At 37.1% G+C, this 57671-nt stretch carries 46 protein-coding genes and 1 tRNA gene (2 of these 47 running past the window's edge); 22 read left to right on the top strand and 25 right to left on the bottom strand.

Annotated features, from left to right (window positions below):
- Both H7A25_14915 and H7A25_14910 read right to left on the bottom strand, forming a co-directional pair.
- A protein-coding gene (locus tag H7A25_14915) for a hypothetical protein (protein ID MCP5501192.1) crosses the window boundary here: on the bottom strand, positions 1 to 189 show its 5' portion. It extends 315 nt beyond the left edge of the window; the window shows 189 of its 504 coding nt (coding positions 1-189); the start codon lies at positions 187 to 189; its stop codon lies beyond the left edge, outside the window.
- Entirely contained in the window at positions 186 to 1736 is a 1551-nt protein-coding gene (locus H7A25_14910) for a restriction endonuclease (protein MCP5501191.1), read from the bottom strand. Before H7A25_14910 ends, H7A25_14915 begins: the two co-directional genes overlap by 4 nt.
- Before the next feature lie 108 nt (positions 1737 to 1844).
- On the opposite strand from H7A25_14910, the gene H7A25_14905 reads away from it, so the two are divergent.
- The 7 genes from H7A25_14905 to thiH are packed head-to-tail and all read left to right on the top strand — an operon-like array spanning position 1845 to position 9008.
- On the top strand, positions 1845 to 2738 hold the full coding sequence (locus H7A25_14905) for an ROK family protein (protein ID MCP5501190.1): 894 nt from the start codon (positions 1845 to 1847) through the stop codon (positions 2736 to 2738).
- Positions 2739 to 2747: 9 nt separating this feature from the next.
- Positions 2748 to 3092, top strand: coding sequence for a histidine triad nucleotide-binding protein (locus H7A25_14900; protein MCP5501189.1), 345 nt, complete (start codon positions 2748 to 2750; stop codon positions 3090 to 3092).
- 7 nt (positions 3093 to 3099) lie between these two features.
- A complete protein-coding gene (locus tag H7A25_14895) occupies positions 3100 to 4098 on the top strand; it encodes a flippase-like domain-containing protein (protein ID MCP5501188.1) in 999 nt (332 codons plus the stop codon).
- A complete protein-coding gene (locus tag H7A25_14890; protein ID MCP5501187.1) occupies positions 4088 to 5110 on the top strand; it encodes a WYL domain-containing protein in 1023 nt (340 codons plus the stop codon). The genes H7A25_14895 and H7A25_14890 overlap by 11 nt, the downstream gene beginning before the upstream one ends.
- Position 5111: 1 nt before the next feature.
- Positions 5112 to 7079 (top strand): bifunctional tRNA (5-methylaminomethyl-2-thiouridine)(34)-methyltransferase MnmD/FAD-dependent 5-carboxymethylaminomethyl-2-thiouridine(34) oxidoreductase MnmC, encoded by a 1968-nt coding sequence (mnmC, locus tag H7A25_14885; GenBank protein MCP5501186.1) that lies wholly within the window; start codon positions 5112 to 5114, stop codon positions 7077 to 7079.
- Between the two features lie 22 nt (positions 7080 to 7101).
- On the top strand, positions 7102 to 7887 hold the full coding sequence (locus H7A25_14880; protein MCP5501185.1) for a thiazole synthase: 786 nt from the start codon (positions 7102 to 7104) through the stop codon (positions 7885 to 7887).
- Positions 7888 to 7889: 2 nt separating this feature from the next.
- On the top strand, positions 7890 to 9008 hold the full coding sequence (gene thiH, locus H7A25_14875) for a 2-iminoacetate synthase ThiH (GenBank protein ID MCP5501184.1): 1119 nt from the start codon (positions 7890 to 7892) through the stop codon (positions 9006 to 9008).
- 1 nt (position 9009) lies between these two features.
- Here the strand turns inward: thiH and H7A25_14870 are convergent, their stop codons facing one another.
- The 5 genes from H7A25_14870 to H7A25_14850 form a co-directional block, all read right to left on the bottom strand.
- The gene (locus H7A25_14870; protein ID MCP5501183.1) at positions 9010 to 9297 is read right to left on the bottom strand and encodes a Cys-rich protein; all 288 of its coding nucleotides are present in this window, start codon (positions 9295 to 9297) and stop codon (positions 9010 to 9012) included.
- Positions 9298 to 9328: 31 nt separating this feature from the next.
- Positions 9329 to 9402, bottom strand: a tRNA-Met gene (locus H7A25_14865).
- Positions 9403 to 9473: 71 nt separating this feature from the next.
- Positions 9474 to 9947 carry a hypothetical protein gene (locus H7A25_14860; protein ID MCP5501182.1) on the bottom strand — a complete coding sequence of 158 codons (474 nt, stop codon included), beginning with the start codon at positions 9945 to 9947 and terminating at the stop codon, positions 9474 to 9476.
- Positions 9941 to 10261, bottom strand: coding sequence for a hypothetical protein (locus H7A25_14855; GenBank protein ID MCP5501181.1), 321 nt, complete (start codon positions 10259 to 10261; stop codon positions 9941 to 9943). Before H7A25_14855 ends, H7A25_14860 begins: the two co-directional genes overlap by 7 nt.
- Positions 10258 to 11433: a serine hydrolase gene (locus H7A25_14850; protein MCP5501180.1), complete on the bottom strand. Its 1176-nt coding sequence runs from the start codon at positions 11431 to 11433 to the stop codon at positions 10258 to 10260. Before H7A25_14850 ends, H7A25_14855 begins: the two co-directional genes overlap by 4 nt.
- A gap of 137 nt (positions 11434 to 11570) precedes the next feature.
- On the opposite strand from H7A25_14850, the gene H7A25_14845 reads away from it, so the two are divergent.
- On the top strand, positions 11571 to 12479 hold the full coding sequence (locus H7A25_14845) for a glycerophosphodiester phosphodiesterase (protein MCP5501179.1): 909 nt from the start codon (positions 11571 to 11573) through the stop codon (positions 12477 to 12479).
- A 2-nt stretch (positions 12480 to 12481) separates the two neighbouring features.
- Here the strand turns inward: H7A25_14845 and H7A25_14840 are convergent, their stop codons facing one another.
- The 3 genes from H7A25_14840 to H7A25_14830 form a co-directional block, all read right to left on the bottom strand.
- Positions 12482 to 14821: a hypothetical protein gene (locus H7A25_14840; GenBank protein MCP5501178.1), complete on the bottom strand. Its 2340-nt coding sequence runs from the start codon at positions 14819 to 14821 to the stop codon at positions 12482 to 12484.
- Positions 14822 to 14836: 15 nt separating this feature from the next.
- Complete coding sequence (locus H7A25_14835) at positions 14837 to 16030, bottom strand: cyclic nucleotide-binding domain-containing protein (protein MCP5501177.1); 1194 nt, start codon at positions 16028 to 16030, stop codon at positions 14837 to 14839.
- A gap of 201 nt (positions 16031 to 16231) precedes the next feature.
- Positions 16232 to 16645, bottom strand: a complete 414-nt coding sequence (locus tag H7A25_14830) for a response regulator (GenBank protein MCP5501176.1) — start codon at positions 16643 to 16645, stop codon at positions 16232 to 16234.
- Positions 16646 to 16757: 112 nt separating this feature from the next.
- Here H7A25_14830 and H7A25_14825 point away from each other — a divergent pair, with 112 nt between their 5' ends.
- The 4 genes from H7A25_14825 to galE are packed head-to-tail and all read left to right on the top strand — an operon-like array spanning position 16758 to position 20771.
- Entirely contained in the window at positions 16758 to 17687 is a 930-nt protein-coding gene (locus tag H7A25_14825) for a fructose-bisphosphatase class II (protein ID MCP5501175.1), read from the top strand.
- A gap of 3 nt (positions 17688 to 17690) precedes the next feature.
- Complete coding sequence (locus H7A25_14820; GenBank protein ID MCP5501174.1) at positions 17691 to 18965, top strand: oligosaccharide flippase family protein; 1275 nt, start codon at positions 17691 to 17693, stop codon at positions 18963 to 18965.
- 44 nt (positions 18966 to 19009) lie between these two features.
- The gene (gene lpxA, locus H7A25_14815; GenBank protein MCP5501173.1) at positions 19010 to 19792 is read left to right on the top strand and encodes an acyl-ACP--UDP-N-acetylglucosamine O-acyltransferase; all 783 of its coding nucleotides are present in this window, start codon (positions 19010 to 19012) and stop codon (positions 19790 to 19792) included.
- Position 19793: 1 nt separating this feature from the next.
- The gene (gene galE / locus H7A25_14810) at positions 19794 to 20771 is read left to right on the top strand and encodes a UDP-glucose 4-epimerase GalE (GenBank protein ID MCP5501172.1); all 978 of its coding nucleotides are present in this window, start codon (positions 19794 to 19796) and stop codon (positions 20769 to 20771) included.
- A 193-nt stretch (positions 20772 to 20964) separates the two neighbouring features.
- On the opposite strand, the gene H7A25_14805 is transcribed toward galE, so the two are convergent.
- Positions 20965 to 26181, bottom strand: a complete 5217-nt coding sequence (locus tag H7A25_14805; GenBank protein ID MCP5501171.1) for an AAA family ATPase — start codon at positions 26179 to 26181, stop codon at positions 20965 to 20967.
- Between the two features lie 425 nt (positions 26182 to 26606).
- Here H7A25_14805 and H7A25_14800 point away from each other — a divergent pair, with 425 nt between their 5' ends.
- On the top strand, positions 26607 to 27161 hold the full coding sequence (locus H7A25_14800) for a DNA-3-methyladenine glycosylase I (protein MCP5501170.1): 555 nt from the start codon (positions 26607 to 26609) through the stop codon (positions 27159 to 27161).
- A gap of 176 nt (positions 27162 to 27337) precedes the next feature.
- Here the strand turns inward: H7A25_14800 and H7A25_14795 are convergent, their stop codons facing one another.
- The 6 genes from H7A25_14795 to H7A25_14770 all read right to left on the bottom strand — a co-directional run bounded on the left by H7A25_14795 (position 27338) and on the right by H7A25_14770 (position 33273).
- Positions 27338 to 28198 carry an SDR family oxidoreductase gene (locus H7A25_14795; protein MCP5501169.1) on the bottom strand — a complete coding sequence of 287 codons (861 nt, stop codon included), beginning with the start codon at positions 28196 to 28198 and terminating at the stop codon, positions 27338 to 27340.
- A 54-nt stretch (positions 28199 to 28252) separates the two neighbouring features.
- Positions 28253 to 29254 (bottom strand): L-histidine N(alpha)-methyltransferase, encoded by a 1002-nt coding sequence (locus tag H7A25_14790; protein MCP5501168.1) that lies wholly within the window; start codon positions 29252 to 29254, stop codon positions 28253 to 28255.
- Entirely contained in the window at positions 29251 to 30507 is a 1257-nt protein-coding gene (locus tag H7A25_14785) for an ergothioneine biosynthesis protein EgtB (GenBank protein MCP5501167.1), read from the bottom strand. The genes H7A25_14790 and H7A25_14785 overlap by 4 nt, the downstream gene beginning before the upstream one ends.
- A 245-nt stretch (positions 30508 to 30752) precedes the next feature.
- Complete coding sequence (locus H7A25_14780) at positions 30753 to 32048, bottom strand: HDOD domain-containing protein (protein MCP5501166.1); 1296 nt, start codon at positions 32046 to 32048, stop codon at positions 30753 to 30755.
- A gap of 23 nt (positions 32049 to 32071) precedes the next feature.
- Positions 32072 to 32377 (bottom strand): hypothetical protein, encoded by a 306-nt coding sequence (locus tag H7A25_14775; GenBank protein ID MCP5501165.1) that lies wholly within the window; start codon positions 32375 to 32377, stop codon positions 32072 to 32074.
- Positions 32378 to 32424: 47 nt separating this feature from the next.
- A complete protein-coding gene (locus H7A25_14770) occupies positions 32425 to 33273 on the bottom strand; it encodes a phytanoyl-CoA dioxygenase family protein (protein ID MCP5501164.1) in 849 nt (282 codons plus the stop codon).
- A 137-nt stretch (positions 33274 to 33410) separates the two neighbouring features.
- Here H7A25_14770 and H7A25_14765 point away from each other — a divergent pair, with 137 nt between their 5' ends.
- Entirely contained in the window at positions 33411 to 34166 is a 756-nt protein-coding gene (locus H7A25_14765) for an endonuclease/exonuclease/phosphatase family protein (GenBank protein MCP5501163.1), read from the top strand.
- A 1-nt stretch (position 34167) separates the two neighbouring features.
- Here H7A25_14765 and H7A25_14760 read toward each other — a convergent pair whose 3' ends face one another.
- From H7A25_14760 to H7A25_14750, 3 genes are all read right to left on the bottom strand, one after another.
- Positions 34168 to 34494, bottom strand: a complete 327-nt coding sequence (locus tag H7A25_14760) for a hypothetical protein (GenBank protein ID MCP5501162.1) — start codon at positions 34492 to 34494, stop codon at positions 34168 to 34170.
- Positions 34495 to 34546: 52 nt separating this feature from the next.
- Positions 34547 to 35893: a glucose-6-phosphate isomerase gene (locus H7A25_14755; protein MCP5501161.1), complete on the bottom strand. Its 1347-nt coding sequence runs from the start codon at positions 35891 to 35893 to the stop codon at positions 34547 to 34549.
- Positions 35894 to 36034: 141 nt separating this feature from the next.
- Positions 36035 to 36796: a hypothetical protein gene (locus H7A25_14750; GenBank protein ID MCP5501160.1), complete on the bottom strand. Its 762-nt coding sequence runs from the start codon at positions 36794 to 36796 to the stop codon at positions 36035 to 36037.
- 347 nt (positions 36797 to 37143) lie between these two features.
- On the opposite strand from H7A25_14750, the gene H7A25_14745 reads away from it, so the two are divergent.
- From H7A25_14745 to H7A25_14730, 4 genes are all read left to right on the top strand, one after another.
- On the top strand, positions 37144 to 38775 hold the full coding sequence (locus H7A25_14745) for an FAD-binding dehydrogenase (protein ID MCP5501159.1): 1632 nt from the start codon (positions 37144 to 37146) through the stop codon (positions 38773 to 38775).
- 10 nt (positions 38776 to 38785) lie between these two features.
- On the top strand, positions 38786 to 40516 hold the full coding sequence (locus H7A25_14740) for a thiamine pyrophosphate-binding protein (protein MCP5501158.1): 1731 nt from the start codon (positions 38786 to 38788) through the stop codon (positions 40514 to 40516).
- 1 nt (position 40517) lies between these two features.
- Positions 40518 to 41132 carry a TetR/AcrR family transcriptional regulator gene (locus tag H7A25_14735; GenBank protein MCP5501157.1) on the top strand — a complete coding sequence of 205 codons (615 nt, stop codon included), beginning with the start codon at positions 40518 to 40520 and terminating at the stop codon, positions 41130 to 41132.
- Between the two features lie 101 nt (positions 41133 to 41233).
- Positions 41234 to 42970: an AAA family ATPase gene (locus H7A25_14730; GenBank protein ID MCP5501156.1), complete on the top strand. Its 1737-nt coding sequence runs from the start codon at positions 41234 to 41236 to the stop codon at positions 42968 to 42970.
- A gap of 35 nt (positions 42971 to 43005) precedes the next feature.
- On the opposite strand, the gene H7A25_14725 is transcribed toward H7A25_14730, so the two are convergent.
- Positions 43006 to 48567: a PAS domain S-box protein gene (locus H7A25_14725; protein ID MCP5501155.1), complete on the bottom strand. Its 5562-nt coding sequence runs from the start codon at positions 48565 to 48567 to the stop codon at positions 43006 to 43008.
- 196 nt (positions 48568 to 48763) lie between these two features.
- Between H7A25_14725 and H7A25_14720 the strand changes: the two genes are divergently transcribed.
- The 3 genes from H7A25_14720 to H7A25_14710 all read left to right on the top strand — a co-directional run bounded on the left by H7A25_14720 (position 48764) and on the right by H7A25_14710 (position 51754).
- Entirely contained in the window at positions 48764 to 49102 is a 339-nt protein-coding gene (locus H7A25_14720) for an STAS domain-containing protein (GenBank protein MCP5501154.1), read from the top strand.
- Positions 49103 to 49216: 114 nt separating this feature from the next.
- Entirely contained in the window at positions 49217 to 51103 is a 1887-nt protein-coding gene (locus H7A25_14715; GenBank protein MCP5501153.1) for an OmpA family protein, read from the top strand.
- 54 nt (positions 51104 to 51157) lie between these two features.
- The gene (locus H7A25_14710; GenBank protein MCP5501152.1) at positions 51158 to 51754 is read left to right on the top strand and encodes a hypothetical protein; all 597 of its coding nucleotides are present in this window, start codon (positions 51158 to 51160) and stop codon (positions 51752 to 51754) included.
- Between the two features lie 280 nt (positions 51755 to 52034).
- Here the strand turns inward: H7A25_14710 and H7A25_14705 are convergent, their stop codons facing one another.
- The 4 genes from H7A25_14705 to H7A25_14690 form a co-directional block, all read right to left on the bottom strand.
- Positions 52035 to 52673: an N-acetyltransferase gene (locus tag H7A25_14705; GenBank protein ID MCP5501151.1), complete on the bottom strand. Its 639-nt coding sequence runs from the start codon at positions 52671 to 52673 to the stop codon at positions 52035 to 52037.
- A gap of 290 nt (positions 52674 to 52963) precedes the next feature.
- A complete protein-coding gene (locus H7A25_14700) occupies positions 52964 to 53626 on the bottom strand; it encodes a hypothetical protein (protein MCP5501150.1) in 663 nt (220 codons plus the stop codon).
- A 184-nt stretch (positions 53627 to 53810) separates the two neighbouring features.
- Entirely contained in the window at positions 53811 to 54869 is a 1059-nt protein-coding gene (locus tag H7A25_14695; GenBank protein ID MCP5501149.1) for an IS630 family transposase, read from the bottom strand.
- A gap of 642 nt (positions 54870 to 55511) precedes the next feature.
- Positions 55512 to 55793 (bottom strand): hypothetical protein, encoded by a 282-nt coding sequence (locus tag H7A25_14690; protein MCP5501148.1) that lies wholly within the window; start codon positions 55791 to 55793, stop codon positions 55512 to 55514.
- 375 nt (positions 55794 to 56168) lie between these two features.
- Between H7A25_14690 and H7A25_14685 the strand changes: the two genes are divergently transcribed.
- Positions 56169 to 57671, top strand: partial view of a caspase family protein gene (locus H7A25_14685; GenBank protein ID MCP5501147.1) — the 5' portion only. Its footprint extends 21 nt past the window's final position; the window shows 1503 of its 1524 coding nt (coding positions 1-1503); the start codon lies at positions 56169 to 56171; its stop codon lies beyond the right edge, outside the window.

Below are 57671 nucleotides of genomic sequence, written 5' to 3'. Positions count from 1 at the left end.
TTCTCCTTCAGGATAGTCTCTCCTGGGATTCGCAATATAAACTTCCGGCTTGAGTTTATATAGAAATTGTGCAGCTTCTTCCTGCCAGACAGTAGCTGATTGAATCGGTCCGGCTAAAAATATCACGGAACCTTCTATTTCTATAAAATTTGGTGGATATATAACGTTATTTTTATATTCTAAGTTCATTTCAAAGCTCGCTCCAAAAGTTGTTCCAATTCCACACCGTTAATAATTTGGATTTTGGAACTATTCAGGCGATATATCTTTTTTGCACCCTGTGTTAATTCTGCATTCCCTACGATGTAACACATTTTGGCACCACTTTCTTGCAGGTTTTCAAGGCTTTCATTTAAAAAGACATCAGAAATTTGTATGTCTTTCCACTTACGGATTTTAAAAAGTGCAGACTGCTCCTCTTCATCTTTAGACTTAGCCAGATAGTTCGCACCATCCGATTCTATGCAGGGCAGTTCTCTGACTCCTTTATAACTCAAGTCATTCATAATTCGGTTACAGGCATTTTTAAAGGATGTGCCTTTTAGGGAAATAAAAGTAAGTATTTTATTCGGCCCGACGTTACTTAAACGATTCGCAATCTTCTCGCCACTTTCGTTGACCATACCCCTGATATTCACATAATTATTGGAACGTAAACCCGATAGCTCAAAATATCTTTCTACCGGAAAAAGCTTATCGGGAAGTTGTTGTAAAGCCAAATCAGGGTTATAACCATTCGGAGTAGTTTGTCCCATATTGATTTTTCCTAACTCCAGTTGAAATTTATAATCTGCTAATTCGATAATCTCGGTATCTTCTGTATTCAAGCTTTCTGCTTCAATGAGAAACTCACTGGCTTCTTCAAGATTATTCTGGGCGATTGATATAAGAGCAAAATTGAGCTCAGATTCGGATGTTTCGAATTTCCAGCTATTCTGTCTTGCCATTTCTATACAGAGTTTGGCGTGGATTAAAGACGAGGAAAAGTCTCCGAGTAAAAAATGTTGTAGCATGATAAACTGGATAATCGTAAAACGAAAGTATTCATCTTCTGCTTTTTCCAGTGCTTCGTTTGCCAGTTTTAAAGCCTCTTTATGATTTTTTAAACGATAATTGGCCAGGGCGAATAGAAATACCGGTAAAGGATTTTTATCCAGCTCGTAAGCTTTTTCAAAAAACATAAACTCATCTGCTCGATTGAGTTGGGCAGCTACGACTCCCCTTGCTATAAAAAAACTGGATATTTCCACCTCATTATCAGGAACCTGTTTCATGAAGGATTCTGCAATTTTAAATTCTTTTTGACCCACTGCAATGAAGGAAAGGCGAAGGAAAGGTTCTATATTATGAGGATCCAGATGAATAGCATCGAGATAATGAAAAAAAGCTTCCTGCATTTTATTCTGATCGTAGTAGATATCGCCCAGACGGCTACTTACGAAGGATGCCGGGAAATCTTTCTCAAAGTTTCCGGTACTTTTTAGTTTTTCCAGGAAGTGTGCTTCTCCTTCGTAGTCTTTCTCTATGGAATGGATTTTAGACATCAGAAAAAGAATTTGACTATTATCCGGTTCTCTTTCGAGAATTCCTCTGACCATAGCTTTCGCATCGAGAAAATTACCCATGGCAGCCAGAGCAAGGGCTCGTTCCGAAATATTGGATCTTGAATTCTGAATATAAAATAATACGCTTAAAACTGCGGTTATAGCCAGTATTGCACTCAATAAAATTATCATGTTCCAGATTTCATCGTAAATTTATTATCGCAAAAAATCAACTTTTTATACACAGAGCTAAAAAATGATGGATGATTTATTTTTCGCAAAGGTTTTTATAGTCATGAAATGGAAAAATATATAGGTATCGATGTTGGAGGAGGAAGCCTTCGAGCTTCTTTGATCGACAAACAGGGTAATCTATACACTGAAACCAGCAGTAAAACCAATCCTTCCTGGAAAAATGAAGATTTTTTAAACGCAATTTCTGAACTTTTAAAAGATATTTTTAAAAATCACGAAGAAATTTTTAGTATAGGAATCGGAACACCGGGTCCTATCGATATAGAAAAAGGTCTTATCATCCATTCGGCCAATCTGAAAAACCTTCAAAATACTCCCCTTGTAGAATTTCTCCAATCGAAGTTCAAAACCCGGGTTTTTTTTAATAACGATGCAAATTGTGCTGCCCTGGGGGAATATTTTTTCGGAAAAGGAAAAGGTTCTGAAAATCTCATAACCCTGACATTGGGAACGGGTCTGGGTTGTGGCTGGGTATATCAGGGCAAAATTTTTAATGGTTTCCATGGAAGCGGAATGGAAGCCGGTCATACGACTCTTGTCATCGAAGGTGCGGAATGTGGTTGCGGAAAAAAAGGCTGTGCAGAAAGCTATTTCAGTGCCACAGGGCTAAAAAATAGATACAGAGAAAAAACCGGACTTGAAATCGAGTCAGCAGAGGCCTTTTTTGGAAAGGTAGAGAAGGGTGACCGGATCTGTCAGGAAATTCTCAGTTTCGCTACAAAGGTTCTGGCTCAACTGATACGAAATTTATGCCATACTCTAAACCAGGATAAGGTGGTTCTGGTCGGAGGTCTGACAAAGTCATTTCACCTATTTGAAAAACAGCTTAAGGCTGAGCTTTTCGAGAGCCTTTTTCCTATTTTGGGAGAAAGATTAAGCCTTGAAATAGGAGGTTCCGTAGCAGGTAGCTATGGTGCAGCAGCCCTGGCATTTGCCTGAGGAGAATTTATGGAAGAAACAATATTTTCAAAAATTATTAGAAAAGAGATTCCGGCAAAGATTGTTTATGAAGATGAAGATATTCTGGCTTTTGAGGATATTAACCCGGTAGCTCCTACCCATGTCCTCTTTATCCCTAAAAAAGTTATTTCTTCATTGGATGCACTTACAGAAGAGAATGTCGGTCTGATAGGGAAGCTTCTTCTTACCATTTCCCGTTTTGCCAGTGAAAAAGGTCTGGAAAAAGAAGGATATCGAGTCGTTACCAATACGGGTAAAAACGCAGGTCAGACGGTTTTTCATATTCACTTTCATCTATTGGCCGGAAGGCAGATGAATTGGCCTCCGGGATAAGATTGAGATGAGAAAGTTTATTTTTGGGCTTTTAATCAGCCTTTTTTTCATTGTATTCATTGCCTATAAGTTTGATGTAAAAGAACTCTTTCGGCTTTTAGAAAAAGCGGAACTTATCTACCTGATTCCCGCTATCTTCTGGCAATTTGTAGGAATTATGCTTTTTTCTTTGCGCTGGTATTTCCTTTTAGAGAAAGCCCTGCCTTTTAAGCATTCGGTATCTTCGAGTTTTATCGGTGGAGGAGCCAATATGGTCTTACCGGCAAGGGGAGGAGATTTATTTCGGGTGTATTACTGCCGTTCCGAAACTTCGATACAATATTTCAACCTTCTCTCCAAGCTATTCATTGAAAAGGTTATTGACTTTGTTTATGTAATTTTTTTGGGTGCCGTAGCTCTCCTCTTTTTAAATACCGGTCGCGGGGATGCGGGAAGTTTTGCTATTTTTAGCTTTTCCGGAATGGTAGTTGTCGGAGTATTCATTGTGCTTTTCCTGCTTCGCTTTCAAAACGAATGGATAGACAAAACCCTTCTGAAACTGTTTCATCTGATTAAAAAAGAAGAAGTCTATAAGTCGCATATGCAGGTGCATATATTTGAGCTTAAGAAATTTTTAAGCTTTAAAATGCTTCTAAACCCACTTCTCGTTACGATTGTCATGTGGGCCTGCTATTCTCTGACTTATTACTATACCGGTCTCGCCTTAGCTGTTCCTATGAATGCAGCTGAAATTACCTTTGTTATTTTTTTTGGAGCCATTAGCCTTGCGGTTCCTTCCGCTCCTTCCGGTGTAGGAGTCTTTCACGCTTCCGTCATCTCTGCGTTTATAGTTCTAAAAAAGACCTCTTCTCTCGGACTTTTCTTTGCAACAGGTATTCACCTTTTAGGTTTTGTGGTGTTTACTGTAGTAGGTTTTTTGTTTTATTTCTACTGGATTTACAAAAGAAGGAATGGAAAGCCTGTGAATTTCAAAGAATTTGAGGATACAGAAAAAATTGGAAACTGAAGACATAGAGCTGGGGATTGAACCAAGAAAAATCAATCCCACAGAGGAAAGACAGCTGGCCCTGGTTTGCAACCTCCTGAAGTCTCCTAAAGGTTTATCCTTTAGGCAGATTCGAAAAATCATGCAGGAATATTATTCCAATGAAAACCTCGATTCAGATAGAAAGAAGCTTCACAGGGACATGGAAGAGTTAAAAGAACTTGGTTTTTCCATTCGACAATATGAATCCTTTTTTTCTTACGGACAGGAGGATCCTTTTCTTTATAAAATTGAAGATGCAAACAGGCAAAGAGAAATGCACTTCAGTAAAGAAGAATTACACAATCTTTCACTTTGCATTTTTAAACATTACAAATCAGACTTTTCAAAAGAACTGTTTACAGCCTCTCAGAAGTTATTTTCCGGTAATCTTCAATTCTTTCCGGAAATGAAAAATACCGATTTGGAGTCGAGAAAGCAGGAGGATGAAGATAAGATTCTACATACAATCATTAAAGCCCTGAAGAATAAAAGTCCCTTAAAAATTGTATATTCGAAAACCCTTCCGGAAAAAAAAGAAACCAGAACTATTGAACCTCTGGAAATTGTGAAGCGGAATTCTCTTGATTTTTACCTTCTGGCGTATGATAGGGAAAAAAAAGATAAACGAAAATTTCTCATACCCAAAATCCAGAAGGTTCAGGAAATAGCCGGTTCCTTTTTCTTTAGTGGAAAAGTGGAGGAAACCGATTTGAACTATCATCCTCTTGCTTTCCAGATTCATGCAGAAGAAAGGATTCACCTCGATTGTGACCCGGAAAACCTCTGGAAACTCGAAAGATTTCTCTATCCTCATCCCTACAAAAAAGAAGGAAATTCGATTATTCTGAAAACCCGTAATCGCTCGGCTCTTTATGAATTTCTTTTAAAAGAAGGAAATGTAATTTTAAAAACAGATTCTGAAGCTCTGAGAGAAGGATTTTATGCCTATATCCATAACTTAATCAATCTCTATAACCCAGAAATTACCTGAAATGACAGAAACCCCCTTCTTCTCCTGGCAAGAAAACCATACTCTTTATTCAGATGCCTTTAATGACATTTACTATTCCCGCTCCGGAGGCTTAGAAGAAAAAGAATATGTTTTTCTTCGCGGAAATTCACTACCGGAACGCTGGGAAAATAAGGCAAGATTTACTATTTTTGAGTTGGGTTTTGGTGCCGGTTTAAACTTTTTTGCTACCTATCATCTATGGAAAAAAAAGTTCCATCAAAACGGACAATTGCATTTTATCAGCCTGGAAAAATACCCTCTCCCGGCTGAAGTTGTTTTGCACTGCCTGTCCATCTACCCGGAATATTCTCAGTATATGGATTCTTTTTCTACACGTTATACAAACCTTCTTCCGGGATTAAATCGAGTTATTTCCGAAAAGGGTTTCATTCTGGATTTGTATATTGGAGAGGCAAAAGATTTCTTTCCTGAATTTTATGGAAAAGTCGATGCCTGGTTTCTCGACGGATTTTCTCCTGCTAAAAATCCCGAACTCTGGTCGGATGAAGTTTTTCAATTTATACGAAATCATTCAGCAGATGAAGCCACAGCCTCTACTTATACGGTAGCCGGACAGGTTCGACGCGGCCTGGAAAGTGCAGGTTTTCAAACCATGAAAATCAAAGGCTTCGGGTTTAAGAAAGAAATGCTGGTAGCCCACAGAGTTTTACCGGAAATTCCTGATACGTATAAAGAGTCGTATTATGCGCCCGGATTAAGTTTTTCTCAAAAAGGGGAGCGAGTTACAATTATTGGTGCAGGATTTGCCGGAACTTCTCTTGCAAATGCCTTTGCAAAGAGAGGAATGCGGGTTCAGCTTGTGGAAGAAAAAGAAAGTCCGGGTTCGGGAGCTTCAGGAAACCCTCTCGGTTCCTTTTCTCTGCTGCTTTCTGCTGAAAAGAATCCGGTTTATGACCTTATTTTTCATGGTTTTTCTTACCTTTCTCGAAATCTAAAAGATTTTCAAGGGGAAGGAAAGCTTTCTTCCTATAAAAGAGCAGGAAGTCTCTATGTGATAGGCTCTTTGCAGGAGCGAGAAAGATACAAAAGAGGAATTCAGGCTTATTCCCTGAATAAAGAAATGGCTGAAATTCTTGACCCGGAAACCTGTTTGGAACGTTTTGGTTTCAAGCCTGCTATTGGAGTACTTTTTTTCCCGGAATCGGGGTATTGTAGTCCGAAAGAATTTTGTGAAGCCAATTTATCTGTTCTTAATCCGGAGAATTTCAGTGCCTGCTTTAATACAAGAATCGATGATTTTAGTTTTGATGGAAAAACCTGGAAGGTGTATAATAATAAAAGTTGTGTGTATGAATCTGAAATTCTTGTGTTTGCTAATTCTTTTTATGCACAGAAGATAGAAGGCTTATTTTCCTTTCCTGTTAAAAAAAATCGGGGACAGATTTTTTATCTTGAACCAAAAGATTTTCTACACCTTCCCGAACCGGTTTTACATGGAGAAGGCTATGCTATTTCAGGACAGAGCCTACAGGTTTTTGGTTCGACGTTTAACCCAAAAGATGAGAGGGAAGAAGTGGATCCCGAACACAATGTACTTATCTATCAAAAGATTCGAAAGACAGAGCCTGCACTTCCTGACATAGATATGAGGGACAAAAAGGCAAGGGTTTCTTTTCGAGCTGTTGTTCCCGATCACCTTCCCATAGTCGGCCCGATTCCCGACTGGGAATATTATAAAAAAGAATACCGGGTGCTTCGACATGGATCGGCTCGACAGCCCTTAAATCCGGCGAAGTATCAAAAAGGTCTTTATGTTTTAACAGGACTGGGTTCGAGAGGGATTGTCTATTCAGGAATTTTAGCCGAATTAGTAGCGGCTTACGCCTGCGGAGAATCTTTTCCCCTACCTCTGTCATTGGTTCGGGCTTTACATCCGGGACGTTTTTTTATCCGTGGATTAAAGAAGGGAATTCTACCTGGAGCATAAAATGGAACAGAATCAACAAGATATTCTGAAAATGGGAGGACGTGAATTTCACTCGCGCCTGTTTGTAGGAACCGGTAAATTTTCATCCGGACAAGTAATGGAGAAAGCCATAGTCGCCTCTGAAACCGAAATTGTCACGGTGGCTTTACGAAGAGTCGATTTAGAAAAACCGGAAGATGATATTTTAAGCCATATTAATCGAGAAAAAGTATTACTCCTCCCCAATACCAGCGGTGCGAGGGATGCAAAGGAAGCCGTAAAATTGGCCAGACTTGCCCGAAGCCTCGGAGCCGGAGACTGGCTCAAGCTTGAAGTAACTCCTGATCCGGTTTACTTACTTCCCGATCCTATTGAGAGTTTGAAAGCAGCCGAAGAACTGGTAAAAGAAGGCTTCAAAGTAATGCCCTATATCAATGCCGACCCGGTTTTATGCAAAAAACTGGAAGAAGCAGGTTGTGTCTGTGTAATGCCCCTTGGCTCACCCATTGGCTCCAACCAGGGCCTGAAAACAAAGGCCAATCTGGAAATCATTATTTCTCAGTCTAAAATCCCGGTTGTTGTAGATGCGGGACTCGGAGAGCCATCCCATGCAGCAGAAGCCATGGAGATGGGAGCCGATGCAGTGCTTGTCAATACCGCGATAGCCATTGCCCGGAACCCCGTGAAGATAGCTGAAGCGTTTAAAATGGCCACCATAGCTGGAAGAATGTCGTATCTTCACAGAGGCCGAAGTTCAAAACCCGGACTCAGACTGAAAGCTTCTGCCTCAAGCCCCCTTACAGGTTTTCTTTCAGAAGAAAAGAGATAAGCATGTTTTTAGAAGAGGTTTATTCCAAATATTCATTTCAGACTGCTATAGAAGCTGTGCAAAGTAGAAACCTCGGAGATGTGGAACAGGCCCTGAACAAAGCCTGTTATTCTGAAAAGCTTTCCTTTGGGGATTACCTGTCTCTTATTTCTCCACTTGCCGATTCATTTTTAGAAAATATGGCGGAATTGGCTCATGATTTAACCCTGAAGCGTTTCGGAAAAACTATCCAACTCTTTATGCCCCTGTATCTTTCCAATGAGTGCCGTTCTTCCTGTGTATATTGCGGTTTTAGTTATGAAAATAAAATTCCGAGAAAAACCCTCCACTACGATGAATTAGAAAAAGAAGCCGAAATCCTGAAGTCTCAGGGCCTTGAGCATGTACTGATTCTGACAGGAGAAGCCTATTCAAAAACCCCGGTTTCTTATATTGCCGAATGTACTCGAATTCTACGAAAACACTTTTCTTCTATTGCAATAGAAATCTATCCTATGGATATCGACCGGTACAAAACTCTGATCGAAGCGGGAGTAGATGGGCTTACCCTGTACCAGGAAACCTACGACCCCGATACCTACAAAGAATACCATCTTCGGGGAATGAAAAAAAACATGGAATACAGGTTGAACGCTCCCGACAGGGGAGGAATGGCCGGTTTTCGAAAAATTAGCCTCGGTACCCTTCTGGGTCTTTCCCATCCTCTTGGAGAACTCTTTTTTTTAGGCCTGCACCTACAATATATGTATAAAACTTATTGGAAAACCTTCCTTCAGGCCTCTCTTCCGAGAATGAGACCTGCGAAGGGTGGTTTTCAGAAAGTAGTCCCTGTATCGGACAGGGAATTTTTGCGTTTTATTCTCGCTTTACGCCTGATGTTTCCGGACCTTGGCCTGACACTGTCTACCCGTGAAACTCCTGACTTGAGAGATAACCTGGTAGGTCTTGGGATTACTTCCTTTTCCGCAGGTTCCAAAACTGAACCGGGTGGTTACCAGGGTAGCGGAGCCCTCGAACAATTCGAAATTGAAGACAAACGAAGACTTGAGGAAGTAATTGAAATGATTCGCTCAAAAGGTTATGACCCGGTTATAAAAGATTTCGACAGGGCCTTGCTTTGATTTATTTACTGTTGCCCTTATAGGCTTTGGTCAGACAGGAGTGAAAATTACTACATTTATTTTTATTTTTTATATAGCAAGTGCTGGCAGCCGTATTATGCTTTAAACAACCTTTTTTGCAACCTTCATCAAAAGCTTTTAGTTGCTGCTCGGATACACCTTTAAATTGAGCAGTAACACAGGATTTATAGAAATTACAGATGCTGTCGCAAGATTCCTGAGCACTGATACCGGAGAATAAACTAAAGCTGAGAAGAAAAGCAAAAGATAGGGTTAAAAGTTTTTTCATGTGAAGCTCCTTTAGCCTGATAAAATGTTACTAGCGATGCAGGGATTTGAACCCCGGACCTGCGGATTATGATTCCGTCGCTCTAACCAACTGAGCTACATCGCCTTATAACAGTATTAGACTGAGCTTTTTGTATAAGGTTTAAAAAAACCGAAAATTGTAAAGTAGAAAAACAGTTAAGGCTTCGAAAAATCTCCAATTTCCAGGAATTTCTTTGCAAAAAAGTCCCGATTTTTGGCTTCATTTTTTCGAAATGACAACCAGATTGAATATAGTTCGGACTTTAGCTCGATAATATAGAAACGACTTTCAATAAGATTTCCTTCGATGTTTTCTTCCCAGGAATAATAAGTTTCTTTTCTTTTCAGCGAAAGGTCTTTCATTTCAAGCTGAAAAGCTTCTTCCAATACTGCCCGACTGATTTCTTTTGAGTATTTTCTACAGGCAATAAAAAAAGAGTCCTTTCTTGCGGTTTGAATATAGGCGTAGCTTTCATTTGGAGATTTTTCCAGAATATATGGTTCGGGGATAAGAAGACGAAGCTTATGAAAAGTAAAGGAAGTTTGTGGAGACCTTGTTTCGGAAGCAAATATAGAAGTATTTCCCAGTAATAGGAAGTATATGATAAATCTATGAATCATTCTTACCATTTATCGAGGACACAACCGATTTTAGGATTTTGAAAGGTTGCTACTGTTTTTACTCCCAGACCGGAAACAATCACTTCTCTTTTTTCCTTATTGAGTTCAAAGCTACTAATAGGAACCCACTGCCTTGCATGGTTATGACAATTTTCTTCTGAACGCTTCATAACAAAGTAACAGGAGCAAAATTCTTTAGAATAGAAGGCAGAGATGATTTGCGGGAAAGAGGCAATATGCTTTCGATTTGTAATTATCCAGGAGATAAACGAAATAAATAAAATTAAAAACAATATCTTTAGGGTTTGTAATATTCTTTTCATTGAAGACTCTCCAAAATCATTTTAAGAAATTTATTCTGATCAAAGGAACCATCCCTATCATCTCCAAGTCTGACTATAATTAAATCCCTATCAAAAAAAATAAAGATTTGCTGTCCCCAGTGACCCAGAGCGGCAATCATATTTTCATCTGCGTCGGGCCAGGCCTTAGGAATTCCTCGTTCCGGATAGCCCGTGTTTGTATACCACTGAGAAGTCATATTATCTTCAGAAAGACCTTTGTAATATGGAGTTTCTTTATAAGCCGGCGAAATAGTCCTTGTAAAGGTAAGCCAATTTTCGGGTAAGATTTGATTCTCGGCCCATCTTCCTTGATTTAAATACAAAAAAGCGAAACGGGCAACATCTCTCGGGGTTTTATAAAGGTAAGAGGAACCTATGAGTGTTCCGGAACGATCGGCTTCCCAGGAATATTGTTTTACTCCGATTGTTTGAAAAAGCTTTTCCTGGACAAAAGAAAGATAACTATCTTTTAATACGGATTTTAAAATAGCAGAAAGAATGTTGGTATCACAACTGGAGTAATATACATAACGACCGGGTTCTCCCCTTTTGGGTAAATTGGAACAAAATTCTCCCATGTCATTTCTTCCACGGGTATACAGCATGGCTACCACTGTAGATGTCAGGGGACCGCTTTCATAGCCTTCATCTGCATCTAAACCGGAAGCCATGTTTAGTATATGACGAATAGTAATATCTTTATGCTTTTTTTCCAGAGGTTTATAGTATTTATAGGCAGGTTCATCAAGAGAAAGCAGGCCTTCTTTCACTGCAATTCCAATGAGAGCCTGAGTATAACTTTTTGTAACCGACCAGAGTAAATGCAATGAATTTTCTGTATAATCCCTCTCATAGCGTTCAAATACCAGGTAAGCATCTTTAATGATTATCAGGCTATCGGTTCGAATCCCCTTCCTATCTTCCTCATTCCCCTGCCTTGAAAAAGCGTATTCTATTGCTTTGTTAAACGGTTCTAATTTAAAGCCCTTTTCTTCCGGATTGGCGGTTCTCCATTTTTCAGTTGGCCAATAGGTTCTTGTAATTTTTTTTAAAGGCTTTAACTCCTTTAACTTTCCATAGGGCTTTAATTCTGTTTCCGGAGAACAAGAAAATAAAGTGAGAAGAAAAAACAGTATAAAAAAGGGATTCATATTCATTGATTTTCATATAGAAAGTTTCTTCGCAAGCTTTTTTTAAAAAAGATACAAAAGAGGAAAATAAAGAAAAAGTGTATCTTTTTTTTTGTTCTTTTTTACCGATCCTATACTTATAAAAAGGAGCGTTTGTAATGTTACATACTAAAAAGAATGATTCCGATAGAATTTTATTTGGAAAATATTCATATAAACTTATACTTCCATTTGTTTGTTTTCTCTTCAGTTCAAATTGTGTTACACATCAACCCAGGGACACTCAAAAGCTACATAAAAACTCATTCCTAATCATCGCTCACAGGGGAGCCAGACATTTTGCACCCGAAAATACAATGTCCGCTTTTCACTACGCAGCTTCTAAAAATTGGGCTTTTGAACTGGATACAATGTTTTGTAAAAGCGGTGAATTGGTGGTGATTCATGATGAAACTTTAGAACGCACTACCAATGGCAAAGGTAATGTAAAGGATTTTACTCTTGATGAATTGAAGAAATTAGATGCCGGTTCTTTTTTTAAGGAAAGCTTTAAATCGGAAACGATACCCACACTGGAAGAGGTTCTCGATACATTTGGAGGGAAAGTTATTATTGATATAGAAGTAAAAGCAGGAAAAGACACAGCTCCTGAAATCGCCAGAAAAACCGGTGAGGAAGTAGCCAAATTGATTACAAAAAAGAACTTAGAAGAAAAAGTTTTTGTTTCCAGTTTTAACCCTCTTGTTTTAGAAAAGATAAAAGAAATAAACCCGACGATTTTTCGTGCCCAACTTTATAGTAATTTTGATGATGTAGACATGGCCTATTATAAGAAAGTAGCCCTGAGAAACCTGCTGCTAAACGGTAAAGCTTCACCCGATATATTAGCACCTGATTATCTATTAGTAGATGAAAGCTATCTCAAAAAATATCATGAACTGGGATACAAGGTGTATCCTTATACGGTAAATGAACCAGAAAAAATGGCAGAGCTTTTAAAGTCAGAAGTTGATGGAATTATTACAGATAGACCCGATTTGTTAGAAGAACTGGTAAAGAAAAAATAAGCTTATGAATGATAGGTATATTTTTTTATGAATAATTTGTAGAGTTCATCAAAAGGCATTTCTCGAAACAGTTCAGTATACTCAAGGGAAGAATGTATTATAACATGCTGACTTGTGAGAGAATGCCGGGAGGACAGAAGAAATACCGGAACAGTACAATTTTGATTTATAAGACCGAATAACATTTCATGAATACTGATTTCATCTGCATTTTTATCCAGAATAATAGCATCTATTCTCATATTCTTCTGAATCTCCAAAACTTCCATAGCTGAATCTGCTTCGATTACCAGCCATTGTTGACTTATTAGATAATTCTTTAATTTCTCTTTAAATTTAGCCTGATTATCATATAGTAAAACACGTTTTCCATCTCTGGGAAGGTATATAGTAAAAACGGTTCCTTTTCCTATTTCTGACTGAACCCGGATCTCTCCTCCGTGAGCCTTGATAATATCATTACAGAGAATAAGTCCGAGTCCCGTCCCTTCTTCCCCTTTTGTTCCGAGACGACTGGTCTTTTTAATAGGATTGAACAAATCGGGGATCATTTTTTCGGGAATACCGGTTCCCGAATCGCTGACCATTATCAAATCGTTATTCTCAGTTTGAGAATAAGCAATTTCTACCAGGCTACCTTCTATGCTAAATTTAATCGCATTGGATAGGAAGTTGCGAATCACTTCTGAGAACAAATCCGGATCCACAAAAATACGTGAAGCTTCATCGATCTTTGAGATAAACTGAATATTTTTCAAAACAGCTCTCGGATAGCTTTCTTCAATCAGATCGTGTATTATTTCCGAAAGATTGATTAATTTGTAATGTAATTTTAAGTGACCGGTTTGTAAACGACTCAAATCTAAAAGCTTTTTTATCATTCCGAGGGAATGTTGAATGCTACTCATACACATGTTCAAAAGACTCTTTTGTTCTTCTGCTTCAATCGTATCGTCTTCCATTAGAAGTGCAATAATTCCGTGTAGACCGGAAAGAGGAGAACGAAGATCGTGTGAAATAATCGAAATAAATTTACTTTTTAAAATATTTGCTTCTTCTAATTCATGGGTCCTTTCTTTTACACTATTTTCCAATTCTTCCTTGCTCTTTCGTAATCGAATGCCAAATTCCTCTTCTTTCTTTATCGCCTGATAAAATCGCAAGCTGAGAATAAAGGATTGAAACGTTAAAAATAGGAAAAGTCCGTATTTCGAAATCATATAAGGAAAAATAGAGGTATTTAAAAAATATAAATTATCATGCAAAACTGTCAGACCGAAAATGAAAATACTAATCAGAAAAAAGAAAGAATCTCTCTTTCTAGGACTTAGAGAAATTCTAAAAAATGTATATGCAAATAAAGGAATGAGTAATATCTGAAAAGGAAGAAAAAGATATTCAATATAGTAGATAGGGAAAATCAGAATCAGAAGAGAAAGGGAAAAACAAAAAATCTGAAGATACTTCAGAACAGGGTAATGAAAATCTTTATGGAAAAGATAATACAGAAATAAACTGTACGTTAATAATTCCATGGGGAGTAAAGCTAAAGCGATTTTATGAACGAGAATTAGGGCACTATCCGGAAAAAGATTAAAAAAGATTCTGGATGGCCATAGAAGTAGTATGCTGACAATTACGGATAAAGCAAATAAAACAAAAAACAAGAAAGATTTTTCTCTACGTTTTAGCAAATACAAACCTAAGTGATAAATAGAAATAATACATAACCAGCTAATAGAAGCAAGAGCTTCAAAATTATCGTTAAATTCTTGCTTATAAATACTATCCACTTCGCCTATTTGGATAGTACGTAAAAAACCGGCATTGAAGTAAGTGTAATTGGAAACATGCAGGGTCAAGACCAGTATATTTGATTTTGTATTTATACTCACAAGCCTTGTTTTTAGTGAAGGAGAGTAGCCGTTTTCAGATTCTGAAACTTTCCCGTTTTCTAAGATAAACCTGTCATTTGCAAACAAACGGTATGAAGAATAAACAGAGGGAAACTTTAAGCTAACAATTTTCTTATCATCGGGAAGGATAATTTTCAGCCTGTAGCTAACAAAAGTTTTGGAAGGATATTTCTTTCCATTGAAAATTTCCTTATTCCAGTATCCGGGCAAGGAAACATAGGAAGTAGAAGGTATTTCTTTTCCGGGTGGAATAAACTGCTTCCAGAAAAAAGCCCATTCTCCTTTTAGGTCAAATGTTTTTTTATCCCAGGATTCATGAGATAAATCTAAAACACCTTTTTCTGCTTTTAGGGGACTCTGTTTTTGCTCCTTACAGGATGCGATAAAAGTAAAGCAAAACAGGAGATAATAAATAAGATAGCGCATTTTTGGATGGTAGATTCATCTACCTTCTCTATAAGAATACACCAATCTTTCTAAGAGCGCCATATCATGGCAGACAATAGAATCTCTTTCAATGCGAATGAACTTATTGTTTCCTGTAAACTTTTGAAAAGAAAGGGCATCTCTATCTGTAAGTCCCATCATTTTTAAAAAGTCAAAAACATTCAGTTGGTAGTCATGCTCCAGTCTGGGTGCAATTTTAACTCGATTTTTTTCAGCGAGGGTTAATAGCATATCTGCAAATCTACCGTTCAAATCGGTCAACATAGAGTTGGCTAATTTTTTATACGCTCCCCAGATTCTCTCTGATAGAAGAACGATAATCCGGGTCATCAGTTGGGGTTGTGTCTTTACCATATTTTCGAAGTTTTTACGGTTTATAACCAGAAGTTCAACCGGTTCTACACTGATAGCTGAAGCCGAACGTGGTTTATTTTCGAGTAAGGCCATTTCTCCAAAAATATCTCCCTGATTTAAGATGGCCAGAGTCACATCGACTCCGTCTATCAATTTCGAAATTTTGATTTTCCCTCTCTGGATAATAAACATGTCGTTTCCCGGTTCATTCTCGGAAAAAATCATCTGACTTCCGCTGTAATGTCGATTCAGACCCTGTTGTTCCGGGGGAGGGGTGAGAGCTGCTCCGAGTTCTTTCAGTTTTTTGATGGCTTCGTTTCTGTATTCGCCGGTAGGCATATAACGCAGATAGCTTTGATATAGATAAATGGAATATTCAATATTACCCATCTGAAAATAATTTTCAGCCATGGAAAATAATAAACTTAAGTCGCTCGCCGATGAAATAAAACCGGTTTTGGCTCCCTGGCTGGTGGCTACGTTAAATTCTCGAAGCATTTTAGAAAAATAGCGGATAATCTTTAGGGCCAGGGGAGTGTTTTTTTGAATCAGTTCGCTAAATCGGTTGTAAGTTATCGAAATTAAAACGGAATTTGTGAGAGCTATCGCAGACTCCACCTGAGGATACTGGCTCATTGCAGAAATGACTCCAAAAAAATCCCCCATTCCGAGAGTTTCAGCCTTTTTTCCACCCGGGGGAACAAAGTCACGCTTCAGGCTTATCTTCCCTTCTTTTATAATAAAAAAGGAAGTGGATCGTTTCTCTCCCTCAAGAGTAATATACGAGCCCTGCGGAAATCGTACCAGCTTAAATAGCGGTTCTTTAACAGTCATGCTTTGCATACTACACAACTTTCGTTTAATTGCAATATTTTATTTATTGCCGCTGATAAAAGTAGAGAAGCTTTTTACAGGCGACGTCTCCGTTCAAAAAATCAGGGAAATCTTTTTTTAATCGTAAGCGAGCCATCGGTGGCTCGCTTGCTTCCCGAAAAATTAGGTGACATAAGCGGAATATAGGGAAAGGGAAGCTGTTTATTTTTTTTGTAAGAGGCTTTCAAAATCAACTCCCTTTTTCAGATTCGTTGGAAAAAACTTCACAATCCCCTGTTTTAATGGAACCTTGGGAATCATCCAGCCCACCCCGGCAAAAAAGGGAAGAAAGAATTTACTGAGTCCCATAACCCCGAATACATCAAAACCCGTTGTGGCAATAATAATATTCCCTTTAAAACCGGATTTATAGACCTTTCGAACAAAAAACAAACCGGAAGTCTGGGATTCCATGGTAATGTCACTTACAAGGGTATGGTATTCTGTTTGTTGAAACATCTCCCAACCCTGCCGGGCATCGAGGGCTCTGTGGGTTTCCAGTCCAAATTTTTCAAAATAGGCTTTTAAGTGATTTGCATATCTATCGTTGTCATCAACAATTAAAATTTTAATCATAGCAGGAAAACTATCCTTTATAAAAATGTACTATTGAATATACTAGCCATGTATTTATACTCCGATTCTCTGGCAAGAGAACATAAAAATCAATCAGGAAGGGCCACTGAAAATGGTAGATAAAGTATCCAGTATTTTACGTCAGGCAACGGAAAAAGCAGCCGTAGCAGTTCTTCCCTATTTTGGAAAGATGGATAAGCACACAGCCGATCATATTGCGGTTGAGACCATGCGAAAAGCCCTTAACGATATGGATCTACACAGTCGTATTATTATTGGAGAGGGTGAAAAAGATAATGCTCCCATGCTTTACGAAGGGGAAATGCTCGGACATACCGGAACCTATGAAATTGATATAGCTGTAGATCCTCTTGAATGCACCACCAACTTTTCCAGGGGCCTTCCGAATTCTATGTCAATTATTGCCTTTTCCGAAAGAGGTGGACTGAGAAAAGTTCCGGGAACCTATATGGAACAATGGCTTGCCGGTCCGGACATGAAAGAAAATTTTGAACCGGAAAAAGGAGTTCGTTATAATATTGAAAAGCTCTGTAAGGTGGAAAATAAAGGAATCGGAGATCTGGTTATTGTAGTTCAGGATAGGCCGAGACATGAAGGTCTTATCCGGGAACTTCGAGACATGGGTTGCGGTGTCTCCCTGATTGAATCGGGTTCTATTAGTGCGGCTATGGATATCACACTTCGAATTGGAACTTATGATGCCATGATAGGAACCTACGGTGCTCCGGAAGGTCTCATTTGTGCTGCTATGGCGGTCGCTACAAATTCTGAGATGAAAGCCATATTACGACCTCATAATGAAGAATTTCAAAAAAAATGGATAGACCTCGGAGGAAAAGAGAATCAGGTAATGGACAAAAAAGAACTGATTCACGGAGAGCATCTCGGTCTTGTAGCAACGGGTATTTCGGGAAACCATTTTCTTAAGGGCCTGCAAAAACGAAAAACTGAAATCCAGGGGCATACCCTTATCATCAGTACAGAGGGAATTGGTATCCATACATTTAGTTTGAATCGATAAACCTTGAAACTACCTGCATCCATTCTTGAGCTGATAAAAAAGCTAATATCTTCAGGGCTCTTACGCTCTTCTGTGTATATAAGTTTATCCAAGGTTTTTTCTTCGGCCTGTAATCTCATTTTTATGATTTATGCAGTTAATATCCTGAGTAAACCGGAGAACGGACAGTTCCAATATTATCTGGGTTTCTTGCCTGTATTTTTATCCATCGCAGAATTTGGTTTACCTAATGCCATAATAAAATACCTTTCTCCCAGAACAGAAGACAAATCGTATATCGGAAATATCTTAAGTTCCTCCCTTGTAATAAAAACAATTTCTTTTATTAGCCTTTGTTTCATTGCTCTCGGACTCACCCTGTTTGTGAAACTGGATCCTTTGATTATGTTTCTTTTAGTTTCCGGCGGATTCTTAGTTTCGTTTATTAGTTTTTTTGAAAGTATCTTTATAAGTTTTAGTGCATATTATGCTCTTTCTTCCTGGAACCCCCTGGCAAATTTATTTAGGCTTTTAATTCTTTATTTCGTTAATCGTTATTCGGATTATAATCTTTCTTATATCGACATACTCGGAATTTTTACACTGAGCCCCCTGTTTTCTCTGTTCCTGTTTTTCTTTTTGTTTAAACAGGAAAAACTTTACTGGTCAGCTCCTATTGCAGAAATCAAGAAATGCGTAAAGGAACTGAGTCTTTTTAATACCTGGGCCTTTGTTGCGTCTATTTTTGCTATCATTTCAGATCGGATGGAAATATTCATATTAAAACAATATCATCCACCGGAATTTGTCGCTGTATACGGAACAGCCCTGCAACTTTTTGCCGGTTTTGTTATTATTTTTTCTACCTTAAACTCTATGGTTTTACCCGGACTTTCCAGACTCGCCGGAACCGAGGAGTTTAAATCTTACCTCTTGCGTTCTGTTCTGGTTGGTCTGGGTATGGCTCTTTTATTATCACCGGGATACTTTCTGGCTGAGCCAATATTCACCCTCCTATATAACAATAAATATACAGAATCTATAGGGGTGTTTAAAATACTTTATCCAAATTATCTTTTACAACTTATTTTTGCTCCCTTCGGAATCGGACTTTTTGCACTCGGAAAAGTTCGTATTTTAGCAATCCTTGCTTTTTTAAGAATGTTCTTCGGATTCATACTGGATAATCTTTTAATACCGGAGTTTGGAGTTGTCGGTGCCGGTATTTCTTTTTTCCTGGGACAGATTATTTCCTGGCTGGTTTTAATTGGATATTTCTGGGCGATGTTCTGGAGATAAATTAATTTGCTTGTAAAAAACGAATAAGAGAAAAAATATTAGTTATGATGATTCATCCTACTGCGATTATCGATCCTTCAGCCGAAATTCACGAATCCGTTGAAATCGGCCCGTTTGTTGTTATTGGGAAAAATGTTAAAATTGGAGAAGGAACTAAAATTGAAAGTTCTGTTCGAATTCATGACAATGTAGAAATTGGCAAAAATAACTTCATTGATCATTCTGCTGCGATAGGCGGCATGCCGCAGAGTGTGGGCTTTGATCCGAAGCTTGTCTCGGGTGTAAAAATAGGTGATAATAATCTAATAAGAGAGTTTGTTACGATTCACCGTGCTTCCAAAGAGAATGAGAATACGATTATTAAAAATAATGCATTCTTGATGGAAAACGCTCACGTTGCTCATGATGCTATTATCGGCAACTATGCAATTATTGTACATGCAGTCGCTATAGCCGGTCATGTAGTGGTGGATGACCATGCTTTTATTTCCGGTCTTGTTGCCATCCATCAGTTTTGCCGGGTGGGGACTTTTTCTATGGTAGCCGGTTGTTCTAAAGTTGTAAAGGACGTTCCTCCCTATAGTACTGTAGATGGAAACCCGGCCAGTGTTATCGGTTTAAATCCGGTGGGCATGAAGAGAAAAGGGATTCCTCTCGAAATACGGAATGAGATTAAAGAAGCCTATAAGCTGATTTATCATTCCCATCTAAATACAAAACAGGCACTACAAAAAATAGAAGAAGAACTAAATCTGAATCATCCAGAAATAGCAACGATATATAAATTTTTTAAAGAAAGCGAAAGAGGAGTAACCGATCATAGATAAAATGAGAGTACTGGTAACAGGCGGAGCCGGCTATATAGGAAGCCACGTAGTTTATGAGTTAATTCGAGATGGCTACGAGGTTGTGGTAGTGGATAATTTTTGTACCGGGAATGAGAAAAATATCTTTCCGCAAACAACATTTATTCACGGTAATATTGAAGACGATATAACTTTAGAAAAAGCCTTTTCAAAGAAGATCGATGCAGTTTTTCATTTTGCAGCCTGGAAAGCGGCGGGTGAGTCCATGACGAACCCGGAAAAATATACCATCAATAATTTGAATGGTACCTTAAAACTGGTAACGAAGTTGTATGAAGTGGGATGCAAGTATTTTATATTCTCTTCTTCAGCAGCCGTGTATGGAAATCCACAGTATCTTCCTATGGATGAAAACCATCCAACAGAACCTATTAACTATTACGGGTATACTAAGCTTGCCATTGAACGAAATTTGGCCTGGTATGATAAGTTAAGAGGTTTGAAATATGCCTGTTTACGCTATTTTAATGCGGCGGGCTATCACCCCGAAGGAAAAATCACCGGCATAGAAAGAACCACTGCCAATTTACTTCCTATTGTCATGGAAGCTGCTTTTGGATTACGAAAGGAATTTCAAATATTTGGAGAAGATTATGAAACAGAAGATGGAACTTGCATTCGGGATTATATCCATGTTACCGATCTCGCAAGAGCCCACCTTTTAAGTCTGGATTATGTTTCTTCAAAAAATGAATCCTTAATTGTAAACTTAGGTTCCGAGAATGGTTCTTCTGTGAAAGAAATTACAGCCATCGCTGAAAACGTAGCGGGAGCTATTCCTCATTCTATGGCAGAAAGAAGACCGGGTGATCCACCTAAGCTATTGGCCTCTTCAGCGAAAGCCAGAGAACTTTTAAATTGGAAACCGGTTTATAGCGACGCAGAAACAATTGTGAAAACTATGTATAATGCGTATGCAGCCAATTACAAAAAACCTTAAGATAAAAATTCCTCTTTTCTTCAGTCTAAAAGAATGGAGCAAAGAGGAAAATTTTTTTAATATAAAAATTATCTAATGATCTGTAATTCTAAACTGGAAGATATTTTCTGCTTTTCTTTACGGTGTAGCCGCGACTGTATTATTACATCAGTAGGCATACAGATGCGAACAATGGGTCTTTTGTATTGATATTCTAATACCACTCTACACCAATAAGGGTTATGTCATCATGTCTATGATGGCCATCAAGAAATTCATTTATATTTTCGAGAACTTTATCTAAGAGCAAGCCGGTATCCATTCTCTGGTTTGATTTTATCATGTCGTATAGTTGCTCTTCTCCGAATTCTTTGTTCCTTTTATTAAACTCTTCGAATGCACCGTCAGTAAATAAAAAGAGTTTTTCATTTTTTGTGAAACTTGTTTTCATTTCCATGATATTCGCATCTTTTATTGCTCCAGAAATTTTTCCTGTCCGATTTAAAAGCTTAAATTTTCTTTGGCTGACCACAACCTGGCTTGGATGTCCTGCGGAAGCATAGCATATCGTTTTATCTTGCTCGTCTATATCAACCAAAAAGCATGTAAAGAGTGAATTTAAAGAACCATATTTATTATAAAAAAGATTGTTTAACATCTGAAGAAGAATTGCCGGGGATCTGATCGAATACTTAATGCTTTCAAATTCACTTTTGATCAACATAGTAATCAAGGCAGCTTGCACTCCATGACCTGCCGCGTCCGCAATAAAGATTCTTACAATATGATCCTCAAGCTCAACAATATCAAAGAAATCTCCACCTACCTCTTCCATAGGTATATATCTTGATACGATCTTGAGATTTCCAAATTTTTCTTTCCTACCAGGCAGAATTCGGGTTTGAATTTTTTTTGAAAAATTCAAATCCTGTTTGATAAGTCGTAGAGTATTATTTAATTGTTTAGTACGATCTTCAACCAGATTCTCCATTTGATTGTATAGTTTCGAGTTTTCAATAGATATGGCAGCTTGGGTTGCCAGGATTTTTATAGTTTCTATTCTGTCTTTTGTGAAGGCGCCTGTTGTTAAATTATTTTCCAGATAAATGATTCCGGTTAGCTTACCTTGTTTTACAAGTGGGAAGCATAATAGGGACTTAGGTTTATTTCGGATGATGTATTCATCTTTGACGAATAAGCCTTCACTCGTTGCATCATTTAATACTAATGTTTCCTGTGTGCGAGCTATGTATTGAACAACAGATACTGATAAATTAGAACTCTCTTCCAAAGGGATGTTCGGTAATTTAACCGATTCACTGTTATTAGTGCCTTCTACTTGAACTGTCAAACTACCATTATCATTTACCAATAACAAAAGTCCTTTTTCTGCTCCCGCATTTTCAATCACTATTTTGATCAATTTTTCTAATAATTTTTCATGCTCTATCTCACCAGATAACACTTGTGATGCACTCAGAATAGATATAAAGTCTATTGTATTGGAAGAAATCGTATCAGTGTTTAGAGAAGAATCAACAGTAATTGCTTTTTCTAAATGATTTTTATTTTCAAAAAATTCCGAATATCGTTCCTCTAATTGTTTGATTTTTGGAATGGAACCCCATTTTTTATAAAGTCTATGAGCTTCCAATAAATGCGTTTTTGCATATCGAATATTGTTATGATAACACCAAAAAGAGTGAGCTAATTCATTGGCAATAGCTTCTTCTAATGTATACTCATATTTTTTGGCAATCTCAATAGCTTTTGAATAAAGAGATATTGCATGAAAGAAATCGCTATTTATTCTCGCAAGCTCAGCCTCTATTATCCAATACTTATGTCCATAATTTGCTTCACAATTTTCTGCCCAAACTTTCATACGAGTCTGATTTCTTTGAATTGCTTCCAAATATTTTATCTTATCCAATTCATTTGAGTTTTCGATCTTTGCAATGATTGCGAGATTGTTAAAGAAAATCACCTCAGGAATGGTCATCATTCCGGCAGCACCAGCTTCATATTGTAAAGATTGTGTAGAAAAATTATATGCTCTCTCATAATCTCCAAAAAGATAATGAAGGATCGACTTGCATAAGTAAATAAATTGTAGCAAAGTTATATTATTTTTAACCTCTTCAATTACTTTTTCTTCATCAAACCTTTCACCTTTTAAAAGAAGTATATCTTTAGCTTCTCCCCTTAAATTGAAAACGAACTGCTCCCACATATAAAAATGCACTAAACTTGCCGGTAAGTTAAACCTTTTTATAGTAGACGAATACTGATGAATACACTTTTGGACTTCAAACAAATTTACTCCCATAAATATTTTTTGATGTATCATATTACAAATCCCATAGGTTGCAAATTCAAAATCTCCGATTTCCAAACCACTCTGTATGCAAGTTTGGAAATAATTATCAGATTCTCTTGCGTGGACTCTCCAATGGTTTATGAAACTTGATAGAACCAAATACGTTTTAGACTTAATTTCTACAGCTTTCAATTTCTCTACGATACTAATAGATAGTTTTCCAAATTGTAGTGCAGACTCAAAATCATTCATTTCTAAGCCTAATATAAAACATCCATACCCTCCAAGCAAAAACGGAATATATGGATTCATACCGAATTCTAGCGAAAGGTTGACTGCCTTCAAAATAATAAAAGGAATTATCACCGGATGACTAATATAAGCTGGAGTAAATGCAGCATTTAGCATTCTCACAGTAAGCAACTCATTCTGATCCTGTATGATATTTTGGTTCAAATCCTCAATCGGTCTGTTGCCCAGTAATTGTTTGGATTTCATAATATCCGGAAGGGGATCATATTTTTCCGTTGGCAAAGGTTCGCCTAGCTCCTCCAAAGCTTTATAGCAAATATCCAAGGCTTCCTTGAACCTATTTTGCATGGAATAGTACTGTAATTGGATTTCCCATATTCTCATTCTTTCCATTATTTTTTTTGCATTATCTAAAACCAATTCAAAGTAATTTTCCGCTTCTTCAAAATTCCCATTCAAGTATTCCAACTCGGAGAGTTCGGTATACAGTTCTAAGGCTAATTCGTAGTGATTGGTCCAAAATAAGTTTTGTTGTAATGTTGGGTCAAGGCTAGATAGAGTGGAAATGTTTGACAGTATGTCAACTGCCTTTCTTAAAAATTTTAATGATCCTTGAAAAGCAACTGATTGCTTTGCTTTTTTTGCTGCTTGTAAGTTCAGTTCTATTAACCTGATTTTTTCCGAATCTTCCGAAATTAGTTCGCTTCCAAAGTTATAATGACTAACTATATCAAAAATACCTTTCTCTAATTCGGAATTATTTGTATTATCTAAGGTATCCTGGAATAATAGCCTACCTATCTTTAAATGTATTTCTTTTTTCTTAGACTCCTCAAGGAAGGAATAGGCTGCATCTTGTACTCTATCATGTTGAAAACGAAATAAATTTTCTCCAACTTTAAGAAGCATTCCTTCTTGAATAGGTGGATGTAAATATGTATAGTTAAATAAACCTTCCATGATCAGAGAAAGTGTATTTGTTTTAAATTTGTTGCCGAGACAAGCAGAATAACTAAGTGTTTCCTGTGTATTTTTAGATAATTTATTCAGTTTTTTTACCATTAAATCAGCTACATTATCAGCTACATTGTAAGATAAAATATCTTTGTCTTTCCAGTTCCATTCCTTTGTTTTATAATTAAATAATATTATTTTGTCTTTGTATAATTCTTTCAGCAGTTCCGATAAAAAGAAGGGATTACCATCTGTTTTTTGATAAAGCAATTCTACCATAGGCATTAAGCTATCTTTCTTTGTTTGCAATGTTTCGGATAATAGAGAATAGACATGCTCTTTCTCTAGAGACTTCAAATGTATGCTCTGAACATTCTTTTGCGTTTTGCGAACTTCATCTATCATGATGTTCAAAGGATGAGAAGCATCTACTTCGTTGTCTCTAAAAGACCCTATAATTAAAAAATATTGAATATCCGGATTTGTGATTAAATTTTTTATCAAGTTTAGAGAAGGAACATCTGCCCATTGCAAATCATCAAAAAAGAGTACAAGCGGGTGTTCTTTTTGAGCAAAAACGCTGATAAAATTCTGGAAACTTAAATTGAATCGATTCATTGATTCGATAGGACTCAGTTGAGAGACCGGACTTTGTTTACCAATAATATATTCTAATTCCGGAATTAGATCTATGATAACCTGTCCGTTTACACCTACTGCTTTCAGTATCTTTTCCCTCCAACTGTGCAGCTCTTTTTCTGGTTCTGTTAATAATTGTTTTAGTAAACCTTTAAATGCTGTGATAATTGCGTAGAAGGGAATATTTCTTTGGAGTTGATCAAATTTACCTTCCAAAAAAAATCCTTTTTTTTGTGTAATAGGCTTTTGTGTTTCGTAAATAAAAGAAGACTTCCCAATACCGGAATAACCGGATACAAGTAAAATTGCAGAACCATATTGGTCTTCATCTACTGTGTTCGCTACTTTTTCAAATAGGTGTATGAGAATATTTAGTTCTTTTTCCCGACCGTACAACTTATGGGGAATGTGAAATTTATCAGAATAATCTTCCATTCCCAGTGGAAACTCTGGGATGTCCCCTGATTTTTCTAGTTGTTCCAGGCACTTTTCAAAGTCTCTCTTTATCCCCTTAGCACTCTGGTAGCGTTTGTCTGCGTCTTTATCATACATCTTTCGCAATATGGAAGATATTATTTTAGGAGTATCCGGATTTTTAGTATATACATCCTCAGGATATTTGGCGATATGTAAATAAACCAATTCAACAATATCTTCGGAAATAAAAGGAGCCTGTCCTGTCAATAATTCATACAAAGACATACCTAAAGAATAAAAATCAGTCCTGTAATCTATCATACGATTTACTCGACCTGTTTGTTCGGGAGAAATGTAGGTAATCGTTCCTTCCAAAACAGCAGGACTTTCATAAGATAATTCCGTAGAAATTCCAAAATCAATAATTTTTATTTGTTTAGTTTCCGGATTATAAATGATATTCGTGGGGTTTACATCTTTATGTACGATATTGCGTTCATGAATTTGAGCTAAAATCTCTGTTATTTGAATGGCTATATTTAGAAATTCTTTTAGAACTATTTTCTGATAAGTAAGATACTTTTTGAATGAATTACCTCCAAAATCTTCCAAAACCATAAATATAGTATCTTTATATTTTTCCAGATTATAAGCTTTGATAATTCCATTTGATGCTAAACTTCGTGTTAGTTCGTATTCTCTCTCAAAGCGAGCAATTTCCTCAGGAGTAGGATACTCTCTATTTAAAAATTTTAAAATCACCTCCTGTTGATTGCTTTCTTTATATCCTTTGTAAACAACTGAAGATTTGCTTTCATAAAGTTTTTCTCTAATTTTATAACCAATCATCTGTTTCTTTTTTTGTTCTTTCCTTTTCTTAAAAAATAGTCATGGTATTTTAACATAATCACTTAGTATTGTTTCAGACGTTTATCTTTGTAAATATAATACTATTATGTAATCGTAAATCCTTACAATCAAAAACTGATGTATCAGATATTTTTTCGAAGCATTGGGATTTTTAGATTGTCTAATCTACAGTCTTAGGGTATTCTTGTCTTTTAGGATACTGGCAAAGTCAGAAACAATGCTAAGTAGTTGACTCAAATGGCATTAGAAATATATCTGAGCGAGATAAGCGCGTTGAAATTGGATGGACATGGCTTGGTAGGGAGTTTAAGGAGCCATACTATAAACGGGTATAGTATCTTAAAAGTTTATCAGTCCATTGTTGAAAAGGTGATATTTATGAAACATTTTGAGCTGTTTGTATAATGGAAAAACCAAAAACATATTGCGAAGCTGTTGGGCATCTGGATAAAACAAATGTCCACCGTATATATCACGACAAAGCTTATGGCTTTTCTATATATAACGATAACGAACTGTTTGAAAGACTTGTTTTAGAAATTAATCAAGCTGGTTTGAGTTGGACAACCATCCTAAACAAGCAGGAGAATTTCAAAAAAGCCTTCCACAATTTTGATATTAAGAAAGTAGCTTCGTATAAGGAAAAAGACAAGCAAAGGCTTCTTAATGACGCAGGCATAATCAGAAATCGATTAAAAATTAATGCTGTTATTCACAATGCCAATGTAATCTTGCAGCTTCAAAAAGAGTTTGGTTCCTTTAAAAATTGGCTAGATAAAAACCATCCTAAAACAAAGGAAGAATGGATGAAACTATTCAAGAAAACCTTCAAATTTACTGGTGGCGAAATTGTGAATGAGTTCCTGGTTAGTACGGGATATTTATCTGGTGCACACGTGTCGACTTGTCCTATCTACAATAAAGTTTTAAAAACTAAACCTGCATGGGTAAATCAATAAAAACTTATACCAGTTCATGGTATCCGCATATAGCATGGTCTCAAGGGATTTTCTGGAGCATACCAAATAAAGTTTGTATACGATTCCGCTTGTTTACTGTCTTCCTGAAAATCCCCTGTCAATAGAAAATTTACTTTTCAAAATATTGCTTACCCAATTAAACCATGGATACGTTATTAATCTTTAGATTCCTTTTGCCTATAAACAAATTTTTCAAAACTTTCCGGTTTAGTTCCCGTTATCGTTTCAAAATCCTGTGAAGTTTTTGACAACGAAGCAGATGCAATAACCTCCTCTAATAAAATTAGAAATGGCATATGTTCTTTGGGGTACCCCCTATTTAGATAATCATTTTTTAGGTCTTCAAAAGATATCTTCTCGTAGGAGATTTCTTTACCACTCAAAGATGATGCGATTGCAGCAAAGTCTTGTGGAGTAACTTTTTTTGTTCCGGTTAATTCATAAATTTTTCCTGCATGTTTATCGCTTAATAAAACCTCAGCACAAGCACGAGATATATCTTTACGACTGATTAACGCAGCTCCTTCAGTTCCATTAGGAGAGCGATAAGCACCTTTTTCTATTGCAATATCTATTTCTACCAGGTAAGGATCCATATAATAATTATTTCTTAATATAGTGAATGTAATAGGTTTTCCCTTGATATAATCTTCTGTAAGCTTATGATCCTGAAATATGGGTTCAGGTCTCTTTCCGGCAATAACGATACTCGTGTAAACGATTCTATTTACCTTAGCTTTTATAGCAGCATCAATAACATTTTTATGTTGCTGTACACGCGGTCCAATGTCTGTGCCGGAAACTAATAATAAAGTTCGTATTCCTGACAAGCTTTGAGATAAACCATGGGGATCATCGAAATTAAAAGGCCGAATCTCTACACCCTGCTGTGCAAACTTTTTTGCGTTTTCCGGAGTTCGTGCTAAACCAATAACTTGGCTTACACTCTCTTTTCCTAATAGTTCCTGAAGAACTAAGCTACCTAATTTTCCTGTTATTCCGGTTATGGCTATCATAGTACCTCTTACTTAATTATTTACTTAAAATTCAAATTTCTGTCTACTTAAAAATTATTTCCTGTTTTCCTTGGTGACTTTCCATAAAGAATCAATGAAGAATTCTTGGGTATCTGAAAAATGTTGAATCACCTTGAATCCAGTGTGCTTACTCATAAATTCAATATCACTTTTCAAAAATTTAAAAGAATACTCTAAATGAATGGGTTCAAAAGCATCGAAATGGAAGGAATGTTCAAGTTCTTTGATATAAATATCATGCTCTTCAATTGCAAGTAAGTAACTCTCCATTGAACCCAGGATCGGATTATAAATACCGAAATGCTGAAATTTATTTAAGTCAAAATCTCCGCCTAAATCCCGGTTAATTCTTCTTAAAAGGTTTAAATTGAACTCCCTGGTATATCCCGCAGAATCATTATATGCACGGGTTAATATGCTAATATTCTTTTTCAAATCAAAACCGATTAGCACATAATCAAGAGCATTCAGGCTATTCCAGAGACGTCGTAAAAAACCTTGATTTTGTGCACGATTAAAGTTTCCAATATTAGAGCCGAGAAATAAAACCAGTTGTTTATTTAAGGATTTACTTCTGAGATATCGTAATCCATCAAAGTATTCTGCTACAATTCCATGAACTTTTAGATTCTTATGAGAATTGATGTTGGTTTCCAGCATAGTCATAGCTTTTTCAGAAATGTCAATGGGATAGTAATTAACTTTATAATTTCGTTCAAGAAAGCCTTCAAGAATGATTTGAGTTTTATGTCCATCTCCTGCACCAAGCTCAATGATGTCAATTTCATCTTCTCCAATGATTTGGGGAAGTGTATATTTAATTTCATTAAGGATCCTAAATTCCGTTTTCGTCAGATAGTAGTCTTCGTGTTGAGTAATTTTTTGAAAGATTTCACTTCCCGTATCATCATAAAAATACTTAGCCGATAACTGTTTTGGAATCGAGCATAACCCGGTTAAAACATCAATCGCAAATTGTTCTATTTCTGCTTTTGGGGAAGATTGATTCTCATGTATTATTTTTGAAATTTTCATATCAGGTCCTTTGCCAGTCGAATTCCGGAAAACATCCAGCGTTGCTGGGCTTTATAAAAGTTACGATAACTCGGTCTATAATGGCCATATGGTGTGGCTATACATCCTCCTTTAAGCACAAACTGATTGCACATAAACTTTCCATTATACTCTCCTATCGGACCTTCGCATACTTGAAAGCCCGGATACGGAGAATATTGGCTTCTTGTCCAGCACCATACTTGATTTACTTTTGTTTCAGCGCTATAAGGTTGTAATATTTCGTTTTGTAGAGATGGGTCTTCTGAAATACCTTCTAAAAAAATTTCAGTTTCCTGCTCGGTGGGAAGTCTTAACCCTTTCCATCTGGCAAAGGCATCTGCTTCAAAATAACTGATATGGCTCACCGGTGCATTCAGATCAAGAGGATAATGGCCGTGCAAGGTAAATTCATGCCAGACATCATCCATCTCAAACCAATAATGTGGACAGTGAATATTGTGATTGTTTATCCAATCCCAGCCTTCACTTAACCATAGTAGGGGAATGGAATATCCCTTATCTTTAATAAATTCTAAATATTCTCCATTTGTAACTGTGTTCTCACTAATCCGAAATGGATGAATGTAGGTCTTATGACGCGGTCCTTCGTTATCATAAGAAAAACTCGGATTATGATGACCGATCTCATAAACACCTTCTTTAAATGCTTTCCAGCCTTCCACGGGCTTTTGAGCTTTAACTAATGGGGCTTCAGAGTATTGAGGAAGTAGAGGATTGATACCAAAAATATATTTTATATCCATATAAAGCAATTCCTGGTGCTGCTGTTCGTGATGAATTCCAAGTTCCAGTAGTAAATCAATCTCCGGATTGTTTTTGTATGTCAGAAATAATTTGGAAATATTGTCATCTGTAGCCTTTCTATAATCCAGGACTTCTTCAACGGTAGGCCTTGATAACTGTCCTCGTTCACCCTGCAACCAGTGTTTACCTGATGATTTATAGTAAGAATTGAACAGGAGAGGGAATTTCTCGTTAAATCTCTTTATGCTTTGAAAAAATTTTATCAGAATTAACTCTTCAAAAAACCATGTTGTATGACCCAGATGCCATTTTGGTGGACTAACTTCTGTACAGGGTTGTACAACATAATCTTCTTTTTCAAGCCGACTGCATATATGAATCGTTTTTTGACGAACTGAAAGATATTCTTTTAATAGTTCTTCCCCCGTTTTGGATGCTTTTCCTGATAAGGTTTGATACTGTTTCATTATGTACAAAAATACTCAGAACTAAAGTTACTGCCAATAGAAATTTTATACTTTAAGAATAAACTGGGATAAGCCCCCAAAATTGTTAAATGTAATTTACGAATGGCTTCCCCTGTTTAAAAGTTCTGATATAATGCCAAATGTTTTTTCTGTATACAGGCATAGCCTTTGCCGATTGCTGTGGTTCGAAGGCTCACCAACCGTAGCAAAGTGTATCGTACTTGGACTGTCCTGATAAAAGCCACTTAAACTTTCATGGTAATTTCAAAGAATGGGTGATCCTGTATCATTTCGTAGTAGTCTTCTCCGAAAATCTCTGAAATTGTTTCTTCCTCTTCGCCATAGTGCTTGATTACTTCCGAAACAATCTTTTCTTCTACGGGGTTTAGATAGATTCCTATCATCTTTTTGGCCAGGGCTTCGGAAACGCGGGTGAGGCGATTCAGATCGGTTACTTCTCCAATTTCATGAGGAGAAAAACCCTGTTTCTCAATCACCGATTTCATGGTTTCCGGCATATTCCAGGCTTTGAAAACCTTCAAACCCAGCTCTACCGAGCTAATCTTAAACTCGTTCTTTTCTATCAGGATGAGTTCCTTCAGTTGCTTTTCGGATGCATTAATTACCTTCGCGTATCGGTCTTTAAAGTTTATCGCGAGTATGGTCATCCCGATTTTATATAAGAGAGCACTTAAAAAAGCCTCATCCCGAATGGTTTTCAGGCCAAAGGGGGTGGCGATATCAAAAGCTATCAGGGCAGTCAGGATAGGAAGTTCTTTTAAATATTTAGAAAAAACCTCTCCCGGTGCAAGCTTCTGCGTATTTTTCACCGATTGTAGGATCACAAGGTTTTTCACCGTTTTTACACCAATAAGGGTTATCGCATCTTTGACCGTTTTAACTCCACCGGAACGACCGTAGAAAGCCGAATTCGCTACCCTTAACAGAGTTGTTGTAATCGATTTATCCGGACTGATAATTTGTTCTAATTCCTGGCTTCCCCCGGTAGGGTTACTGGTATCAAAAGTCATAACCTTCATTACCACATGGGGAAGAGCCGGAATTTTCATTTCATTAAGGTTCAGAGTGGCCGTATTCGTATAACCGGTAGCCACCTTATCCAGCAAATCCTGACGACCCAGAACCTTTGCCAGTTTCTGAACGACCTGGTTTCTATCAAAAGGTTTTAAAATAAAGGCTTCTACTTTGAGTTTTATGAGTTCATTGATAAGCTTTTCGTGGTTGTGCATGGTAACCACTACGATTTTGATATTGGGGTATTCGGGTCGGACTTCCTTAATAGTTTCCAGCCCATCTTTTACCGGCATATCAATATCCATGAAGATGAGATCCGGTTTCTCTACAGAATATTTAAGTTTTTTAATGACTTCGAGTCCGTTCTCCATCTCGGCAATCACCGAAAATTTTTCAGAGGTTAACATACGGGTTAAAGACATGCGAATGAGAGGGGAGTCATCAACGACCATTGCCTTATAAGGCGTCATTTTTGTTGTTTCCAGTCCAAGTGGGATATTACTCATCGTTTCTCTTGTCAGGGGAAAATTTATTTATACTGAAATTCGATGAATCCCCGATTCGCCAGTTCTTTTAGAGAAGAATCTGTTAAGTGATATTTGGGGCTCGAAATATTTCTGTACAGAAATAAATCTACAGTATAATATTTGGAAGATTTCCCATGCTTATTTGTTTTCTGTGATATTACCGATCTTTTTAAGGTTTCTTTATTTTGCAACCATTCCAATAGAAGCCTTGCTTCGGAACTTAAAATATATCGTTTCCATAGGCTTGAGATACCTTCATTTTCCAGAAGAGTAAATTCTAAAAAACAGCTTTGATTTTGGATGGCCATAAGCCTTACTAATCAGGAGGAAAGATTTCTGACAAATAGAATTAAATTTATACGAGAAAAAATTTCTGAAAGCTAACAGCGTTGCGATAATCCAGAAGAGCAGTTCCCTTCGATTCATTATCCGGATCCGGAGCTCCCTTTTTAGACTCGAAGTCCGATTTACTTACCACGCGAAAATCAAGACTCAGACGGGTCTTCAAAGAATGATTCGGTCTCGTTCCGTGCAAATGCGAGGAGGAGAACACGAGAATTGAGCCTTTGGAACAGGATATCTTGAGTTCAAACGAGCCTTCCGGTGCTTCCAAAAAACCGGGATAAATCCTCCCTTCCTGAGAAATGGCCTGAAAACCTCCGCTCTTCTTCCAGGAGGAATATTGAAATTCTGAGGATTGATTTTGAATACTTTTTTGGAAATACTCCGGAAAAAAAGAAAAGGAAGACGTCTCATATTTCATATCATGAAGGGGAATCCAGAAATTCAACTGAGCTTTTGGGTTGGCATACCAGCTATCCCGGTGCAGATAAAAAGCAGGCTCTGCTTCGGGAATATAATGGGCCTTTGTGCTGAGAATTCGCAGCCTGGGTATGTCAAAAAATAGGTCTCCAAGCTGAAAATTTAAGACGGAAAGAATGTTTTGTATATAAAACCAGGAATCTTTTGAGTTGGAAAAATCCTCTTTTAATTTTTGTGACAATTGAAAATGAGAAGCATCGGATAAGGAAAACTCAGCCTTTCGGGGAGAATAAGGAACGAAAGTTTTTCTTAAGTGATTGTAGGCATAGCGAACAAAGGCTTTACTTTCTGCACAGGGTTTTATACATAAAATTTCCCCGGCAAACACAAGGTCTTTGAGTTTCTCTGCATCTATAGAATGAAGGTGTTTTAGGCTGTACATGGGACAATTCTCTAAACTATGATTTTTTTAATCAGGAAGTAAAGAAATTTCAACTTTTCTTTTTCATTTCCTTATATAGAATAGGACAGGGGATATTTGCAAGCCAGGCAACTGGTAGATTAAAAACTGGGGCTTTTATGTTGGCGCTTTCAAAAAATACTTCGACTGACAATGTGATTCGCTTGGGGAAGTCTTCTTCTTCCTCATTTGTTCCGGGAAAGGAATACCGGGTAATCGTCTGGAATATATTCAAAAGCAAAAAGAGAAACTGGAGTTCTGATTTTAAGCAATTGAAAGAGCGATACGATCTTTTCCTATTGCAGGAAGTTAAACTGAATCATCGCAAAGCCATTCTCGAAGCCTATAACAGGGAAATGCAATGGACTTTCGGAGAGAGTTTTCATTTCCGCCCTGCCGGCAATTCCTACGGAATCCTGATTGGTTCCGATATTAGCGATATTTCTTCCATTAACCTGCACGGTCCTGTTAAAGAGCCTTTTTTATTGACTCCCAAATCTTCTCTCTTTTCTTATTACCGGATTATGGAATCGACCAAGCCCTTCCTGATAGTAAATACTCATCTGATTAATTTTCGCTTAAACCGATCATTCCAGAAGCAAATAGACCAGATTTTTCATCTGATACAACAGCATAAAGGGCCTGTAGTTTTAGCCGGAGATTTTAATACCTGGAATCCGAAGCGAAAACAAATTCTTGTTGCTAATTGTCTTGAGTCTCAATTAAATGAGGTGAATTTTGCCAATGATAAAAGACGGCTTGTCCTGGATTATATTTTTACAAGAGAACTCGAAGTCAAAGAACAGGAAGTGTTGTTTGATATTCGAAGTTCAGATCATTATCCTCTCTGTTTTTCCTTTCGAATCCGGGAGTAGGTTATTCTCTGCTTTCTGCTTCTTTTTTCTGCCAGTATCTGTATAGTATATAGGATACTCCGAATATAAGAGGTGTATAATAAGGTAAGAACACCAGCATTATCCAGGCCGAACCACCTACCCATTCAAGAAGTGTTTCAAATGAAGCCGTTTTTATACCGGTAAGAACCACATAGCCTGTCATTAAAACGGCGTTTGCAATATAAAAACCGAAAGCCGTAAGAACAATATAAATGTAGCGCTTAATCTCTAACTTCCTGCAAAAATAATAAAAAACAGGGAAATTTAGCAAAGTAGCAATTAAGAAAAAAAGAATAAGACCCGGCATACGATTCTCCTTTTTCCACAACCGACAATTCGTCGGTTGCGGGATGCAATGTTTAAGAAAGTTTTTTTAATTTACCTTCCACTTCAGCCTTCATCGCTTCATAACCTTTCTTACCGAGAAGGGCAAACATATTATTTTTATAGCCTTCTACGCCCGGTTGATCAAAAGGATTCACATCGAGCATATAACCCGAAACTCCGCAGCCGTATTCAAACATGTATACCAGTTCTCCGCAGACTTCCGGATTCAAAGAAGGAACAGACATTTCAATGATAGGAACTCCCCCTTCGTAATGAGCCAGCTTGGTTCCTTCTATCGCACGAGAATTCACATAGGACAGAGTTTTTCCGGAAAGATAATTCAGTCCGTCCGGGTCCCCGGCAACTTCTTCAATGCTCTGCTCTTCCTTTGGACTTCCGACTTCCAAAACCGTCTCAAACAGGAAACGCTCTCCTTCCTGTATATATTGACCCAAAGAATGCAGGTCTGTAGTAAAGTTTACACTGGCAGGAAAAATTCCCTTTCCATCTTTTCCTTCACTTTCTCCGTATAGTTGCTTCCACCACTCGGAAACGTAAAGAAGTGCGGGATTATAGTTTACCAGGATTTCTACCTTCTTACCGGATTGGTAGAGAGCGTTTCTGTAGGCTGCATACACGCAGGCCAAATTATTTTCCGGGCGATGGGTTTCTTTCAGTTCTTTGGCCATAGACTTCGCACCCTCTACAAACCCGCGTATATCGATTCCGGCAGCAGCAATGGGTAATAAACCTACCGGTGTCAAAACCGAATAACGTCCTCCCACATCATCGGGAATTACGTATGTTTTAAAACCCAGTTCATCGGAAAGCTTTTTCAAAGCTCCTTTTTTGGCATCCGTAGTAGAAATAACCCTATCCTGAATTTTATCTTTTCCATATTTTTTTTGTAAAAGGTTTAAAAGAGAACGGAAAGCGAGAGCGGGTTCGGTAGTTGTGCCGGATTTAGAAATGACATTTACCGAGAAATCCTTATCTTTTAAAAAATCCAGGAGCTGGACGTGATAATCAGAGTCAAGATGATGCCCGGCATAAAGAACTTTAAGCCCCTTAGAGGAAGATTCAAAGACTTTGGAATTCGCTTCGATTATAGCTTTGGCTCCGAGGTAGGAACCGCCAATTCCTACAACTACAAGATATTCTGAGTGAGCTTTTAGCTTTTGTACATCGGCTTCTATATCTTGCAGGAGGGATGAATCAATTTGAAAAGGCAGATTTACCCAGCCCAGGAAATCAGAGCCTTTTCCCGAACCTGCATGTAAGATTTCCCTCGCTTTGGAAGCGGCCTGTAACTGGGTATTTAATGTTTCTTTTTCAATAAAACCTTTTAAAAACCTGTCCTGAATTTTTATACTCCCCATAAACACCTTCTTCTTATTAGAATTATACTTTTACACATATACTGGCAGATAAGCCCAATAAGACAAGAAAAAATGGTATCCCTTTAAAAAAGCCGAGAGTTTCTCTTTAAGCATAAGCGAACCATCGAGGATTCGCCTATTTCAATTCTCTTCAAACTCGAAATGTTCGAGGGTATCAAAAAATCCACTTTGAACGAGGAATGAAAAATCCACCATGTCTTCATTTTTGAGAGAAAGGGAATCTTCTATGGCATAAGCCTGTAAAAGATTTGCAGTTGCATATTGATGTTCTCCGAGTCTTGCGTGTGCACGGGCCTTAATGACCAGGTCTTCCGGGTCATAGTCTCCGAAGAATCTCAGTCGCATTTCAATGAATTTCATAGCACTGGCCGGGTCATTTATTTTTAAATATGCTTTGGCCAGAAGGTCATAATGTAAAAACTCCCCTTCTTTCGACAAACGAAGGGATTTCTTTAATGCCACAATACAGGAGTTGTAATTCCCTCTTTCAAAGTATAAATAACCCAGTTCGGCCCAGATGTCCTTTCTTTCGATTCCATTCCCGCGGGTGAGATAATCCATAGACAGGGCTTTTTTCAAGACTTCTATGGCTTCGTTTGAGCGGTCAGTGTCCTTCATTAAAGAAGCCAGGACAAGGTAAATTTCGAGATGGTGGGGAAAACGCTCGACTCCCTTCTTCAGGGTGTTTCTTGCCTGCTTCAGTCTATCGGTTTTCATCATGTAGGTTGAATACAGGATATACGATTGGGGCTCTGTGCCAAATTCGGAAAGCAGGGTATGAAAAAGCTCCTGGGCTTCCCGGTGGTTTCCGACATGGTGCAAGCACCAGGCTTTCCTGGATTGAATTTTTACACGGGTAGCATCCGTTCTGGCTGTTTTCATGGCTTCGTTATAAAGATTAAACGCTCTGGCGTAATTCTTGTCCCTCTCTGCCTGTATGGCCTGCTTGGTTGTTGAGATAAATTCCAATAAATTCCCCCGATTCAGTAGATTTTGAATAATAAGAAAACTTTTAGAAAAGTCAACTAAAAACCTGAATTCTATTTATAGAAATAAATACGAGACTTTTCTAAGAAAAGGCATTGAGCTATCGATGTCCTATCTATAACTAAATACAATTCGGAATGTGCAAATTTTCTATCTACTCAAATAAAAAATACTTGCATATAACAGATGGGCCTGCAAAATAAAAAAGATACCGTTCGGTCGGTATTTATTTGAGGGTAAAAATGAAGAGCGAAAAAAATATATATAAAGCGGATGTTATTATTGCAGGGGGAGGCTTTGCCGGTATCAGTGCTGCCATAGAACTTTTGGATGCAGGCAAAAAGGTTATTTTACTCGACAGGGATAAAGAAGAAAATTTTGGCGGGCTGGCTAAGAAATCTTTTGGTGGTATTTTGTTTGTCGACACCCCCCTGCAAAGAAGACTCGGCATAAAGGATAGCCCGGAACTTGCCCTATCTGACTGGAAAAGCTTTGCAGACTTTTCAGATAATGACGACTTGCCTCTCAGCTGGGCCAAGCTCTATGTTGATAAATCCAGGGAAATTATCTATGACTGGCTAACAGCTAAAAAAGTAGAATTTCTTCCTCTCGTCAACTGGCCGGAAAGAGGCTTATTCAGGCCGGGTAATTCGGTTCCCCGCTGGCACATTACCTGGGGTACGGGGCATAGTCTCATCGAACAGGTTCTTTTGTATCTAAAAACACATCCGAAACGAGATAACTTACAGGTTTTTTTTAATCACAGGGTAGAAAGACTGCTTATCAGCAATAATGCAGTTACAGGTTGTGCCGGTAGAATGGAAGGTTCTGAAGAAGAATTTGAGGCAAACTCAGAGAATGTAATCCTCGCTTCCGGTGGAATCTGTGGTGGAGACCTTTCTATGGTGAAAACCCACTGGTATAAAGACTGGGGAAAAGCACCGGAAACGTTATTAAACGGTTCTCATATATTCGCAGATGGTTTATTACATAAAGAAGCAGAAGCTAAGGGAGCAAGGCTTACCCATCTGGATAAGCAATGGCATTATGCTGCCGGAATTCATCATCCGGAAGCACAAAAAGAAAATGATGGCTTAAGTCTCGTTCCTCCCCGCTCGGCTCTCTGGATGGATGCAGAAGGCAGGCGCTTCGGTCCGCTACCTCTTATGGGCTATACAGACACCCGCTATGTAGTCGAACAAATTTCCAAATCAAAGGCCCAGTATTCCTGGCAGGTACTGAATTATAAAATTGCTATTAAAGAATTGGCCGTTTCCGGTTCGGATTACATGACGGCTTTTAGATATAAGAAGAAGCTAAAGCTTTTAAATGATGTCTTATTTGGTAATAAAGAACTAATTAAGCGCCTCTCTAAGGAAAGTAAAGATATTATCTTAGCTCATTCTTTAGATGAGTTGATTCAAAAGATGAATGAAAAAAGCATAAACGGGTTTCAGATTGATGCAAAAGGTTTCAAAGAAGATATACACATGTATGATGCTCAGATCGATAGAGGAGAAGCCTATTTCAATGAGGAACAATTGAGACGTATTGCAAATTTTAGAACTTACAGGGGAGATAAAATTCGTACCTGTAAATTTCAGAAGATAGACGACAAAAAAGCTTATCCCCTTATTGCTATTCGGGAGTTTATCTTAAGTAGAAAGAGTCTCGGGGGAATTCAGACTGACCTGCAAAGCCGGGTATTAAACCGGGAGGGAAACCCGATTCCGGGTCTTTATGCAATAGGAGAAACCGCCGGTTTCGGTGGTGGAGGAATACACGGAAAAGGATCTTTGGAAGGAACCTTTCTCGGAAGCTGCGTTTTAACCGGTCGAATTGCCTCTCGTAGTATTACAGGAAAAATAATTTAAGGAGAAGAATATGAAAAAAACAGGAGCCTGGCTTGTCACCTATGCACTCGAACAATTACCTGTCCGTTTTACTTTCGGTATTCCGGGGGTTCATAATACGGAACTATACGATGAATTAGGAAAATCGAATAAATTAAAACCTATCCTGGTTACACACGAGGGAGGTGCTGCTTTTATGGCCGATGCCATTAGCCGGACATCAAAAGACATAGGGGTACTTGTAACCGTTCCGGCAGCCGGAATCACCCACGCCATGAGCGGAATAGGAGAAGCGTTTTTAGATGGGATTCCCCTGCTCATCTTCTCAGGAGGAATTCGTAGAGATACTTCCAATCGTTATCAACTTCATGAGCTGGATCAGGAAAAACTCCTTGCGGGTCTTACCAAGAAAACCTATGTTATAAAAAGACACAGTGAAATTATTCCTACTATCTTTGAAGCTTATCGCCTGGCTATATCCGGAGAACCCGGCCCCGTTTTTATTGAGGTTCCTGTAAACATACAACTTTTCGAAGGAGAAACAGCAAGACCGGATAGTTACATAGTTCCTACTTGCCGGAATCCTCAGATAGAGAAGAGTCTTGTTGAAGAAGCCGCAAGATTATTATTAAACTCAAAAAATCCGGGTATCTTTCTCGGTTGGGGGGCAAGAAAAGCCAAGGACGATTCAATAGAAATCGCTGAACTTTTGCACTCTCCCGTATCAACCACTTTGCAGGGTTTGAGTTCTTTTCCTGGGGAACACCCCCTGCACACAGGCATGGGTTTTAGCCGGGCTTCTGTTCCTGCTTCCGAGAATGCATTTAAAAATTGCGACTGTCTCTTAGCTGTAGCAACCCGTTTTTCTGAAATTCCCACAGGAAGTTTTGGTGCGAGAGTTCCTGAAAACTTAATCCACATCGACATTAACCCGGAAGTTTTTAATAAGAACTATACGGGTAAGATTAATATAGAAGGAGATGCAAAAGAAGTTCTCTCCTTACTTTTAGAAGAACTAAAAAAAATCAGTATAAAAAAAGAAGGACGTCTTATACGGGAGCGAATTGCTCGTGATAAAAAGGACTATCTACAGGAATGGAAGGAACACAGAACAGATAGGGTAAATCCGGCCCTCTTTTTTGAAGCCCTGCGTTCCGGTCTGGAAAAGGACGCTATAACGGTCGTTGACGATGGTAATCACACATTTCTCTTCGCTGAATTATTTCAAAATTTGAAAGAAGGGCAGTATATTAGCCCGACTGACTTTAACTGTATGGGCTATTGTGTTCCGGCGACAATTGGTGCTAAACTCGTCAATCCGGATAAGCAGGTAATAGGAGTTGTGGGGGATGGAGCCTTTCTCATGACCTGTATGGAAATTATTACTGCCAGCCGAAATAACTTGGGAGTCTGTTATTTTGTTTTCAGTGATGGAGAACTCTCCCAGATTTCTCAGGGTCAGGAAATCCCTTACAATCGAAAAACCTGTACCATTTTAGGAGACGTGAAATTATCCGGTATTGCTGAAGCTACAGGGGCTGAGTATATAAGTATTACTTCAAATTCTGAAATTGCAGATAAGATTAACTCGGCTTTGAAGGTCGCAAAAGAAAATAAACCTGTCATAGTCAATGTAGACATAGACTATAGCAAAAGAACTCGTTTTACGAGCGGAGTAGTAAAAACCGTTCTGGGTAAATTTCCGGTAGAGGACAAACTTCGTTTTGTAGGAAGAGCTTTTAAGCGAAAATTTACGGGTTAAGATGATAGAAACAATAAAAACGCAGGAACAAAAAAGTAGAGAAACCCGCGAAAAGTTGATTCAGGCGACCTTAGATAGTCTGCAAGAATATGGTTATCACGGAGCTTCCCTTTCTGAAATTTTAAAGAAAGCCGGTGTTTCGAAGGGGGGCTGGCAGCACCATTTTCAGAACAAGAAAGATATGGTAGCTGCCGCTGCGGAAACTATATTAGAAGAAGCAATTTTTACAACCCAGGAGCTGGCTGAAAAAATGAAAGGAAAGAAAGCCCCTCTGCAAGCTCTTTTCCAGTTTATCTGGACTACATTTTATACGGGCAGGCACAGGGATATCTGGCTCGAATTTAATGTGGCATGTAGAACCGATGAAGAGCTTAGAGAAAAAGTTGCACCTATATTAGAGAAATTTCATAAGTCTATGAATGAGGCCTGGAAAAAACATTTCATATCTACACATCCGGATTTTCCGATTGAAACTATTTTAAATTTAACCATCTTTTCTCTGAGAGGGATGGCCATTCAATCTATAGCTTTTGAAAAACCTTCTTACTATAAGAAGCTTAGAGAAGACTGGATAAAACTCATTTCTTCCGTAATTCAAATTAAAAATTCCCTATAATACAAGAATGCTAAAAGAAATAAGTTTTATATTTATTTCCTAGCTTTTTTATTTGCTTTTTCAATAGACAACTTTTTGAGATTTGCTATTCTTGGAGAAATATGACCGGAAGACTCAAACAAATACCGATAGGCAATAGTGATTTTGGTAAAATCATCCAGGAGGGTCAGTATTATATTGATAAAACCCTTCTGGTTAAGGAAATCCTTGACTCAGGAGCAGATATATCTCTTATCACCAGGCCGAGACGCTTTGGGAAGACCTGTAATCTTTCCATGCTCAAGTATTTTTTTGAAGCAGAAATTCCGAAATCACCGAGTGTGTTGAAAGTTAGGTCCCCGCAAAATAATGGGAAATTATTTCAGGATTTGGCCATTAGTAGGCAGGGAAATGAGTATATGCAGCATCAGGGAAGTTACCCGGTTATATTCCTCAATTTAAAAGGAGCGAAGGCCGGCAACTGGCAGGAATGCTATGAACTTTTAAAAGAAACGATTGCTCAGGAATATAAAAATCACGATTATCTGGTAAAAACAAATTTTTTGAAGGGGATTGATAATAAAGATTTTCAACAAATAGTTGATGTAAGTGCCAGTAGTACAAAGTATAAAAAGGCACTTCAAAAGCTAATCCTGTATTTATCTCACTACTATGAAAGAGAAGTAATAGTACTCATAGATGAATATGATACGCCGGTTCATGAAGCCTATGAAAACGGATTTTATAAAGAGATTGTCGATTTTCTCAGGACTTTTTTGGGAGAGGGTCTTAAAGATAATACGCATGTAAAAAAAGCAGTAATCACAGGGATATTGCGAGTTACGAGGGAGAATATCTTTTCAGATTTGAACAACCCGGATATTGCTACTCTGTTAAGTGATAAGTATGCCAATAAATTTGGTTTTACTGAAGGAGAAGTCAAACAATTTTTACAGGATTATCATCTGGAGGATAGTTTTTCTGAGGTGAAGAAGTGGTATAATGGCTATGTCATAGGTAAGGAGCAGGACATATACAATCCCTGGTCAATTATTAATTATATAGACAAGCACTCGGAAGGCTTTCAGGCCTACTGGATAAACACTTCTCGTAATACACTTATCAACCATCTATTGGCTCGCTCTTCACAAGCGGTGAAAAGTGAGCTGGAAAGTTTATTAGAAGATAAACCTATTCAAAAAAGTATAAATAGTTATATAACCTTTTCAGATATTAACAGAAGTAGTGAAGCCCTGTGGAGTTTTTTATTTTTCACTGGTTATCTCAAGGTAGTAGAAAAGATTTTACCGGAAAGAGAGGGTGATGAAGTTGAGTATCTTCTGACGATTCCCAACCTTGAAGTTCGCACAATTTACAGGAAATTTGTTTCTGAGTGGTTTACGGATACTATAGGTGTAATAAACATTTCATTATTAATAAAAGCTATTCTATTAGGAGATAGTGAGGTTTTTGAAGATATATTACAGGACTTCGTTTTGAAATACATCAGCTATTATGATGTTCCTGAAGAAGAATCAGAAAAGGTCTACCATGCTTTTGTTCTCGGACTATTAATACACAGTGAAACACACAGTTTGAAGTCCAACAGGGAGAGTGGCTATGGACGTTATGATATTCTACTTTTACCAAAAGAATCATCCTTAGCCGGAGCTATTCTTGAGTTTAAGCGGGTTCGGAAGAATCGCAAGGAAACACTTGAACAGGCCTGCCATGTTGCCCTTGAACAGATAGAGAATCTAAAATATGAGACAGAACTAAAAGAGCTTGGTGTGAAAACAATCCATAAATACGGGATAGCATTTGAAGGGAAACGTGTTCTTGTACTGCGAGGGGACTAAAAAGGCATTTAGAATAAATCTCAAATGCCCGCTGATTATTTTGTTATTTTTTTAGAAAGTTCTAATAGAAAAGCGTATTGATAACTTTTTGCTTTATCAATCAAAATCATCTTGGATTCTTCATGAAAGGATTCTGAGAAGTGAAGATTTTCGAGGATATTAATAATCGCCTTTCTATCCTGAGAACGTATTGCTTTTTGAAGTTCCTTTCTTGTTTCTATTTCTAAGGATAGGAACATATCGAGAGCTTCTTTCATGATGGTTTCTATGTCTTTGGAGCCTCTTCCCGGATTATCAGTATTATCTAATCTTCGAATATACTCTAAACCTAAAAATTTTTGGATAGAATTGAACACTTCAGCCTCTGTAAATGGTTTAACGAGATATTCTGATAGTTGACTTTCTTTTAAAAAGTCATCTTTTCGATTAAAACCACTGGCAGTCAGAGCAATAATGGGAAGACTTTTACCAAATTCTGTTTGTCTAATGATTTTTGTAGCTTCTTCGCCACTTAAAAGAGGCATTTTTAAATCCATAAAAACCAGATCCGGTCTCTCTGTTTCTACAACTTTTATAGCATCTTGACCATTTTCAGCCTGGATACATTCGAATCCTACATCACTCAAAAGAATACTCAAAGTTTGTCTATTATTTAATATATCATCTACTATCAGGATTTTAGGTCGTTTCTCTCCTTTGAAACCAATTACAGGAGAATAGCGTTCTTTTTTTATGATTCCATACTGCGTATCTCCTACTAAAAGAGGAATAGAGAAGGAAAAGGTGGTTCCTTGACCGAGTTTACTTTCTACTTTCAAATCTCCTTTCATCATCTTGACCAGTTTAGAAGATATGGATAAACCAAGACCGGTACCGGAAGAATGTTGAGAAGAAGACTGTTGGAAGGGTTGAAAGATTCTTTTTATTTCTTCATTCGGAATCCCCCGTCCTGTATCGATTACATAAAAGTAAGCCTCTATATACTTGTTTCCATCCTGTCCGGGTAGTTTTCTGTATTTTACTCTGAGTTCGATAGAACCCTTACTTGTAAATTTCACGGCGTTTCCTACCAGATTGATTAATACCTGACGAATTCGCTTAACGTCTGCAATTACTTCATCAGGTAGGTCTTCTGCAATATCCGCCTGGAGACTTAAACCTTTTTCTCCGGCTTTATAGTAGAACATATTCATAACTTCTTTAATAGCTTCCGGAATGGAAAATGCTTCCATTTCCAAAACCATATGCCCGGCTTCGATTTTTGAAAGATCCAGTATATCATTTATAATAGTTAAGAGATGATTCCCACTATTGTACATCATCTCTATAAAACCTTTATGCTTGGGAGAAATTTCTTCATCTCGTTTTAGTATTTGCGAAAATCCTAAAATAGCATTGAGAGGAGTTCTCAATTCATGAGTCATGTTGGATAAGAAAATCGATTTGGCTTTATTTGCTTCCTCTGCAATTTCTTTGGCATGAATTAATTCTCTTTCCGAATTTTTTAAATCTGTAATGTCCAAACAGGAACCTATAAAGCCAATAAAACTTCCGTTCGGGGTAAAACGTGCAACCCCACTATCAAGCAACCAGCGATATTTTCCGGAGCGATGTAAAAGTCTGTATTCTACCTGGAAGCTTTTACGAGAAACATAAGATTCTTCTAAGGTTTTTTTTCGAAAGCTATAGTCATCGGAATGTAATCCTTCCATCCAGCCAAAACCGCTTTCTTCAGCAAAACTTTTTCCTGTAAAACTGAGCCAGGTTTTGTTTAGATAATTTACACCTCCATCTGAACCCGACATCCAAAGAAGAACGGGTGCATTGTCCGCCATGTTTCGAAATCTTTGTTCACTTTCTCGTAATTCATCTTCGACACGCTTCCTTTCTGTTATATCCTCCAAGATCCAGATAGTTCCCTGGCTAAAATCATTTGGATCTACATTTTTCCAGATAGTATGTGTCCAAAATAAAGAACCATCTTTTCGCTTCATCATTCTTTCATTATTAAATATATTTTCTTCTAATAAAACCTGGTAGGGATCTCGTCCGGATTGAATTATATTTTCACGGCTCGGATAGAGAATTTCAGAACCTTTATTTTTAATTTCATCGATATGATAACCAAAAAGTTCTACCATTTTCGTATTGACCCAGATAAACTTCTTATTTTTCAAGAAAGCTATTCCCACATCTACGTTCTCTAAAATAATGTTTCGCTCTCGAAGCAGTTCATTGAGTCTCTCTTCCGATTTTTTCCTTTCGGTAATATCACGGGTTACGTTTGAAAAACCGTTCAGATGGCCATTTGAATCATAAAGAGGAGTGATGATGGAGTTAGCCCAGAAGCGGGTTCCATCTTTTCTTACCCTCCAGCCTTCATTTTCATAATGTTTTTCTTTTTCTGCAGTTTTTAATTCTTTTTCTGGAACACGATTTTTTGTATCTTCCGGCAAATAAAATATGGAAAAATGCTTTCCTAATATTTCCTCAGATTTATAGTTTTTGATTTTTTCGGCTCCCGTATTCCAGCTATTGATATAGCCATCGTTGTTTAACATGATGATGGAGTAATCCTGTGTACTTTCCACAAGAGTTCGGAATAGTTGTTCACTTTCCCTGAGTTTTACCTGTACTCTTGTTCTGGACAGAGTATTTACAAAAACACTGGCAACAATTTTTAGTAACTCAACATCTTCTTCTTCCCAAATTTTTTTCTCCTGGACGGTATCGATTCCTAAGAAGCCCAGAGCTCTTTTCTTTTCAACCATGGGGACGAGTATTGTAGAGACTGTATCAGGAAAAAAATATTGTTTTAAGGTTCCTGATAATATTTTTTTTTGCATATTAATGATTTTGATAATTTCCAGGTTATTTAGTATAAGAAGAATTTCTTTATATAAACTATTAGGAAATTCTAAAGTATTTGGAATTGCTTTTGCGTGTTTATTTTTCCAGTGGCTTTCTAAACTAAAAGAATTTGAGTCCTGAAACAGGAACACGTATATTCTGTCAACATTTAAAAGCTGCCCTAACTCTTCAAATACATGGCTAATTTCTTTTGTAAATTCTTCGGGATTTATGTTGATCAAGTTTGATGAGATTCTGGATATAAACTTTTCAGACTTGTATCTCGTTAAGAGTTTTTCTTCATAAAGTTTACGTTCTGTTATATCAATTAATACGCCAAAAATTCCGGAACATCGATTTTTTTCATCAATAATAGGTGTTCCCATACTATGGATATATTTTAACTTATTTTCTCGGGTAATGATTCTGTATTCCAGATTTAGTGGAAGTTTTTCATTAATTACTATATCCATATTTTGTTGTACCTGAGTTCTGTCCTCCGGATGGATAAAGGCATTAATTTCTTTTAGGGAAGGGATTTCTTCTTTTTCGTTTATATCAAAAATCTTGAAGGCCTGTTCTGACCACTTTACCTCTCCTGTGCGGATATCAAATTCATAGTTGCAGATATTGGTAATGCTTTGAGCTTCTTTTAATTTAAATTCACTTTCCCGAAGTTTATCTTCGACTTGCTTTCTTTCTGTTATATCACGAATTGTACTTAATACAAGAGTTTCGTCTTTGGACTTAAAATAGTTAAGGCTGACTTCAACAGGAAATTCAAAACCTTTGCTATGTAAGGCAGTGAGCTCTCTTCCGCTTCCCATCATTCTCGGTCTTGGATTTTGAAAATAGAACTGCACATATTGTCTGTGTTTTTCCCTAATTCTTTGAGGAATGATAATGTCTATAGGTTTTCCGAGAATATCCTCTCGCTTGTATCCAAATAGTTCTTCAGTTTGGTTGTTAACCAGGCTAATCATACCATCCTGATTTATAATAATTAAAGGATCCGGGGAGTATTCTATAAATTGTTTAAATTTTTCTTCCAGAGTTTTTCTTTCGGTTATGTCGAGTATCTGAGTAATTAGGTAATCAATTTTTCCATTTATATCCCTTATACACCTTATGGACATGATCGTAAAAATAATTTTTCCATCTTTACAGATAAAGCGTTTATCCAGACTGTATTCATCGATTTTGCCCTGTATCATTCGGTTGTAATATGGAGTTTCTAAGATTAAATCTCTTGGAAATGTTAAGTCTCTCCAACTGAGTTTTAATAATTCTTCTTTTTCATAACCGAGCATAGAACATAACTTTTTATTAGCTTCAAGCCAAATTTCTTCAGATGAAATGATTCCCATTCCGATGATAGAAAGCTCGAAATAACTATGAAACATTCTTTCACTGTGTAGAAGTTTTTTTTCAGTTAGTTTGCTACTTGTGATGTCTGTAATAAGAGCAAAGGAGCCTAAGAAATCTTTGTCCTCATTGTAAAGAGGAGAGGCATTTACAGAACAATGTAATTGAATACCTGAAGGTTGGGTAATCGTTAACTCATAGTGAGCCTGTCTTCCGGTTCTACGTTTCTGCAATTGTTCCAGAACAATTTTCTGGTTGTCGAAATTTAAAAAAGATAGTATACTTTTACCGATAATGTCTTTGATATCCCTACCAAAGATTTCTCCTAACTTGGGATTGCACTCATGAATAATACTTTTCTCATCTATCAGCATAATTCCTTCATTAGCTGTTTCTATTATAGTACGAAACCTTTTTTCTGAGCTTTTTAGAGCATCTTCTGCTTTTTTCTTTTCTGTAATATCATGGATAATGCAATATAAAAAGCTAATGTTTTGAATTTGCATCGGACTGTAATAGATTTCAACATCCCTAATATCCCCATTTCTGATTCGGTGTTTACAGGTAATATATTCCTGTTCTGATACCTCTTTGTTGCTGGAAACATGAGATAAGGGCAGGTTTGAAGAAATATCAAGTTGTTTGATATTCATTTTTTGTAATTCGGGGATGCTATACTTATAGAAATGTTCTGCTGCCAAATTAGCATCAATAATATGGCCGGTATCCTGTTCTACTAATAATTTTATAGCGGTATTCTTATCGAAGATGATTTTGTAAATAGCTTCTTTTTCGTTTAATGCTTTTACCGATTTATCATGAAACGTAATTTCTTGCTTTAGTTCCTGTGTCAGACTTTCCCGTTTAGAGATTTCTTCCCTTAGTCTTTTTTCCAGAGACTGAATATTTTTCTCTTTATCTAATTTTTCTTTTTCTAAAAATTTTACTCGTAAGGAATTAATAAAAAGATATAAGTAACTTTCTTTGTTTTTAAAAAAATTGATTTTATTAGAAAAGAACAATAGAGAAATAACAAATTTTTTCTCTATAAGGTGGATGAGACAATAAGATTGAAATTGCAGGGATTCCGGTAAATAGGGCATAAAAGGATTTGTTTTGTCGTCTTTATTCCAGCAAAAAAAATTAGACTTTTTTAAGAGCTTACTTATATTTTCCTCTTGAAGACCTTCGAGGAATCGAGTCTGCTGTTTTTTGCTAAAATTGATGGTAGAATCTATATATTGAATCTTAGAATCAATCTGAATAATAAAAGAATAAGCATCTACCTGAATGATAATTTGAAATTGTTCTAAGGTAGATTTTAAACTTTGAAAAATTGATTCATCTATAGATTCCTGCGTATTTTCTGAATTATGCTCCATAAAATTATAAGAATTAACCCCTTATTAGGTATTTTTTCTGTTGAACTTTTAACGATACAATAAAAAAAGTATTTCAAGCGGTTTTTTTTACCTGCTTCAGGAGATTCTTCAAAATAAACAGTTAAACACCTGAAACTAACCAGAAGAAATTGCCTGTAGATGAGCTTTTGGGTGCATTTGGGTTTATAGGATTACAATGGATATACAACTGCAGGAATATAAAGATATAACGGTTGTAACACTGAGTAAAGATATTGATTTATATTCAGCACCCTTCTTACGTAAACAGCTGAAAACTTTACATAGTTCAAAAAAAAACAAAATTATTTTTAATTTTGAGAATGTTTCTTATATAGACTCTTCCGGCTTGAGTGTGCTTGTTGGCGAATATTCCCATCAAAAACAGTTTAATTATAATTTAAAATTTATTAATCTCTCAGAAAAAATAAAAAAAATATTTCGATGGTCTAATTTCATGGAAGCTGTTGAAATATACGATACTTTAGAAGAGGCCTTGAAGTCTTTCTCAAAATGAGAGATTGCATATTATCTCTTAGCTTCTAATTCTAAATATATGGTACCAAAAATGTATAAACTTAAATTATCCCTAGCTATAGGTTTACTTTTTTCTTTTAGTTGTCAGTCCCTTATGAAAGCGGCTTTAAAAAATGCAATGACCGGGGTTTGCCCGAATTTTGGAGCCCTGGAACAGAGTATAATCCCCAAAAAGGCCATATACAAGCATCCGGTCGAAAAAATCGAGTATGTAGCCTTTTTAGACCATAATGGTCAGCCTATTTCTGCCAGATTAAGCCATGCAGTAGCGGCAAAAGAAATCAATGATGCTCAGGAATTGAAATTATATATTCAGGAATATGACCAGGCCTGTGGTAAAGATTCCTTTCCTCCTTTTTTCAAGGAAATCACCTACGTCAAAAACTACATTGAAAAAGAGAAGAAGAAAGAAGTAGAAGAAGAGAAACTCGTAGAGAGGAAGCTGGAGCCGATACTTAAAGAACACAAAGTAAATGAGAAAACGGTAGATGGAAAAACTCCCCTCGAATCCAGCATTGAAACGAGTGATCCGGAACTTGTTAAAAAAGTTTTAAAAGAGCACCCCGATTTAAAAACAAAAGATGGGAAAAGTGCGGTAGAGGTAGCTAAGGCAAATCTCGAAAAACCGGAAAACTATACAGTAGGAAAGCTCTTAATTAACGAACTCGGACTACCCAAAGAAGAAGCTAAGCCCTGGGTAGATCAGTTCAAAGATGATACCAAACAAAAAGAAGTCGTAAAACTCCTGGAAAAAGCTTCCGGCACTGAAGAAGTAAAGGAAGTAAAGGAAGTAAAAGAGGATGTTGTAATAAATGATGAGAGCAAGGATCGTTCTACAACAGAAGGTGGTTCTGAAGCAAAAGAATCAGCTTTCGCTTTACCGGAAGGTGTTACTTTAGAATCGGATTCCTGTAAATCAGGGAAAAAAGTCAGTAAAGGGGAGGAATCCGGACGTTTTTCCATCGGGATAGGAGGAAAAAGTCTTTTATTCGGTTATCCTTTCCCGGTTTCTACATCTCATTTTATTGTTCGCTCCGACAAGCATTACGCAGGTAATTATACAGCTGGAAGTTGTAGGGTTTCCAGTTTTAGCAGTAAACCTCAAACCGGTAAAGAGTCAGGAGGTTCCGAAACAGTTTATCGTTTTGGAGATCTGTTCGTAAAACAGGAAATTCTCCCTTCCGGTTCCGAATCCGGAAAATCGGTAAAAATAAAGTATTCCATCCAAAACACGGGAGCGGAACCTCTTAGAACCGGACTGTATATCCTTTTTGATTTAATGCAGGCCGGTAGTGATACCAGTTTCCTATACACAGGCAAAACACCTATTAAGAAATCCTTAACCCTGAACGGGAAAAGTCTGGAGGGTAAGATTCATTTTAAAAGCTTAAAAAAAGGATCACCGATGTCGTTTCTTTCTTTTAAGGGGGAAAAGCCGGCTGCTTTGCATGTAGGAAACTGGGCGGATTTATACTCTTCCGGCTGGTCAGCAGCCAGGAATGGAAAAATGATTCGGGATAGCTCGGTGGCTTTTTATTGGAAAGAGAAAAATCTCGACGGAGGTGCCTCTGTGCAGTATGAACTGGAGTTCGGTACAGATGAAGCAGGGGATGGAAATTTAGAGGTGGTGTATGATGCTTCCCATAAACAGAGTTCTGTGAATTTGAAATACGGAAGAGGAAATTTTGTTTTGAGAGCAGAGCAGAAAAGAATCATCCGGAAGCAAATAAAAGCCATAGGAAAAGCGAAAATTCGGGGAATTTTTGTGGAAGGTTTTACCGACGCAGAAGGTACTTATGAGTTTAATAGTAAGCTTTCCATAAAGCGTACGAGGCTTGTAAAAGATTATCTTGTAAAACAGGGAGTTACTGCTGATAAAATTCTCCTAAAGAATTGGGGAGAGAGTTATGCTACATCCCTCGCAAATCCGCTTCGAAATAAAGAGGATAGAAGGGTAATTCTTCATTTTATCTCGAAATAAACCGAACTACAATTTTTTAAAGACCTTCGGTTATTAACCGGAGGTCGAATCTATATGAAACTTCTTCTTTCTATTCTCTTTCTATTTCCTTTTTTTGTATTTAGCGCTGAAGATTGGGATCTTTCTTATTATAGGGGGAAGTTTTCGGATACTAACCTTGGAGAGATTTTATTACAGGGTAAAACGAAATATAGAGAGGACTATGTAAATATTCTGGCTTTGAATGTTCCGATTCATAGAAGACTCTGGAACACTTCCCTGGAAGCGGAAGGTCAGATGGGTTGGCATAGCGGGATTCAAAAACACATGGAGTTCAATACAGCTCTATTGGCTCGCTTTGATGGTGCCGGAACGTCTGCCTTAAGTTTTGCCGTTGGGGAAGGGCTTTCTCTGGCTACGTTTAACCCGGATCTGGAAAATCCGAGAAAGAGTTTTTTTAGCCCTTACACAGAATCCGAATATTCCAATAAACTTTTAAACTTCCTGATTTTTGAATTACAGGTTTCCGCTCCTTCTTTATTCAAGCTCAATGTTCCCTCTCCTTTTGTGCGTATCCATCATCGTTCCGGGATATACGGAGTATTTTGTCCGCCCACCTGTGGTTCGAATTATATCAGCTATGGATTTCGCTGGAAACTAAATTCCCTATAGTAGGGTAGGGCTTCGTTCTATTTTTTCAGGGAAGCAGGACAGCTACTTTTGTATGCCAAACAAAGACCAGGGACTCTATGTTATCATTATCGCTCTGGAAATCACAGGTAGCTTTAGTGGATTTGATGTTATTAGCGAAGTGTAGCAAATGGAGAGATTACGCCAACATATGATTTTCAAAAAAGATTTGACAGTCATTTAGTGTAAAAGCATTCTTGAAGTTTGACATTGGAACAGAACTCCATACATGAAGAAAAAATTTCTTTTGTATTATACTTGCTCATTCGACAAAAGCATGACTCGCTATATTATATTCTTCTTGTGTTGGTTTATGGCCTTTCTCTTTGGGTGAAAATAGTTTATCATATTCATGGATGCCATTTTTATCTAAATTGTAAACACTGCTGGGATAAAATTTCCATTCATGATTCTGTAAACATCCTTTTTTCAATTCCATAACTAATAAACTATATGGGAATCTACCTTCAGAATTGCTTACATTAACACTTTTCGAACCTACAAATCCGTGCTTACAATAATTATAAGGATGTCCTTCAATAATTATTACTTTGTAAGCTTCAGCAATAGCTCTTTTGATTGAGTGCTTTATTAATGCAGAGCCAATTCCTTTTTTCTGATATTCCGGTAAAACACTTACCGGACCAAATGTTATAGTATCGATGCTTAGATTTGTTTCATTAATTAAACGAGATTTGGTAAACATTATATTTCCAACTATTCTATCCTCTAAAACAGCTACAAAATCAAGTTCAGACAAAAAATCCGGATGGCTACGCATTAGATGAATCAAATAATGTTCATCACAGCCCGGAACATGTAAATTCCAGAAAGCCTCTCTTGTTAATTCTTCAACCTGTCGGTAATCTTCTTGAGTTTCATTGCGTATCAATAAATCCATACTTTATTTTACTTCTCCGACTTGTCTGCCCCCTGCAAGCAAACCACCGGAAAATACTTAAAAAGTTCCTTTAATTTTGATTCAATCAAGCGTTGAACATACATATGTTGTATTATGGTATATCCAGTAGCCATTTTGCAATGGTGAAAAATAGGATTTTAAGGAAAATCAATAAAAAAATCATTTTTTCCTAACATAGACTTAGAAAAAAGCTTCTCCGAATTGCATCTGTTATCATTCCAAGTTTAATCTTCCGACTTTTTATAAATAGAAGTTTAAACCATGACATTTCAATTGGTACTGAAAATTATTCCGTCGAGATTCACATGAGTAGCAGCGGAAGTCACCCTTACTTCACCATTTGAAGACACATCAACTCTCGCCGATGGGGGTGTAACCCAATGGACTACCGAAGAAAACGCTATAGGTGATGGTGGACGAAACCCGGACGGTAAAGTCAGTATCAAATCATTCGCAGCAAAGCCACTGGTTTTTGTTGCTAAACCCCGGAGATATACGATATCTCCGATTTTACGGTATTGGCATTTCTGCCAGGAGGCTGGATTGGTTGAATAATGTGTGACATTAGTCGCAAAGGTGGAGGTGGTGAAATCTGTCCAGGGGACGGACCAGTTGATGTTACCATTGACATCTAACTTTGTCGTGGGAGTATCTGTACCAATCCCCACATTGCCCTCGGTATAAACCGCATCTGTTGTGATTGTTCCCTTTGTCCAATTCGGTATGCCTTCAATAGCTGCTTTGACAACATTGATACCGTTACCGATATTGTTCAGTTCGGTGGATGTCAGGCTGGAACCGGAAGTCCAGTCGGTTTTTACACTGACATTATTTACAGCGATTGCCAGAAGGGAGACACTTAAGAAACCTGCTGTAATTCCTGCACTAATTGCGAAGCTTTTTATAAATAAAAGTTTAAATCTACGTTTCATATCTTTGTCCTTATTTGAGTATTTTATTATTTTTATATAGTAGCTATTTCTTATTCATTGTCCTGCACACCCACTCTATGAGATAAAACCCCTAAGAGCCTGTTTAAAAACCCAAAATCCATATAGTCATTATTCAAGTATTTCCCAATCTTCGTACCATAATTGAAATCCTCGCAAGATATACTCACGGCATAGTGGTTTTCGGATAATCCGGGTAAAGAATTTGCATTTTCTTACCAATAAATATTTGTAATTCATCCTTGAAGGAGTGAATATTCTTAAAAAAATCCAGTATAGCTTCTCTGAATCCACCCTGTCCTGAGAAATTCGGATAATATTTTGAGTTGATTACCTTCTTACGCATAAATTTCCAAAGCCTTTCTATCAGATTCAAATTCGGGCTATACGGGGGAAGATGAATCATAACGATTCTTGAGTCTTTTAGGTAATTCTTTAATTCCTGGCTAAGATAATAGCGTGCATTATCAGTAATTATGTAAATATAAGCCTTATCTTTATATTCTGCTTGTATTCTATCAAATAATAAAATAGTAGATTGTGTATTAACTTTTTCGCTCTCTACTATAAAAACTTCTGATGAAATAGGGTTGTAAGCACCGTTAAGATTCAGTCTTTGTCTCCCTGTATTACAGGGAATATGTTTTTCCGTACCTATTTGTATCCATGCTTTGCTAGTATGCGTATTGTGTTGAGGATGAACTCCGTCACAAAAAAGAACAGCTTCATCGTTACCCAGGTTCTTGATTAAGCTCTCAAAGCCCTGATAAAATTGATTCTGAATTTCCGGTTCTACTGAAGGGTTCACTCGAACTAATTGTTTGTAAGAAAATTTTAGCAGTTTTAATAGATTCCTCACTCCTCTTTCAGAATATGCTACCCCAAACTTTTCTTTAATATACGGGATGAGTTGTTTTGAATCTATTATAATTGAATCTGATATATATTTTTTCAATTCCATTAGCTGAGTTTTCAGCAATTTTCCTTTGTAGGGGATAAAATTTAAAGCCAACCAATCCTCCATATTTTTACTTTCAATAAATTTCTTTTTCCAGTTACTTACCGTATCTTCGTCCAGCATTAAAATTGCTGCAATTTCTATTGAGTTATACCCTCTGTCGAGGAGATTAATGATCTTTATACGATCCGCTATTCTCTTATCCTTCGTTGTCCTGTGGATCTTCTTTATTATGATTCTGTCTGCTTCGCTGAGTGGGATTTCCATATTAAAATTATCGTACACACACCACGTTTTCTTTATATTTTATCCGAAAACCACTTTTCCTTTAGTATATAACTCGGGTCACCTGGTTTCGCAGAACCTACTTTTGTCGTAGTTTCTCGAATACCTATATTATTATCATTGATTGTAAAAATTTCTCTTGTTCTAATAGTTTTTCGTATAAATATATCGTCTTGCCCGGGGGAAACCAAATTCAGATTGGATAAAGTGATTATAAACAGCAAAATCGCCTACCCGGGGTTCTTTATGTAAAATTACTACCCGGCCACCAATTTTTGGTTTTTCAGCATTTTCAGCCATTGACTTTATTATTGATCGACAATTAACAATCTTAAAAAAAAGACAAAGGATTATTGCATTTCTTAAATTCATATGTTTTTCACTACTGTCCTAAGAAAATAAAAAAGAAATAGAGTCCTACCTAAATTAAGAATAAAGCCTAAATTAAGGATAAAGCCTAAATTGAGGAAAGACAAACAGGTAGGTTCTTCAAGCTTTAGATAAAACCGGACTTTTAAAGAATGTTATCTCATCTACCTCCTGGTATTTATCCTCAGAAGTTATCATCAAGATTCACTTCCTTGAGACGCATAGCAATGCGTCTTTATGTTGTTATCTTTTTAATTAGAAATGTTCATCTTCTTTTTCATCATCCGGATGGCGAATATTTTTTGAGTTTCCACGAGCACCAGCTGTACCGGCTCCATTTTCAAAACCGGTGCGTGTTCCTTTATCCTGATCTATTCGTATACATTCCCTTTTCTCTGACCAGGTACAATTCTTATTCGAATTGCACATTATCTTTGTGTTAAGATTCATGCACTGTAAATCCTCATTAGTAACTTGTTTTACCGCGCAACTCGATAAAAATAAAAACAAACTGGTTAGAAATACTTGAATTTTCATGGATATCCTCCTATATATAAACTCTTTCCTAAAACTTTTACGGTCAAGAGAAAAACTATATACAAAACACTTCTCTTTTTAGGTTTTTTACCTATTTTTAATATAAAAAATGCTTGTTAAAGGTAGCTTAAATAGGAATTCTATATTTTAAAGCAGGACAAGAATCTTGAAATTTGGAGTTCCAGCAATGTTAGAATTGAGAAAAAAAACAATGCTATTTCTTTTTTTTCTAAATTACCTTCTGGTAAGTTTATGGGCTCAAACAAACAGCAAAGAAGGTTTTAATAAGGAAGTCAACGAAACTAAGGAAACTAAAGTTTCTAAAGAAATTATCGTACAGTCTCCCAAAGAAGAGTCAATTCACCTACAGATAAAATTCTTCCTACATCTGCTAATAAGCCTGAAAATAATACACCTGTTAAAGCGGAGCCTTTAGAAAAAAATACTTCTCAGGGTAAAACAGGTGCCACAATCCCCGAACATAAAACTTCAAATATAGCAGAAAAAACTTCGGTAATTGATAAAGGGAAAGAAGAAGATGAACTTTTCAAAGCTCGCGGAGTCCGTATTGTTCCCAATAAATGGGCAAATAAAGTTTTTCGCTTTGAGAAGAAACAGGGTTATCGCCGTTTTGCTATAGTAGTAGGAATAAATAAATACAATGACAATGAAATCGGGGATCTAAAAAAAGCCAGGTTTGATGCAGAAGAGTTTTCCAGAGTTTTGCATGAAAATGGCAAATTTGATTATGTAGCTACCCTAACTGATAGCTATCACCCGAGTAATACACTTCATGCGAGTAAAATTAATATTGAAGAAAAAATAGACTTCATACTTAAAAGAGCAAGAAGTAATGATCTCTTTGTTTTCTTTTTTTCGGGTCACGGAGTTTCTGATCCAAAAACGAAAAAAGGCTATCTTCTGGCTACAGACACCAGATTTCGTAGTAAGTTTAGAACGGCTTTAGATGTGGAATGGATATTGGATAGAATTAAAAGAAAAAATATTCAGAAATCACTTCTAATCCTTGATGCTTGCCGGCAGCAGGTGCAGGAAGCTAAAGGGGTTGGAAGTAACACCGATCCACTTTTAGATGTGAGTTATGACAGAGCTCAAATTTCTGCCATTTTTTATTCTACCGGTGAGGGAAAGTTTAGCTATGAGGACAAAGAAAATGGAGTTTTTACTAAATATTTAATAGAGGCACTTGAAGGGAAGGGAGATAGGGACAGAGATGGTGTAGTTTCTTTTAGTGAGCTAAGAAGTTATGTAGAAATTAGAGTTCGTGATTGGTCATTGAAGAATAATAAGGAACAAAAACCATTTGTAAAAACGAATGGAGAAACATTTGGAGATATAGCTCTTAGCCTAAGTAAAAAGACAAAGATTTATGAGCCACCAAAGGTTTCTAAATATAGTACAAAATTAAAAGCCCAATTTCTTTTGCGTTCATCTTACTTACCCGGTCTCGGGCAATATGTGAAAAAGCATAGTTGGAGATCGGGGATTATGGGAGTTGGAACAGTTCTTCTGGCAAGCTATACCTACAGTAACTATAATTCTTATAAAAGTTATAAAAATTCTTATAACAACTCTCAACCTATCCTTCTTTTTGCTCCGAACGGTCTTGCGACTATTGCTCTCTGGTCCCAGTCAAGGCAAGTATTGAACTCAGCTAACTCGGCATCGAATGCAACCTATGCTGCCTCCCTTTCTCTTTTAGGGTTTTATGCCTTAAATCTTATAGATGCATGGTTTGCTGAAGACGATATTTTTGGAGGAAAGAGTTCCTTTAATGCATTTCCGGTAAGAGTAAATGCATTATTTGCTAATACAGAACTCTTTGGTGGAAAGGCTTCAAGAACTGGCTTTGGTTTT

It is taken from the genome of Leptospiraceae bacterium, from assembly GCA_024233835.1.
In the GTDB taxonomy this organism is placed as follows: Bacteria; Spirochaetota; Leptospiria; order Leptospirales; family Leptospiraceae; genus JACKPC01.
Note: the sequence above shows the minus strand (reverse complement) of the source record. Positions and strands in the feature narration are given on the sequence as shown.

Coding starts and splice junctions, on each gene's coding strand:
- H7A25_14855 (MCP5501181.1), bottom strand. CDS start 10,261: ATGAAAAGAATATTACAAACCCTAAAGATATTGTTTTTAATTTTATTT.
- H7A25_14860 (MCP5501182.1), bottom strand. CDS start 9,947: ATGGTAAGAATGATTCATAGATTTATCATATACTTCCTATTACTGGGA.
- H7A25_14750 (MCP5501160.1), bottom strand. CDS start 36,796: ATGAAAACAGCCAGAACGGATGCTACCCGTGTAAAAATTCAATCCAGG.
- H7A25_14830 (MCP5501176.1), bottom strand. CDS start 16,645: ATGATTAAAATTTTAATTGTTGATGACAACGATAGATATGCAAATCAC.
- H7A25_14780 (MCP5501166.1), bottom strand. CDS start 32,048: ATGAGTAATATCCCACTTGGACTGGAAACAACAAAAATGACGCCTTAT.
- H7A25_14710 (MCP5501152.1), top strand. CDS start 51,158: ATGAAACTTCTTCTTTCTATTCTCTTTCTATTTCCTTTTTTTGTATTT.
- H7A25_14790 (MCP5501168.1), bottom strand. CDS start 29,254: ATGAAAATTTCAAAAATAATACATGAGAATCAATCTTCCCCAAAAGCA.
- H7A25_14910 (MCP5501191.1), bottom strand. CDS start 1,736: ATGATAATTTTATTGAGTGCAATACTGGCTATAACCGCAGTTTTAAGC.
- mnmC (MCP5501186.1), top strand. CDS start 5,112: ATGACAGAAACCCCCTTCTTCTCCTGGCAAGAAAACCATACTCTTTAT.
- H7A25_14845 (MCP5501179.1), top strand. CDS start 11,571: ATGTTACATACTAAAAAGAATGATTCCGATAGAATTTTATTTGGAAAA.
- H7A25_14870 (MCP5501183.1), bottom strand. CDS start 9,297: ATGAAAAAACTTTTAACCCTATCTTTTGCTTTTCTTCTCAGCTTTAGT.
- H7A25_14745 (MCP5501159.1), top strand. CDS start 37,144: ATGAAGAGCGAAAAAAATATATATAAAGCGGATGTTATTATTGCAGGG.
- H7A25_14690 (MCP5501148.1), bottom strand. CDS start 55,793: ATGAAAATTCAAGTATTTCTAACCAGTTTGTTTTTATTTTTATCGAGT.
- H7A25_14900 (MCP5501189.1), top strand. CDS start 2,748: ATGGAAGAAACAATATTTTCAAAAATTATTAGAAAAGAGATTCCGGCA.
- H7A25_14765 (MCP5501163.1), top strand. CDS start 33,411: ATGTTGGCGCTTTCAAAAAATACTTCGACTGACAATGTGATTCGCTTG.
- H7A25_14730 (MCP5501156.1), top strand. CDS start 41,234: ATGACCGGAAGACTCAAACAAATACCGATAGGCAATAGTGATTTTGGT.
- H7A25_14755 (MCP5501161.1), bottom strand. CDS start 35,893: ATGGGGAGTATAAAAATTCAGGACAGGTTTTTAAAAGGTTTTATTGAA.
- H7A25_14770 (MCP5501164.1), bottom strand. CDS start 33,273: ATGTACAGCCTAAAACACCTTCATTCTATAGATGCAGAGAAACTCAAA.
- H7A25_14825 (MCP5501175.1), top strand. CDS start 16,758: ATGGTAGATAAAGTATCCAGTATTTTACGTCAGGCAACGGAAAAAGCA.
- H7A25_14905 (MCP5501190.1), top strand. CDS start 1,845: ATGGAAAAATATATAGGTATCGATGTTGGAGGAGGAAGCCTTCGAGCT.
- galE (MCP5501172.1), top strand. CDS start 19,794: ATGAGAGTACTGGTAACAGGCGGAGCCGGCTATATAGGAAGCCACGTA.
- H7A25_14800 (MCP5501170.1), top strand. CDS start 26,607: ATGGAAAAACCAAAAACATATTGCGAAGCTGTTGGGCATCTGGATAAA.
- H7A25_14740 (MCP5501158.1), top strand. CDS start 38,786: ATGAAAAAAACAGGAGCCTGGCTTGTCACCTATGCACTCGAACAATTA.
- H7A25_14795 (MCP5501169.1), bottom strand. CDS start 28,198: ATGATAGCCATAACCGGAATAACAGGAAAATTAGGTAGCTTAGTTCTT.
- H7A25_14895 (MCP5501188.1), top strand. CDS start 3,100: ATGAGAAAGTTTATTTTTGGGCTTTTAATCAGCCTTTTTTTCATTGTA.
- H7A25_14720 (MCP5501154.1), top strand. CDS start 48,764: ATGGATATACAACTGCAGGAATATAAAGATATAACGGTTGTAACACTG.
- H7A25_14805 (MCP5501171.1), bottom strand. CDS start 26,181: ATGATTGGTTATAAAATTAGAGAAAAACTTTATGAAAGCAAATCTTCA.
- H7A25_14725 (MCP5501155.1), bottom strand. CDS start 48,567: ATGGAGCATAATTCAGAAAATACGCAGGAATCTATAGATGAATCAATT.
- H7A25_14695 (MCP5501149.1), bottom strand. CDS start 54,869: ATGGAAATCCCACTCAGCGAAGCAGACAGAATCATAATAAAGAAGATC.
- H7A25_14735 (MCP5501157.1), top strand. CDS start 40,518: ATGATAGAAACAATAAAAACGCAGGAACAAAAAAGTAGAGAAACCCGC.
- H7A25_14785 (MCP5501167.1), bottom strand. CDS start 30,507: ATGAAACAGTATCAAACCTTATCAGGAAAAGCATCCAAAACGGGGGAA.
- lpxA (MCP5501173.1), top strand. CDS start 19,010: ATGATGATTCATCCTACTGCGATTATCGATCCTTCAGCCGAAATTCAC.
- H7A25_14760 (MCP5501162.1), bottom strand. CDS start 34,494: ATGCCGGGTCTTATTCTTTTTTTCTTAATTGCTACTTTGCTAAATTTC.
- thiH (MCP5501184.1), top strand. CDS start 7,890: ATGTTTTTAGAAGAGGTTTATTCCAAATATTCATTTCAGACTGCTATA.
- H7A25_14775 (MCP5501165.1), bottom strand. CDS start 32,377: ATGGCCATCCAAAATCAAAGCTGTTTTTTAGAATTTACTCTTCTGGAA.
- H7A25_14840 (MCP5501178.1), bottom strand. CDS start 14,821: ATGCGCTATCTTATTTATTATCTCCTGTTTTGCTTTACTTTTATCGCA.
- H7A25_14705 (MCP5501151.1), bottom strand. CDS start 52,673: ATGGATTTATTGATACGCAATGAAACTCAAGAAGATTACCGACAGGTT.
- H7A25_14700 (MCP5501150.1), bottom strand. CDS start 53,626: ATGAAACGTAGATTTAAACTTTTATTTATAAAAAGCTTCGCAATTAGT.
- H7A25_14715 (MCP5501153.1), top strand. CDS start 49,217: ATGAAAGCGGCTTTAAAAAATGCAATGACCGGGGTTTGCCCGAATTTT.
- H7A25_14850 (MCP5501180.1), bottom strand. CDS start 11,433: ATGAATCCCTTTTTTATACTGTTTTTTCTTCTCACTTTATTTTCTTGT.
- H7A25_14835 (MCP5501177.1), bottom strand. CDS start 16,030: ATGACTGTTAAAGAACCGCTATTTAAGCTGGTACGATTTCCGCAGGGC.